39 protein-coding genes (1 of these 39 running past the window's edge) are annotated in these 40555 nt (G+C 70.4%); 24 read left to right on the top strand and 15 right to left on the bottom strand.

Annotated features, from left to right (window positions below):
• Window positions 1-1682: the 3' portion of a cytochrome c biogenesis protein ResB gene (locus ACIOHP_RS47625; RefSeq protein ID WP_361547113.1), read on the top strand. Its footprint begins 28 nt before the window's first position; the window shows 1682 of its 1710 coding nt (coding positions 29-1710); the start codon falls outside the window, past its left edge; it ends in the stop codon at window positions 1680-1682.
• Window positions 1679-2779: a c-type cytochrome biogenesis protein CcsB gene (ccsB, locus tag ACIOHP_RS47630; RefSeq protein WP_384163193.1), complete on the top strand. Its 1101-nt coding sequence runs from the start codon at window positions 1679-1681 to the stop codon at window positions 2777-2779. The genes ACIOHP_RS47625 and ccsB overlap by 4 nt, the downstream gene beginning before the upstream one ends.
• 89 nt (window positions 2780-2868) lie before the next feature.
• On the opposite strand, the gene ACIOHP_RS47635 is transcribed toward ccsB, so the two are convergent.
• On the bottom strand, window positions 2869-3840 hold the full coding sequence (locus ACIOHP_RS47635; RefSeq protein WP_401897764.1) for an isopenicillin N synthase family dioxygenase: 972 nt from the start codon (window positions 3838-3840) through the stop codon (window positions 2869-2871).
• 78 nt (window positions 3841-3918) lie between these two features.
• The gene (locus tag ACIOHP_RS47640; protein ID WP_401897766.1) at window positions 3919-4077 is read right to left on the bottom strand and encodes an Arc family DNA-binding protein; all 159 of its coding nucleotides are present in this window, start codon (window positions 4075-4077) and stop codon (window positions 3919-3921) included.
• A 29-nt stretch (window positions 4078-4106) separates the two neighbouring features.
• Here ACIOHP_RS47640 and ACIOHP_RS47645 point away from each other — a divergent pair, with 29 nt between their 5' ends.
• Complete coding sequence (locus ACIOHP_RS47645; RefSeq protein WP_401897768.1) at window positions 4107-5309, top strand: RNA-guided endonuclease InsQ/TnpB family protein; 1203 nt, start codon at window positions 4107-4109, stop codon at window positions 5307-5309.
• A 34-nt stretch (window positions 5310-5343) separates the two neighbouring features.
• Here the strand turns inward: ACIOHP_RS47645 and ACIOHP_RS47650 are convergent, their stop codons facing one another.
• On the bottom strand, window positions 5344-5814 hold the full coding sequence (locus ACIOHP_RS47650; protein WP_401897771.1) for a nucleoside deaminase: 471 nt from the start codon (window positions 5812-5814) through the stop codon (window positions 5344-5346).
• A 112-nt stretch (window positions 5815-5926) separates the two neighbouring features.
• Here ACIOHP_RS47650 and ACIOHP_RS47655 point away from each other — a divergent pair, with 112 nt between their 5' ends.
• A complete protein-coding gene (locus tag ACIOHP_RS47655; protein ID WP_401897773.1) occupies window positions 5927-7270 on the top strand; it encodes a PucR family transcriptional regulator in 1344 nt (447 codons plus the stop codon).
• On the opposite strand, the gene ACIOHP_RS47660 is transcribed toward ACIOHP_RS47655, so the two are convergent.
• On the bottom strand, window positions 7267-8178 hold the full coding sequence (locus tag ACIOHP_RS47660) for a transglutaminase-like domain-containing protein (protein WP_401897774.1): 912 nt from the start codon (window positions 8176-8178) through the stop codon (window positions 7267-7269). The two genes, ACIOHP_RS47655 and ACIOHP_RS47660, sit on opposite strands and share 4 nt — an antisense overlap.
• Before the next feature lie 133 nt (window positions 8179-8311).
• On the opposite strand from ACIOHP_RS47660, the gene ACIOHP_RS47665 reads away from it, so the two are divergent.
• Window positions 8312-9079 carry a CDP-alcohol phosphatidyltransferase family protein gene (locus tag ACIOHP_RS47665; RefSeq protein WP_401897777.1) on the top strand — a complete coding sequence of 256 codons (768 nt, stop codon included), beginning with the start codon at window positions 8312-8314 and terminating at the stop codon, window positions 9077-9079.
• A 139-nt stretch (window positions 9080-9218) separates the two neighbouring features.
• Here ACIOHP_RS47665 and argG read toward each other — a convergent pair whose 3' ends face one another.
• Window positions 9219-10673 (bottom strand): argininosuccinate synthase, encoded by a 1455-nt coding sequence (gene argG, locus ACIOHP_RS47670; RefSeq protein WP_401897778.1) that lies wholly within the window; start codon window positions 10671-10673, stop codon window positions 9219-9221.
• Window positions 10674-10881: 208 nt separating this feature from the next.
• On the opposite strand from argG, the gene ACIOHP_RS47675 reads away from it, so the two are divergent.
• Both ACIOHP_RS47675 and ACIOHP_RS47680 read left to right on the top strand, forming a co-directional pair.
• Complete coding sequence (locus ACIOHP_RS47675; RefSeq protein ID WP_401897780.1) at window positions 10882-12633, top strand: sensor histidine kinase; 1752 nt, start codon at window positions 10882-10884, stop codon at window positions 12631-12633.
• Entirely contained in the window at window positions 12630-13325 is a 696-nt protein-coding gene (locus ACIOHP_RS47680; protein ID WP_401897781.1) for a response regulator transcription factor, read from the top strand. Before ACIOHP_RS47675 ends, ACIOHP_RS47680 begins: the two co-directional genes overlap by 4 nt.
• Window positions 13326-13333: 8 nt before the next feature.
• On the opposite strand, the gene ACIOHP_RS47685 is transcribed toward ACIOHP_RS47680, so the two are convergent.
• Window positions 13334-13702 (bottom strand): response regulator transcription factor, encoded by a 369-nt coding sequence (locus ACIOHP_RS47685; RefSeq protein ID WP_401897784.1) that lies wholly within the window; start codon window positions 13700-13702, stop codon window positions 13334-13336.
• A 161-nt stretch (window positions 13703-13863) separates the two neighbouring features.
• Here ACIOHP_RS47685 and ACIOHP_RS47690 point away from each other — a divergent pair, with 161 nt between their 5' ends.
• Window positions 13864-15009: a DUF6777 domain-containing protein gene (locus ACIOHP_RS47690; protein ID WP_401897787.1), complete on the top strand. Its 1146-nt coding sequence runs from the start codon at window positions 13864-13866 to the stop codon at window positions 15007-15009.
• Between the two features lie 84 nt (window positions 15010-15093).
• On the opposite strand, the gene ACIOHP_RS47695 is transcribed toward ACIOHP_RS47690, so the two are convergent.
• Window positions 15094-16068 (bottom strand): zinc-binding alcohol dehydrogenase family protein, encoded by a 975-nt coding sequence (locus ACIOHP_RS47695; protein WP_401897790.1) that lies wholly within the window; start codon window positions 16066-16068, stop codon window positions 15094-15096.
• Window positions 16069-16214: 146 nt separating this feature from the next.
• Between ACIOHP_RS47695 and ACIOHP_RS47700 the strand changes: the two genes are divergently transcribed.
• Together ACIOHP_RS47700 and ACIOHP_RS47705 are read left to right on the top strand one after the other, a co-directional pair.
• Window positions 16215-16547, top strand: coding sequence for a helix-turn-helix transcriptional regulator (locus ACIOHP_RS47700; protein WP_361547078.1), 333 nt, complete (start codon window positions 16215-16217; stop codon window positions 16545-16547).
• 41 nt (window positions 16548-16588) lie between these two features.
• The gene (locus ACIOHP_RS47705; protein ID WP_401897792.1) at window positions 16589-17215 is read left to right on the top strand and encodes a hypothetical protein; all 627 of its coding nucleotides are present in this window, start codon (window positions 16589-16591) and stop codon (window positions 17213-17215) included.
• On the opposite strand, the gene ACIOHP_RS47710 is transcribed toward ACIOHP_RS47705, so the two are convergent.
• The gene (locus tag ACIOHP_RS47710) at window positions 17197-18594 is read right to left on the bottom strand and encodes a purine-cytosine permease family protein (RefSeq protein ID WP_401897794.1); all 1398 of its coding nucleotides are present in this window, start codon (window positions 18592-18594) and stop codon (window positions 17197-17199) included. The two genes, ACIOHP_RS47705 and ACIOHP_RS47710, sit on opposite strands and share 19 nt — an antisense overlap.
• 169 nt (window positions 18595-18763) lie before the next feature.
• On the opposite strand from ACIOHP_RS47710, the gene ACIOHP_RS47715 reads away from it, so the two are divergent.
• Window positions 18764-19705 (top strand): DMT family transporter, encoded by a 942-nt coding sequence (locus tag ACIOHP_RS47715; RefSeq protein ID WP_401897795.1) that lies wholly within the window; start codon window positions 18764-18766, stop codon window positions 19703-19705.
• On the opposite strand, the gene ACIOHP_RS47720 is transcribed toward ACIOHP_RS47715, so the two are convergent.
• Window positions 19650-20558: a LysR family transcriptional regulator gene (locus ACIOHP_RS47720; RefSeq protein ID WP_401897796.1), complete on the bottom strand. Its 909-nt coding sequence runs from the start codon at window positions 20556-20558 to the stop codon at window positions 19650-19652. The two genes, ACIOHP_RS47715 and ACIOHP_RS47720, sit on opposite strands and share 56 nt — an antisense overlap.
• Window positions 20558-20878, bottom strand: coding sequence for a PLD nuclease N-terminal domain-containing protein (locus ACIOHP_RS47725; protein ID WP_361547063.1), 321 nt, complete (start codon window positions 20876-20878; stop codon window positions 20558-20560). The genes ACIOHP_RS47720 and ACIOHP_RS47725 overlap by 1 nt, the downstream gene beginning before the upstream one ends.
• Window positions 20879-20965: 87 nt before the next feature.
• On the opposite strand from ACIOHP_RS47725, the gene ACIOHP_RS47730 reads away from it, so the two are divergent.
• Window positions 20966-22423 (top strand): menaquinone biosynthesis decarboxylase, encoded by a 1458-nt coding sequence (locus ACIOHP_RS47730; RefSeq protein WP_327718637.1) that lies wholly within the window; start codon window positions 20966-20968, stop codon window positions 22421-22423.
• Window positions 22420-23322, top strand: coding sequence for a menaquinone biosynthesis prenyltransferase MqnP (gene mqnP, locus ACIOHP_RS47735; RefSeq protein WP_361547060.1), 903 nt, complete (start codon window positions 22420-22422; stop codon window positions 23320-23322). The genes ACIOHP_RS47730 and mqnP overlap by 4 nt, the downstream gene beginning before the upstream one ends.
• Here mqnP and ACIOHP_RS47740 read toward each other — a convergent pair.
• Entirely contained in the window at window positions 23312-23914 is a 603-nt protein-coding gene (locus tag ACIOHP_RS47740; protein ID WP_401897799.1) for a rhomboid family intramembrane serine protease, read from the bottom strand. The genes mqnP and ACIOHP_RS47740 overlap by 11 nt on opposite strands.
• An 81-nt stretch (window positions 23915-23995) precedes the next feature.
• Between ACIOHP_RS47740 and ACIOHP_RS47745 the strand changes: the two genes are divergently transcribed.
• The 6 genes from ACIOHP_RS47745 (at window position 23996) to ACIOHP_RS47770 (ending at window position 28224) form a co-directional block, all read left to right on the top strand.
• Entirely contained in the window at window positions 23996-24685 is a 690-nt protein-coding gene (locus ACIOHP_RS47745) for a UbiX family flavin prenyltransferase (protein ID WP_361547054.1), read from the top strand.
• A 79-nt stretch (window positions 24686-24764) separates the two neighbouring features.
• Window positions 24765-25220: an Lrp/AsnC family transcriptional regulator gene (locus ACIOHP_RS47750; protein WP_266889154.1), complete on the top strand. Its 456-nt coding sequence runs from the start codon at window positions 24765-24767 to the stop codon at window positions 25218-25220.
• A 38-nt stretch (window positions 25221-25258) separates the two neighbouring features.
• Window positions 25259-26422, top strand: a complete 1164-nt coding sequence (gene mqnE, locus ACIOHP_RS47755; RefSeq protein WP_361493825.1) for an aminofutalosine synthase MqnE — start codon at window positions 25259-25261, stop codon at window positions 26420-26422.
• Window positions 26423-26655: 233 nt separating this feature from the next.
• Window positions 26656-27177, top strand: coding sequence for a GNAT family N-acetyltransferase (locus ACIOHP_RS47760; protein ID WP_401897803.1), 522 nt, complete (start codon window positions 26656-26658; stop codon window positions 27175-27177).
• Window positions 27178-27263: 86 nt separating this feature from the next.
• Window positions 27264-27563 carry a DUF4229 domain-containing protein gene (locus tag ACIOHP_RS47765; protein WP_401897804.1) on the top strand — a complete coding sequence of 100 codons (300 nt, stop codon included), beginning with the start codon at window positions 27264-27266 and terminating at the stop codon, window positions 27561-27563.
• 10 nt (window positions 27564-27573) lie between these two features.
• Window positions 27574-28224, top strand: coding sequence for a TetR/AcrR family transcriptional regulator (locus ACIOHP_RS47770; RefSeq protein ID WP_401897807.1), 651 nt, complete (start codon window positions 27574-27576; stop codon window positions 28222-28224).
• Here the strand turns inward: ACIOHP_RS47770 and ACIOHP_RS47775 are convergent.
• Window positions 28206-29048: a MaoC family dehydratase gene (locus tag ACIOHP_RS47775; RefSeq protein ID WP_401897809.1), complete on the bottom strand. Its 843-nt coding sequence runs from the start codon at window positions 29046-29048 to the stop codon at window positions 28206-28208. The two genes, ACIOHP_RS47770 and ACIOHP_RS47775, sit on opposite strands and share 19 nt — an antisense overlap.
• The gene (locus tag ACIOHP_RS47780) at window positions 29048-30316 is read right to left on the bottom strand and encodes a 3-oxoacyl-ACP reductase (protein ID WP_401897811.1); all 1269 of its coding nucleotides are present in this window, start codon (window positions 30314-30316) and stop codon (window positions 29048-29050) included. Before ACIOHP_RS47780 ends, ACIOHP_RS47775 begins: the two co-directional genes overlap by 1 nt.
• Window positions 30317-30414: 98 nt before the next feature.
• On the opposite strand from ACIOHP_RS47780, the gene ACIOHP_RS47785 reads away from it, so the two are divergent.
• From ACIOHP_RS47785 to ACIOHP_RS47795, 3 genes are all read left to right on the top strand, one after another.
• Window positions 30415-31686 carry an acetyl-CoA C-acetyltransferase gene (locus ACIOHP_RS47785; protein ID WP_401897812.1) on the top strand — a complete coding sequence of 424 codons (1272 nt, stop codon included), beginning with the start codon at window positions 30415-30417 and terminating at the stop codon, window positions 31684-31686.
• 287 nt (window positions 31687-31973) lie between these two features.
• A complete protein-coding gene (locus ACIOHP_RS47790; RefSeq protein ID WP_401897814.1) occupies window positions 31974-33893 on the top strand; it encodes an AMP-dependent synthetase/ligase in 1920 nt (639 codons plus the stop codon).
• Between the two features lie 40 nt (window positions 33894-33933).
• Entirely contained in the window at window positions 33934-37443 is a 3510-nt protein-coding gene (locus tag ACIOHP_RS47795; protein ID WP_401897815.1) for a HEAT repeat domain-containing protein, read from the top strand.
• On the opposite strand, the gene ACIOHP_RS47800 is transcribed toward ACIOHP_RS47795, so the two are convergent.
• Together ACIOHP_RS47800 and ACIOHP_RS47805 are read right to left on the bottom strand one after the other, a co-directional pair.
• Complete coding sequence (locus tag ACIOHP_RS47800) at window positions 37414-37608, bottom strand: DUF397 domain-containing protein (RefSeq protein ID WP_401897818.1); 195 nt, start codon at window positions 37606-37608, stop codon at window positions 37414-37416. The genes ACIOHP_RS47795 and ACIOHP_RS47800 overlap by 30 nt on opposite strands.
• Window positions 37605-38459, bottom strand: a complete 855-nt coding sequence (locus ACIOHP_RS47805; protein ID WP_401897820.1) for a helix-turn-helix domain-containing protein — start codon at window positions 38457-38459, stop codon at window positions 37605-37607. Before ACIOHP_RS47805 ends, ACIOHP_RS47800 begins: the two co-directional genes overlap by 4 nt.
• 116 nt (window positions 38460-38575) lie before the next feature.
• Between ACIOHP_RS47805 and ACIOHP_RS47810 the strand changes: the two genes are divergently transcribed.
• Window positions 38576-39037, top strand: a complete 462-nt coding sequence (locus tag ACIOHP_RS47810; protein ID WP_401897822.1) for an ATP-binding protein — start codon at window positions 38576-38578, stop codon at window positions 39035-39037.
• Between the two features lie 22 nt (window positions 39038-39059).
• A complete protein-coding gene (locus tag ACIOHP_RS47815) occupies window positions 39060-40433 on the top strand; it encodes an FG-GAP repeat domain-containing protein (protein WP_401897824.1) in 1374 nt (457 codons plus the stop codon).
• Window positions 40434-40555: the final 122 nt, after the last annotated feature.

Below are 40555 nucleotides of genomic sequence, written 5' to 3' on the forward strand. Positions count from 1 at the left end.
CGCCCACCGGCGACGAGGACCTGGGCGCGGCGGCCTCCCAGCTGTCCACGGCCCCCGTGGAGGACGCCCCCAACCTGCCCTCGCTGGGCGTCATCGGCTGGGTCCGCTGGTTCTGGCGGCAGCTGACCTCCATGCGGGTCGCACTCCTGCTGCTCCTGCTGCTGTCGCTGGGCGCGATCCCCGGCTCACTGATCCCGCAGACCGGCACCGACGAGACGAAGGTCGCCGACTTCCGTAACGCCAACCCCACCCTCGGGGACGTCTACGACAAGCTCGGTCTCTTCCACGTCTACAGCTCGGTGTGGTTCTCCTCGATCTACCTCCTGCTGTTCGTCTCCCTCATCGGCTGCATCGTGCCCCGCACCTGGCAGTTCGTCGGCCAGCTGCGCGGCCGCCCGCCGGGCGCCCCGAAGCGACTGACCCGGCTGCCCGCCTACACCACCTGGCGCACCGAGGCCGAGCCCGAGCAGGTCCGCGAGGCCGCGCTCGCCCTGCTGAAGAAGCGCCGCTTCCGCGCCCACCTCGCCGGTGACAACGTCGCCGCCGAGAAGGGCTATCTGCGCGAGGTCGGCAACCTCGCCTTCCACATCGCGCTCATCGTGATGCTGATCGCCTTCGCCTGGGGCCAGCTGTTCAAGATGGAGGGCAACAAGCTGATCGTCGAGGGCGACGGATTCTCCAACACCCTCACGCAGTACGACGACTTCAAGTCCGGCACCCTCTTCACCCAGGACGAGCTGGACCCGTTCAGCTTCACCCTCCGCGACTTCCAGGGCAGCTACGAGAAGACCGGCCCCAACCGGGGCACCGCGCGCACCTTCCAGGCCGACCTCAGCTACCGCCTGGGCGCCTACGGCAAGGCCAAGCGGACGGTCGTCAAGGTCAACAAGCCCCTGGAGATCGGTGACTCCAAGGTCTACCTCACCGCCCACGGCTACGCCCCCGTCATCACGGTGCGCGACGGCAAGGGCAATGTCGTCTACCGCGACGCCGTACCGCTGCTGCCGCTCGACAACAACATCACCTCCTCGGGTGTCGTCAAGGTCATGGACGGCTACCGCAACACCAAGGGTGTGCGGGAGCAGCTCGGCTTCGAGGCCTTCTTCCTGCCGACGTACACGCCCGGCAGCGAGACGGCCTCCACCTTCCCCGCGCTGAACAACCCGGTGCTGAACATCGCGGGCTACTACGGCGACCTCGGGGTCGACGCGGGTATCCCGCAGAGCGTCTACCAGCTCGACAAGTCCCATCTGAAGGAGTTCAAGGACTCCAAGGGCAAGCAGCAGCGGGAGAACCTCAAGCCGGGCGAGACCATGAAGCTCCCGGGCGGCGCCGGTTCGATCACCTACGACTCCACGGCGGAGTGGGCCAACTTCCAGGTCACCCGCCAGCCCGCCAGCGGCTGGGCACTGACCGGCTCGGTCGTCGCGATCTTCGGCCTCGCCGGCTCCCTGTTCATCTCCCGCCGCCGGGTGTGGGTGCGGGCGGTCAGGGGCGCCGACGGTGTGACGGTCGTCGAGATGGCCGGCCTGGGCCGCAGCGAGTCCGCGAAGGTGCCGGAGGAACTCGGCGACCTCGCGGGGATCCTCTACGACCAGGCGCCCGGGGCGCCGGATCCGGACGAAGACTCCACCACCACCCCCAACCCCCAAGCCGTACCTGCCGAAGGGGCCGAGAAGTGACTCTCGCCGCCACAACCGAGTTGGCCGCCGCCACCAACGAACACCTCGCGAATCTCAGCAACACGCTGATCTACTCCGCGATGGCCGTCTACACCCTGGCCTTCTTCGCCTACATCACCGAATGGATCTTCGGTAGCCGCAGCAAGATCGGCCGTACCGCCGCCGCGCTCACCGAAGGGGCGGACGGCAAGGCCAAGGCACCGGCCGTGACGGTGAAGAAGGGCGGCTCCACCGCCGTACTGGAACGGCCGAAGGTCGTGGTGCGGGCCGCCGCCGGTCAGCGGGACGTGCCGGACGGGCCCGGGGCGCACGGTGGGGACGAGCAGGGGGACCTCTACGGGCGTATCGCCGTGTCCCTCACCGTGCTCGCCTTTCTCATCGAGCTCGCCGGGGTCATCGCCCGCGCGGCCTCGGTGGAGCGGGCGCCGTGGGGCAACATGTACGAGTTCAACATCACCTTCTCCACGGTGGCCGTCGGTGTGTACCTCACGCTGCTCGCGCTGAGGAAGAACGTGCGCTGGCTCGGGCTGTTCCTGATCACGTCGGTCCTCCTCGATCTCGGCATCGCCGTCACTGTCTTGTACACCGCCAGCGACCAGTTGGTTCCCGCCCTCCACTCGTACTGGCTCTACATCCACGTCTCCACGGCGATCCTGTGCGGCGCGGTCTTCTACGTGGGCGCGGTCAGCACGATCCTCTACCTGTTCAAGGACTCGTACGAGAACAAGCTGGCGAACGGCGGCAAGCCCGGCAGCTTCGCCACCTCCTTCCTGGAGCGGCTGCCCGCCTCGGCGTCCCTCGACAAGTTCTCCTACCGCGTCAACGCGGCCGTCTTCCCGCTGTGGACGTTCACGATCATCGCGGGCGCGATCTGGGCGGGCGACGCGTGGGGCCGCTACTGGGGCTGGGACCCCAAGGAGACCTGGGCGTTCATCACCTGGGTCGCCTACGCTTGCTACCTGCACGCCCGCGCCACGGCCGGCTGGAAGGGCCGCAAGGCCGCGTACCTCGCCCTCCTGGCGTTCGGTTGCTGGCTGTTCAACTACTACGGCGTCAACATCTTCGTCTCCGGCAAGCACTCCTACGCGGGCGTGTAGGCGGAGGCCGCAACCGCTGTACGGCGAAGGCCGGTTCCCTGTGACCTGGGTCATGGGAACCGGCCTTCGCCGTACGGACACACGGAGTGTCAGTCGACCGTGATCGAGTCCAGCTTTTCCCGCAGGTACGCATGCGAGTCGACCGGCTCGTACGCCACCCGTCCCACCGGCGCCGGTACCGACTCCACCAGAGTGCCGGGTGTGCACTCGCCGAAGTAGACGAGGGACATGAGCTCCTCGGCGGGTGCGTCCGCCGGTGGGGGCAGTACCCGGTGTCGGCCCGAGCGCCAGCGGTCGCCGGTCCAGCGGGCCATCAGGTCGCCGATGTTGATGGTGAAGGCGTCCGGGTCGAAGGGCGCGTCCTCCCAGCCGCCCTCGTCCGTCCAGACCTGGAGCCCGCCCTTGCCGGCCTGCCGGTCGAGGATCGTCACCGTGCCGAAGTCGGTGTGCGGGCCGATGCGGAACTGGCCGGGCTGGGGTTCCCCGATGACCTCGGTCCCGGGGTACCAGTTGATGTTGAAGCCGTACGTGGGGTGGTCCATGTGCCGGGAGAAGAAGTCGTGTTCGAGCCCGAGGGCCACACCGAGCAGATCGAGGAGCTGCTTCTCCAGGTCGGCCATCCGCGCCAGGTACTCCTCGCACAGGGTCCGGAGTTCCGGCACCTCCGCCGGCCAGACGTTGGGCGCGTACCACTCCGCGTTGATCTCCGGGTCCTCGAAGGGCTCGTGCGTCGCGAAGGTCAGCGACTCCTTCAGGTCCGGCGGGGTCTCCGTCCCCTCCGAGTAGCCGTTGGCCTCCGCACCCGGACCGAGCCACCCGCGCCCGCCGACCTTCGCGGTGTAGGGCTCCTTGACGTCGACGGGCATCCGGAAGAAGTTCCGCGCGGCCTCCCGGATGGCGGCGCGCAGTTCCGGGTCCACACCGTGCCCGGTGACCAGCAGGAACCCGGCGGTCTGGAGGGCCTCGTCGACGGTACGGGCGATGTCGGCCCGGGTGTCCGTGTCACCGTCCACCCAGGGCCTCAGGTCGATCGTGGGGATGCGGGGGGCTGGGGTGGTCACCGAGAACCTCCGGGGTGTCCCGGCGCTGAGCCGGGGAGGGGAGTGCCTGCGGAGCAGGGCAGGGAAGGGAGTTCGCCCTCAGGTGGGGTCGCCGTTTGCCTCAGCGGCGGGGCGGCCGTTCTCCAGGCGGTACACGACTTCGGAGTTGAGGGACCTGTGGGCGGACTTTGCCTCGCGGACCAGCCACGCGTGGAGGTCGGCGGGGAGTCTGAGGGTGATGCGTACTTCTTGATCCATGTCACGCATCGTAGTGGTAAAGTGGTGTCATGAAGACACCATGCGGAGGAGTAGCAGCCGGGCACGCCCGGTACACCTACCGCCTGCGCGTGTCGTCCATCGCCCAGACCGCGTTACTGGCGGAGTGGGATCGGTGCCGATGGATTTGGAACGAGTGTGTGGCCCGGTCGAAGCGGGCTTCTGCGGGGAGAGAAGCGTGCGGGCCGGCGCGTCTGGACAAGATGCTGACGGAGGCGCGAACCTCGACGCGGTGGCTGGCCGAGGGCTCCTCCGTTCCGCAGCAACAGATCATCCGCGACTTCGGTAGATCCCGTGCGAAGGCCCTCAAGGACATCAAAGACCAGCTGCCCATCGGGCAGCGAGCCGGAATGCCGAAGCACAAGAGGAAGCGTGAGGCGCTGCCGACGCTGAACTACACACAGCGTGGCTTTCGACTGAAAGACGGCCGACTGCATCTCGCAGGTGGGATCGTGCTGACGGTGGTGTGGTCGCGCGCCCTCTCCGCCAACCCGTCCAGTGTGCGTGTGTACCGCGACAACATCGGCCACTGGTATGCATCGTTCGTCGTCCCCGCTGAGGTCCGGCCGCTCCCCGGAACCGGTGCGGTGATCGGTGTCGACTGGGGGGTCAAGGACACCGCGACCACCACCAGCGATGCGCACGACCTTCCGCACGCCGAATACGGTCGGAAGGCCAGCGCGAGGATCACCAAGTACGACCGGATGATGGCCCGCCGCAAGCCTGCCAAGGGGCAAGCAGCTTCGAAGGGTTACCGCGAGGCCAAGAAGCAGTGCGCGAAGGCGCATCAGAAGATCGGTCGTCAGCGGCAGGACACAGGCCGTAAGTGGGCCAAGAAAGTGGTCCGCGATCATGACGCGATCGCGGTGGAGGACTTCAAGCCGAAGTTCCTCGCCAAGAGTTCGATGGCGCGCAAGGCGGCGGACGCGGCGATCGGCGCCACGAAGAAAGCCCTGTTGGAGATGGGCCGCAAACACGGGCGGGTCGTGCGCCTGGTGCAACCCGCCTACACCACGATGGACTGTGGCAGGTGCGGAGCGAGAGCCAAGCACGCCCTGCCGCTGTCGGAACGCACCTACACCTGCACCGCATGCGGGCTCGTGTCCCCCCGGGACAAGAACTCCGCGCGCGTGATGCTTGTCCGGGCTGGTCTGGCCCCGGCTGGTGTCGAGGGCGTAAGACCTCGTGGAGCGCCGCTCCATGAGGCTGCCTGAGCCAGGAATCACCTCCCTGCGGGGAGGCGAGCAGTCAACGATGTCCTCGTTCCACACCACTGCCGATGTCCTCATTCCACAGTGCCGGGTTGTTCTTGATGAAGTCGCGCATCATCGCGACGCACTCCGGGTCGTCCAGGAGGACGATCTCCACGCCGTGTTCGGCGAGCCAGTCGTGGCCGCCGTGGAAGGTGGTCGCCTCGCCGATCACCACCCGCGAGATACCGAACTGCCGGACCAGGCCGGAGCAGTACCAGCAGGGTGAGAGGGTCGTCACCATCGTCGTACCGCGATACGACCGCTGCCGCCCCGCCGCTCGGAACGCCGCCGTCTCCGCGTGCATGGAGGGGTCGTCGTCCTGGACGCGCCGGTTGTGGCCGCGGCCCAGCAGGGTGCCGTCGGCTCCGTAGAGCGCGGCGCCGATCGGGATGCCGCCCTCGGCGAGACCGGCGCGGGCCTCCGCGACGGCGGCGGCGAGCTGGGTGTGCGGGTCCGTGGGGTCCATGCCTCCACTCTCCTGTGGGCGAAACACGAGGGCAACGTGCGGAAAGTACTCTCCCCGCATCCCACAGCCGGACGTTCTGTCAGCGGGACCGTCAGCGCCCTGGAGGTACCCCGTGCCTGCCCTCACCCTCCGCGAAGTCCTCACCCTCGACCCCGTCCGCGCCGCCGAGCCCGAGCTGCTGGCCGGGGAGGGCGCCCTGGACCGCCCTGTCCGCTGGGTGCACTCCAGCGAGGTCTACGAGGGCGCCAACTTCCTCGACGGCGGCGAACTGCTCCTCACCAACGGCTTCGGCCTCACCGACCCCGACGAGGAGGTACGCCGCCGGTACGTCCGGGAGCTGGCCGCGCGCGGTGCGGCCGGGCTCGCGGTGGAGGTCGGCCGGTCCCTGCCCGCCATGCCGGCCGAGGTGGTCGACGAGGCCCGCCGCCTGGAGCTGCCGCTGCTGGCCATGCACCGCGTCGTGCCGTTCGTACGGATCACGGAAGCCGCCAATCGGGCGATCGTGGCACGGGGGCTGTCCGGGCGGTCGGTCGTACGGCCCTGGGGCGACGACCACACGGCGGCCCTGCTGGCCGACCTCGCCGACCGGGCGGCACTGAACCAGCCCGAGGTGGAGGCGCGGGCGGCGCTCGCGGGGTTCCACCCGGGGCCGGGCGCGCGACTGATCGGGGTGTCGGTGCACGGGACCCGGGAGACGGGGGTGGTGGACCGGGCGGTACGGGTGCTGGGCGGGGCGAGTGTCCTGCGGGCGGCGTTTCCGGGGGACGTGCTGGCGCTGCTGGCGTTGCCCGCGACCCGGTCCGGCGACCCCGTGCGAGGGGTCCAGGACGCGTTCCGCTCCACCGCGGAACCCGGCCTGACCGTGGCCGTCGGGCATGCCGTCGCCGTCGGGAGCGGCTGGCTGCGGTGGAGCGATACGTTGCGGGCGGCCCGTACGACCTTGGAGCTGGCGCTGACCGTGCCGGCCGCGGAGCCGGGGGTGCCCGAGGGGCCGTTGGTGACGTCCTCTCGGGCGCTTGCGTTGGAGCGGGAGCTGACGCGGGGTGGCGTCGACGCGAACCGGGATCGGCTGGCTCGGTTGGTGCAGCATGCGCTTGGGCCGCTGTTGGAGTGGGAGGCCGCCCACGCGAGTGATCTTGTGCGGACGTTGGAGGTGCATCTACGGAACGGGTGCTCGCCCACTCGTACCGCTGCCCTTCTGCATATCGGGCGGCAGTCGCTCTACCAGCGGTTGGAGCGGATCGAGTCTCTTTTGGGGCTGGAGATCGGGGATCCGGATCTGTTGGGGGAGTTGTTGGCGGCGGCTTGTGCGTATCGGGTTGTGCGGGGGCGTTCCGGTGGGACGGGCGAGGTGGGAGGCAGTCGGTTTTCTGCGGCGCCGTCGTGGCTGGTCGCGCCCGCGCGGCGGCAGCCGCAAATCCAACACAGCCCCGCGCCCCTGAGGGGGTTGGCCTAGCGGAGGGTTATGACGCTCGGGCCGTTGAAGGGGGCGTAGGAGGTCACCGTTTGTGGGGTGCGTAGAACGTCGTCCTCGGTGAACAGCTCTCGCACCGCCTTGAAGGAGAGCTCGCCGGAGACGACCGGGGCCACCCCGTCGTAGAACCTCCGTGACGGCTCCGGCAGCGGAGTACCCGGCTCGCCCTCGTCCTCTCCCCAGACGTCCCACAGCAGGGTCTCGACCTTGTTGAGCGCGGCGAGGTCGAGGCGGATGTTGCCGGCCACGTACCGCTCGCCCCAGAACGGTCCCTCCTGCGGGCCATGGAGGCCGAACGTCCTCTCGTCGGCCCCCTGCTCGCGGATCGCCCGCCATGCCTCGCCCGCGACGAGGAAGCGGTCGCGGGGGACGTCCATCGGGTCGAAGTCCACCTTCCAGTGGCCGCTGACGAAGGGGTCGGCGAGCTGGGCGTCGGCGAGCCGCCAGCCGCGTTCGTCGTCCCAGTACTCGGTGACGACGTGGTCGCCGTGGAAGCTCGACCCCCAGTAGTCGGCGAAGCCGATCCGGGCCCGGGCCGGGATGCCCGCGTGGCGCAGGAACGAGCAGTGCAGCAGTGTGAAGTCCCGGCAGATGCCGACGAACCGGTCGCCGAGCTCGCGTCGTACGGACAGGGGGGCGGCGTTGCGTTCGACGAGGATGCTGAGGACGTCGTCGATGTACCGGGACTCGGCGTCGTGGTGGAGGCGGTCGGTCGGGTGGGTGTGGCCGAAGAGGTCGCCCTCGAGGCGGTGGATGAGCAAGTCCCTTGAGATGCGGGCCAGTTCGGCCGGGTCGTGCGGCAGGTCGGCGTAGACCCCGGCGAGTGCGCCCGGGTCGGAGTACGTGCTCTGGGCGGCGTAGAAGGCGAGGGCTTCCTTGGTCTCGGGCATGGCTCGACCGTGTCAAAATTCGGCACAAAATGTCCAGAGGCCCCGTCGGGAAACTTCCGCAACAGCTCAAGTAGCCTGTGCCGACCACCGCCGCTCCAGCGGCAGTTGGGCCCCTGGAGAAGGAAGAACGGTCATGGTCGCTGCCCCGGTTCTGGAGGAGCTGCGGGAGGTGGTCCAGCCGCAGGCCAAGCTGGCCAGCCGCAACGGTGAGCACTGGGCGGGGCGGCTGTACATGCGGCGCGTGTCGCTGCGGTTCACCCGGCAGCTGGTGCGGACGCGGGTCACGCCGGACCAACTGACCTGGACCATGGTCGTGTTCGGGGTGGCCTCGGGGGCCGCGCTGATGATTCCGGGGCTCACAGGTGCCGTACTGGCCGTGGTGTGCATGCAGTTGTTCCTGCTCTTCGACTGCGTGGACGGGGAAGTCGCGCGCTGGAAGGGGCAGAACAGTGCGGGCGGGATCTACGTCGACCGGCTGGGCGCCTACCTGGCCGACGCGGCGCTCATGGCGGGAGCGGGGTATCGGGCGGCCGAGTCCGGGGTCGGGGGGTGGCTGTCCGTCGGTATCGCCACCGCGTTGGGGGTCGTACTGCTGAAGGCGTCCACCGATCTGGTGGATGTGGCTCGGGCGCGGCGGGGCCTCGGGGTGGTCGACGACGAGGCGACGCGGCCGCGGTCGCAGGGGGTGGCGTCGGTACGGAGGCTGGCGGCCGCCTTCAAGATCCACCGGGTGACGAACGGGATCGAGGCGTCGCTGGTGCTGTTGGCCGCCGCCGTCGTGGATGCGGTGGTCGGTGGGATCGAGCCGACTCGTTGGGCGCTCGGTGCGTTGGCTGTCATCACGTGGGTGATGGTGCCGGCGCACCTGTTGTCGATTCTGTCCTCGTCGCGGTTGCGTTAGGTCGTTGGTCGGCTGCTGCGCCGTCGTGGCTGGTCGCGCAGTTCCCCGCGCCCCTGAAGGGGCGCTGTAGGACCGTCGTCGGAATAGGAAAGGCCGGTCGGATGTCCCGACCGGCCTTTTCCTTACGCCTGTTGTCCTGTCAGTCCGTGCCCATCTCCATCGCCGCCCTGTCCAGCAGCGCGTCCTCCTCGGAGACCTCGCCGCGCGAGGCGATGACCTCGGCGCCGCCTTCCGGGAGTTCCGGCATGGTGCCGATGAGGCCCGTCGCCGCCGCCTGGGAGGCGCCGATGGTGGGGCTGCCGGTGCCGATGAGGCCGAGGACCGCGTACTGCTCCAGCTTGGCGCGGGAGTCGGCGATGTCGAGGTTGCGCATGGTCAGCTGGCCGATGCGGTCGACGGGGCCGAAGGCCGAGTCCTCGGTGCGCTCCATGGAGAGCTTGTCGGGGTGGTAGCTGAACGCCGGGCCCGTGGTGTCGAGGATCGAGTAGTCCTCGCCCCGGCGCAGCCGCAGGGTGACCTCGCCGGTGACGGCCGCGCCGACCCAGCGCTGGAGCGACTCGCGGATCATCAGCGCCTGCGGGTCCAGCCAGCGGCCCTCGTACATGAGCCGGCCGAGGCGACGGCCCTCGTTGTGGTACTGGGCGAGGGTGTCCTCGTTGTGGATCGCGTTGACGAGACGCTCGTACGCGGCGTGCAGGAGGGCCATGCCGGGCGCCTCGTAGATGCCGCGGCTCTTGGCCTCGATGATCCGGTTCTCGATCTGGTCGGACATGCCCAGGCCGTGCCGGCCGCCGATGGCGTTGGCCTCCAGGACCAGGTCCACGGCGGAGGCGAACTCCTTGCCGTTGATCGTGACCGGGCGGCCCTGCTCGAAGCCGATCGTCACGTCCTCGGTGGCGATCTCGACCGACGGGTCCCAGAACTTGACGCCCATGATCGGCTCGACGGTCTCGAGGCCGGTGTCCAGGTGCTCCAGGGTCTTGGCCTCGTGGGTGGCGCCCCAGATGTTGGCGTCGGTGGAGTACGCCTTCTCCGTGGAGTCCCGGTACGGCAGCTGGTGGGCGACCAGCCACTCGGACATCTCCTTGCGGCCGCCGAGCTCGGTCACGAACACCGCGTCCAGCCAGGGCTTGTAGATCCGCAGGTGCGGGTTGGCGAGCAGACCGTAGCGGTAGAACCGCTCGATGTCGTTGCCCTTGTACGTCGAGCCGTCGCCCCAGATCTGGACGTCGTCCTCGAGCATCGCCCGGACCAGCAGCGTGCCGGTGACGGCACGGCCGAGGGGGGTGGTGTTGAAGTACGCCCGTCCGCCGGAGCGGATGTGGAAGGCGCCGCAGGTGAGTGCGGCCAGGCCCTCCTCGACCAGCGCGGCGCGGCAGTCGACCAGGCGCGCGATCTCGGCGCCGTAGGCCTGGGCGCGACCGGGCACCGAGGCGATGTCGGGCTCGTCGTACTGGCCGATGTCGGCGGTGTAGGTGCACGGGACGGCGCCCTTGTCACGCATCCACGCGACCGCGACGGAGGTGTCGAGGCCGCCCGAGAAGGCGATGCCGACGCGCTCGCCGGCGGGCAGGGAGGTGAGGACCTTGGACATAGGAAGATTATGCATGGAAACGCATGGTCATGCAAAGCGGGTTTCGGGTCATCCGCGTCAGGAGTGAGGAGGCTCACCTCGCCTCACCTCATCTCGCCCCCCGCCCTCCTCGTCGCGACTGCGCCGAAAACTCCGTACGGGAGTCGGTCGAGCGCGTACCGTGAGGACACGGAAGTGCACGCGGACAGCCGTCACGGGGGAGGCGGTCATGGCAGGCCCGTCCCCGAAGCGCACCGCGGTCCTCCTCGCCACGGCCGGCACGGCGTTCGGGATCTACGTCCTGGCCGTCACCGCACCCGACCGCTACGACGACTCCACCACGACGCTGTTCTCAGGGGCGGTCGGCGGGCTGTACCTCGGGGCCGGACTGCTCGCGCGGCTGCGGCGGCCCGGCAACGCGGTCGGGCTGCTCATGCTGCTCGTCGGCATCGGCTGGTTCGCGGAGGACCTCCAGATCTCCACCGACCCGCTCACGCACACCGTCGGCCTGTTCCTGCGCTCCGCCTCCACCGGCTTCCTGATCCCGCTCCTGCTGGTCTTCCCCTACGGCCGACTGCGCACCCGTGAGGACGACGGCGCGGTCGCCGCCGTCGCGGACCGGACGCTGCTGGCCGTCGGCTGCGCGGTGGCCTTCGTCCTCCAGCCGGCCGGCGTGTTCTTCCACCCGTCGGTGACCGAGAACCTGCTGCTCGTGCACCCCGTGCCGTGGCTTCGGCAGCTGACCGACGCGGTACAGCTCGTCGTCAGCGCGGCCGTGGTCGCCGTACTGCTGTGGCGCTGGGTGAAGGCGTCCCGGCCGTACCGCCGCGAACTCGCGCCGCTGCTCACCGTCGGCCTGGTCGGCGGGCTGGCCTCCGGGCTCGACGCGGCGCTCGGCGCCGACCGGGAGTGGTCGCACCCCGCGCTCCTGACGGTCGCGCACCTGTCGGTCCTGTGCCTGCCGCTGGCCTTCTTCGCCGGGGTGTGGCGGATCCGGCTGGGCCGGACCGCCGTGGCAGAACTGCTGCGCCGGCTGCCGCTCGACTCCCGCGGCCACCTGCGCGACGTACTCGCCAGGACGCTCGACGACGAGTCGCTCCAGCTGGGCCTTCCCGCCCCCGACGGGGAGGGGTACGTCGACACTGACGGCAGACCCCTGACCGCCGGGCCCGGCCAGTGGACGAGCGTCCTGGAGCGCGGTGGCCGGCGGGTCGGCGTCCTCGTCCACGACCCGGCGCTCAGGGAGGATCGGTACGTCCTGGAGGCGGTCGTCTCCGCCGCCGCGCTGGAACTCGACAACCAGGCCCTGGTCACCGAACTGCGCGGCTCCCGCCGCCGCGTCATCGAGGTCGGCGACGAGCAGCGCCGCGAGGTCGAGCGGGCCCTGCACGACGGGGCCCAGCAGAAGTTCATCAACCTGGGCCTCCAACTGCGCATCGCCCGCCGCCGGTTGGACCGCGCGGCGAGCGGCCCGGAGCTGGCCGGGATGCTGGACGACGCGCTCGCCACGCTGGAACAGGGACACGCCGAACTGCGCGTGGCCGCCCGCGGCATCCACCCCGTGGTGCTGAGCGAGGCCGGGCTGGTACCGGCCCTGCGCTCGCTGACCGCTGACCTGCTCCTGCCCGTCGACCTGCACGCCGACGGGCTGCCGAAGCTGCCCGAGCCGGTCGAACTCACCGCGTACTACGTCGTGAAGGAGGCGGTCAGCAATGTCCTCAAGCATGCCGACGCCCGCACCGTCCGCGTCGACCTCCACCACACCGACGGGGTGCTGAGCCTGAGCGTCACCGACGATGGCGTCGGCGGCGCGGACCCGACGGACGGCGGCACCGGACTGCTCGGGCTGCGCCACCGGGTCTCCGCGTACGACGGCAGACTGACCGTGCGCTCCCGCCCCGGCGAGGGCACGGTCGTCGCCGTGACCCTGCCCACCACGGCCACGAGCGAGGCCATGAGCGAGAAGGGCGAGCCGGTATGACGGCCGACACGGACTCCCGGAGTCTGCGCATCGTGCTGGCCGACGACGACCCGGTCTACCTGCGGGGGCTCGCGATCATCCTGGAGGACGAGGGCCACGAGATCACCGGGCGGGCCGGGGACGCGCGCGGGCTGCGGGCCGCGGTCGCCGACACCCTGCCCGACCTCGCCGTCGTCGACATCAGAATGCCGCCCACGCACACCCTGGAAGGCTTACGGGCGGCAGTGGAGATCCGCCGTGCCCAGCCGTCGGTGGGCATCCTGCTGCTGTCCAAGGACATGGAGCTGACCCATCTGCGGCAGCTCCTGGAGGCCGGGCCCGCGGCCGCCGCCGGAGGCATCGGCTACCAGCTCAAGTCACGGGTCACCGGAGCGGACTTCGTCACCGAGGTCGTGGAAGAGGTCGGGGCCGGCCGGTACCGCATCGACGGCGAGATCCAGCGCGCCCTCTACCGCACCCAGCGCCGCCGCGACCGGCTGGCCGCCCTGACCGACCAGCAGCTGAAGGTCCTCGAGCTCATGGCGCGCGGACTGTCCAACTCCGCTGTCGCGGCGAGACTGTCGATCAGCAAGAGGACGGTGGAGGACCACGTCAACACCCTCTTCGACAAGCTCGGCCTCAGGCCCGAGGCCAAGGAGACGTACGACCGCCGGGTGCGCGCGGTGCTGATGTACCTGGCCTCCGACGACTGAACCGATCTCTACTGCCCCACCAGCCGCGTCAGTGCCGCCGCCGACAGCCGTTCCTTCGCGAGGAAGCCCACCGCCGGGGACCGGGCGATCCGCTCCCCGTACAACTCGGCCTCCCGCGCCGAACACAGCACGACCGCCGTCGCCGGAGCCACCCCGTGCAGGGCCCGGCAGACGGCGAAGCCGTCCTCGAAGCCATCCCCGTCCGACAGCCCGATGTCCAGGAGCACGGCGTCCGGCGGCTCCGTCACCACGGCGGCGAGCGCCTCGGCCCCCGAACCCGCCTCCGCCGCCGCGAAGTCGCCGTCCGCCTCCAGCAACGCCCGTGCGACGGCTCTGAATCCAGGGTCGTCGTCGATGATCAGCACGGTACGCGGCATGGGCTCATGGTCACCGCCGACGACCGGCCCGTCATCCGTGCGGGCACGGGATCCGGGCCCCTCGGATCCCGTGCGGACCACGATGTGCCCGCCCCGCCGGACGCCCACACTGGCGTGACCGTTCGCCGACCGGCGACGCGGAAGGAGCCAGAAGGAAGACCATGAAACGCATACGGGGGAGGGGACGTACGGCCATCGCGCTCGCGCTGGTCCTGGCCGTCCTCGGCATGCTGGCCGCAAAGTGCCCGGGCGACAAGGTCGTCGTACGGGCCGTCGCGCGCGGAGTGATGAGCCCGGCGCCCTTCTTTGTGAGGCTCGGCACCGACATCGCCATCGACGTGGCGATGGACTACATCGCGGGGGAGATCGGTGGCGGCGACCCGGGTCTGTACGGGGGTACCCGGGACGCCGGCCACTGCGACAAGGCGAAGCTCGTCGAGTTCCTCGAGAAGCCGGAGAACCGGGACAAGGCCAAGGAGTGGGCCGAGGTCGAGGGCCTGGACGACGTCGGCGAGATCAGGGGCTTCGTGAAGAACCTGACGCCGGTCCTGCTGCGTGCCGACACGCTGGTCAAGAACCACGACTTCGACAAGAAGAAGGGCAAGCGGAAGGCCTTCGACGCCCTCCTGGAGGCGGGAATCGCCGTCCTGGTCGACCAGTTGGGGCGGCCCGCGGTGCAGTGCAGCTGCGGCAACCCGCTGGCCTCGTTCAAGGACGACGCCGACGACGCCGACGTGAAGTTCGACGCCCGCAACAAGAAGTGGCCGTCGTACGACTCGGAGAAGGTGGCCAAGGTCAAGGCGGCGCCGGAGGACGACCCGGTCGAGGTCTTCCAGCTCGTCGACGTCGAGGACCCGGACGCCGGACTGGCCCGCGAGGCGGGCACCGACGGCACCGAGGACGAGGTCCTGCCGGTGGCGCCGAACCCGGACGACCCGTCCGTCGCACCCACCGACTCGCCCACGTCCACGCCCACGGCCGAGGCGGCCACGGTGCCCGACGTACAGGGCTGGCCCCTCGCTGACGCTCAAGCCGCTCTGGAGGCCCAGGGGTTCCAGGTCACCTGGACCGAGGAGGTGACCGACGCGACCGCGCCCGGCACGGTCGTCGGACAGAGCCCGGAGGCAGGGATCGAGGCCCCGGCCGACTCCCTGGTGATGCTGACCGTGGCGAGCGCCGGCACCGGGACCGGGGAACCCACGCCGGGGGACAGCGGGGGCGAAGAGACCGGCGGCACCGCCGAGAGCGGGGGAACCGGCGAGGAGGGTGCGGACGGCGGTGCGTCCGACCAGGCCGGATTCGGCTGACGCCGGGAACGGGGCGCCGGTGCCATGCAGGGGCACCGGCGCCTCGGCTCTGCCGTCGATGCGCGGGGCGGTGAGGCGGTGCGCTCAGTCCGCCACCCGCAGCAGCAACTTCCCCGTGCTCGTCCGCGTCCCCATCAGCCGGTGCGCCTCCGCCGCCTCCGCCAGGCCGAACTCGGCCGTCACCGGCAGCGTCACCGTCTCGTCGGCGACCTTCGCGAAGGCCCGCTCGGTGAGGGCCCGCAGCTCGTCGGGCGCGGTCCCGGCGAGGGTGAGGATGGAGAAGCCGCCGACGCTCACGCCGTACGGGAACAGCTCGGGCTGACCGACGCTCCACGGCTCGGCGCCGCTCGCGTTGCCGAAGGAGACGAGGCGCCCGAAGGGGGCGAGGGCGGCGAGTGAGGCGCGGAAGGTGTCGCCGCCGACGGGGTCGAGGGCGAGGTCTACGCCGCGGCCGTGGGTGGATTCCTGTACGGCCTTCTCGAAGTCGCCGACGAAGACCTCGTCGTAGGAGCCGTGCTCCTTCGCGAACGCGGCCTTCCCCGCGCTCGACACGACCCCCAGGACGGTGGCCCCGGCCGCCTTCGCCAGTCGGCCCGCGACCGTCCCGACGCCCCCGGCGGCACCCTGCACGAGGACCGTCTCGCCGGGCTGGAGCCGGCCCACGGAGTGGATGAGCGCGTACGACGTCGGCAGCACGGTCGGCAGGGTCGCGGCCGTGCGCAGGCCGACGCCGGAGGGGACCGGGAAGACGGTGGCCGCGTCCGCGACGGCGACCTCGGCGTAGGCGCCGCCGGCGGTCAGCGCGGCGACCTCCTGGCCGACGGCGAGCCCGGTGACGCCCGCGCCGAGGGCCCGCACTCGCCCGGAGACCTCGAGCCCCGGCCGGAAGGGGAGTGACGGCACCCGGTACCCGGTCTCCCTCGCCTTCAGGTCGGCGAAGTTGATCCCGGCGTACGCCACGTCGACGCTCACCTGCCCGGGGCCGGGCTCGGGGACGTCCACCTCGACGACCTCGAGGACCTCGGGGCCGCCGTGTTCCTGGATCTCGACCGCGCGCATGCCACACCTCGTCCGGAGAGTGTTCAATGAAAAGCGAACACTCGCGAGTGTATGGTTTTCATCGAACACTCCGCAAGCAGCCACTCCTCAAGCAGCCACTCCGCAGGCAGCCACTCGGCAAGGTGCGCACGGAAGGACCACTCACCATGGCCACCACCAGTCATCGCGCTGCCCCTGAGCACACCCACCCCGACGACGTGCCCGTCCTGACGGCGCTCGCGGCGCTCGCGGACCCCGTACGCGTGCAACTGGTACGGGAGCTCGCCGGCTCCGCCGACTGGTCGCGCAGCTGCGGCACCTTCGACGTGCCCGTCGGCAAGGCGGCCAAGAGCCATCACTTCGCGGTGCTGCGCGCGGCCGGGCTCGTGGAGCAGCGCGACGAGGGGCCCAGGCGGGTCAACCGGCTGCGGCGGGAGGAGTTCGACGCCCGGTTCCCGGGGCTGCTGGCGCTGGTTCTGCGCGAGGATGTCGTTTCCTGACCCGTTGTGAACCATTTGGGCTGCTCCGGCGTCACAGTGGCATGACGAATCGCAGGTGGATCGCGGCGGCCGTCGCCACTGCCGGTGTGGTGGTGGGGGCGGCCCTGTACATCGACGAGCTGGAGACCGGGCACACCGACGGCGGCCTGCCGGCCGCCCCGCGGGAAAGCGTCTCGGTCAAGAAGGCGAGCGCTCCGGCCGAGGAGCGGTGCGTCGGCACGGTCCCGGCGCCCCCGGACGCCGACCCCGAGGTGACCCCGCTGGAGCGCACCCTCGCCCGCCTCGACAAGCTGGCCGCGGGCAGGCACTCCGCCGTCTACACCGGCATGGGCGTGGACGAGGACAAGAACGCCGCCGACATCTGGCGCATCCCCTCCGACGCCTTCGACAAGGCCGCCTGCGACGCCGCCGAGAAGGGCGTCAAGCTACGGCTGCACTCCGCCGACGTCGACCGCAGGACCCTCGACGCCCTCGCCGACCGGATCAGCGAGGACATGTACCGCTGGGACGGCACCTTCCAGCTGCGTGAAGTCGGCGTCGACGAGCGCGGGTTCGTGCATGTGGGCGTCGACGACCCGAAGAAGGCCGAACCCCTCGTGGAGAAGGAGTTCGGCCCCCGGTACATCAAGGTGGAGCACGTTGAGCAGGCTCACGCCGACGTCGGCTGATCCGCCCGCCGCAGCACCGCGTACAGCCCCGCGCTCACCGCGAACCCGACCAGACAGGTGATGTCACCGAACGACGACCACCGCTCCGGCACCCACCCGACGTATTTCTCCTGGTTGGAGAAGAGCGGCACGGACACCACGATGCCGGTCAACAGGGCCGCGATACCGGGCCAGTTGGCGAAGGTGCGGTCGGCGATCCTCGCGGACAGCACCTCGTCCGGCGTCCGCGCCTGCCGCCACCGCTCGACCAGCACCACCCCGAGCCACGGCCCCACCCAGTACGCGATCACCAGCAGGAAGGCCTCGTAGGCGTGCCCCGCGTCCGCCAGCGACGCCCACGCCGCCGCCGTACCGGCGAGACCGCACAGCACGACGATGGCACTGCGGCCGAGCCACGGTGGGAGCTTCAGGCCCAGCGAGGTGATCGACATGGCCGAGGAGTAGACGTTCAGGGCGTTCGCGGACACCGCGCCCAGGATGATGGCCAGCAGCACCAAGTCACTGAGCCAGCCCGGGAGATGGCCGGTGAAGGCGGCCGTGGGGGTGGCGCCCTCGGGGGTGACGATCGTCGCCGAGGCCGCGCCGATCACCGACACGATCGCGATCGACACGAAGAGACCGACGGCCGGGTACAGGACCGTCTTGAAGCGGTTCGCCGTGCGCGGGAGATAGCGGGAGTAGTCCGAGGCGCCCGGGTTCCAGCCCGCCGCGTAACCCCAGGCCGTGCTGAACGCCAGCAGGAAACCGCCGATCCCGCCGCCCGCGCCGGAGCCGCCCAGGTCGGCCTCCTTGAAGGTCCACACCCCGGCCAGCAGGAAGACCACCGCCAGGGCCGGGAAGGCGTACTTCTCGAAGGCGTGGACGAAGTTGTGGCCGATGAAACCGATCACGACCTCGGCGGCGACCACGATCAACAGGGAGGGGAGCGGCCGCAGGTCCGTCAGCGTGTTGAGCGCGAAGGCCGCGCTCACACTGTTCACCGCGAACCAACCGACGCCCGCGACAAGGGCGTTGACCCCCGACGGCAGCAGATTCCCCCGGTAGCCGAAGGAGAAGCGGCCTATCGCCATCTGCGGAACACCGAACCGCGGACCGTCCAGCGACAGGATCCCCTGCGTCAGCGCGCCCAGCGCCGTCCCCAGGAGCAGGGCCGCGGTCGCCTGCCAGAAGCTCAGGCCGAAGAAGAGGACCGAGATCACGCCGATGTAGACGGTCGCGAACTCGATGTTCGGAGAGGCCCACGTCCACAGCAGCTGGAGCGGGCCGCCATGGCGTTCGGAGTCCGGGATCGGTTCCGAGCCGGCCGTCTCGACGGCGATGACCTTGTCACCGTATGCGGGGGCGATGGCCGTGGCGGAGCCGGCCGGAGCAGTCGTCATGCGAGCCAAGTGTCCGGTTCCCGACGGTCGCGGCCCAGAGGCGCACTGTCCGCTTCCGGAGCCTCACCGGCGTACAACCTGCACGCATCGGCCGGACCGATGGGGGCATCGGAAGGACGCCCCACTGGCACGTGGACCAGCACCGATGCCCGCTCGTAGCGTCGGGGACATGACCTCAGAGAGCAAGGGCACAGAGAGCAAGGGCATCGCCCAGCTGACGACCGCGATGGTGCTGTCCGGCACCCTCGGCGTCTTCGTCGTCGAGTCAGGCGCCTCGCCGTTCAACGTCGTCTTCTTCCGCGTCCTGTTCGGCGCCCTCGCGCTCGGCGGCTACGTCCTCGCCCGCGGCTGGCTCCGCGACCACGGCTTCACCCCGCGCACCCTCGGACTCGCCGTCCTGGGAGGGGTGTTCATCGTCTTCAACTGGGTGTTCCTCTTCCAGTCGTACGAGAACACGTCGATCTCCGTCGCGACGGTGGTCTACCACACCCAGCCGTTCTACGTCGTGCTGCTGGGCGCCCTGCTCTTCCGCGAGCGGCTGACGGCCGCCAAGGTCGGCTGGATCGCCCTGGCCTTCGCGGGCCTGACCCTCGTATCGGGCGTGACGCCAGGGGACTTCACCAGCGGCGGCACCTATCTCCTCGGCGTCGGACAGGCGTTGCTCGCCGCCCTTCTCTACGGGCTGTCCACCCTGGTCACCAAGCGCATCACCGGCGTCCGCCCCCACCTCATCGCCCTCGTCCAGGTCGTCGTCGGCATCCCGCTGCTGCTCCCCTTCGCCGACTTCGGCGCGATGGCCGGCACGGGCGCGGACTGGGGCTGGCTGGTCGGGCTCGGGTTCATCCACACGGGCGTCATGTACGTCCTGATGTACGCCGCCTACGCCCAGCTGCCGGTCTCGAAGATCGCCGTACTCGCCTTCGTCTACCCGGCCGTCGCGATGGTCATGGACTGGGCGGTGTACGGCCACCACATCGGCCTCGTGCAGGCGCTGGGCGTCCCGCTGATCGTGCTGGCGAGCCTCAAGGTGACGCTGGCCCGCGCCCCCCGGGTCGTCACGTCCCGTCGTACGCCGTCTGCTCCCGCACCAGCCGCACCGCAGCCTCGATGAACAGCGTCAGATGGCGTGGCAGGCGCTTCCCCGCCCGCCACGCCACCTGCGTGTACAGCTGGAACGGCGGCTCCCACGGCAGCTCGACCAGCGCCCCCGACGCCAGCTCCGCGCCCACCGTCACCCGGGGCAGCAGCGCCACGCCGAGACCGCCCGCCACACCCCGCTTGGTCGCCTCGATCGTGCCGAACTCCATGAAGGGCGGCGGGGATCCGGTGCGGTGGACGAGCTCGGACTCGAAGAGGTCGCGGTAGGGACAGCCGGGTTCGGTGCCGACGAGCTGGACCTCGGTGAGGTCCTCCGTCTTGAGCGCGGGGCTCTTCACGGCGAGGGGATGGCCGGGCGCGGCGACCAGGACCAGCGGCTCCGGCGCGAGCACCCTGCTCTCCAGCCCCGGGTGCTCGGTCTCCGGCTCCATCAGGAAGCCCACGTCGTACGTGCCCTGCCGCAGCGCCTGCCGGGTCTCGTCGCCCAGCGTCGTGCGCAGCGACAGCCGGACCTTCGGGTGGCGGTGGTGGAAGAGCTCCAGGAGCGGCGGCAGACGGTAGGAGGTCAGCGACTCCATCGTGCCGACGGCGAGCGTGCCCGAGGGTTCCTCCGCGCCGACGACCGCCGCGCGGGCCTCCTCGCTCAGCTCGATGATCTGCCGCGCGTACGGAAGCAGCCGCTCCCCGGCCTCCGTCAGCCGGATGCGGCTGCCGAGCCGGTCGAACAGCGGGGTGCCCAGGGAGTCCTCCAGGGCACGGATCTGGCTGGTCACGCTGGACTGCGCGTAGCTCAGCTCGGCCGCGGCCCGGGTGAAGCTCAGGACGGTCGCGACCTTCTCGAAGGTGACGAGCAGCCGCAGCTCCATCAGCCCTCCTTGGGGCCGTCCTCGCCGCGCTCCTTCTTCTCCTCGCCCAGGGACTTCAGGAAGTCGGGGTTGTCGTCGGGGGCGACCCACTGGCCGCGCCCGCCCCGCTCCCGCACACCGGACCAGCCCTCGGCCGCAGGGCTGCGCTTCTTGCCCGCGATCAGCCACGAGATCGAGCCGACGAGCGGGAACAGCAGCACGAGGATGGCCCACAGCGGCTTGGGCATGTGGCGGACGTCCTCCTCCTTCGTGCTGATGCAGTCGATGAACGTGTACACGCTCAGCGCCAGTGGGACGAGGAACATCAGCACCCGGAGCATGGGTCCTCTCCAGCGAAACGGTCGACGGGCCGGAGGCACGGCCCCCGGGTTCAGGCCCAGGGTAGCCGCTCGGGGATACTTGACCCCATGGCTTACGACGATCTTCGCTCGCTGCTCAGGGCCCTGGAGCGCGAGGGCGACCTCAAGCGCATCAAGGCCGAGGTGGATCCGTACTTGGAGGTCGGGGAGATCGTCGACCGGGTGCAGAAGTCCGGGGGTCCGGCGCTGCTCTTCGAGAACGTGAAGGGCTCCGCGATGCCCCTCGCGATGAACGTCTTCGGGACCGACCGCCGGCTGCTGAAGGCGCTGGGCCTGAAGTCGTACTCCGAGATCTCGGAGAAGATCGGCGGCCTGCTGCGGCCCGAGCTGCCGCACGGCTTCGTGGGGGTGCGCGAGGCCTTCGGGAAGCTCGGCGCGATGACGCACGTCCCGCCGAAGAAGGTGAAGTCCGGGGACGCGCCGGTGCAGGAGGTCGTCCTCACCGGTGACGACGTCGACCTCTACCAGCTGCCCGCCCTCTTCACCTGGCCGCAGGACGGCGGCTCCTTCTTCAACCTCGGCCTGACCCACACCAAGGACCCGGAGTCCGGGATCCGCAACCTCGGTCTGTACCGGCTCCAGCGCCACGACAAGCGCACGATCGGCATGCACTGGCAGATCCACAAGGACAGCCGCAACCACTACCAGGTCGCGGCGAGGCGAGGTGAGCGCCTCCCGGTCGCGATCGCCTTCGGGTGCCCGCCGGCCGTGTCGTACGCCTCCACCGCGCCGCTGCCCGGCGACATCGACGAGTACCTCTTCGCCGGGTTCCTCGCGGGCAAGCGGATCGAGATGGTCGACTGCAAGACGGTGCCGCTCCAGGTGCCGGCGCAGGCGGAGGTCGTGATCGAGGGCTGGCTGGAGCCGGGGGAGATGCTGCCCGAGGGCCCCTTCGGCGACCACACGGGGTTCTACACCCCGCAGGAGCCGTTCCCGGCACTGAAGATCGACTGTGTGACGATGCGGAAGCGGCCGCTGCTCCAGTCGATCGTGGTGGGCAGGCCCCCGACGGAGGACGGCCCGCTGGGCAAGGCGACGGAGCGCTTCTTCCTCCCCCTGCTGAAGATCATCGTCCCGGACATCGTGGACTACCACCTGCCCGAGGCGGGCGGCTTCCACAACTGCGCGATCGTCTCGATCGACAAGAAGTACCCCAAACACGCCCAGAAGGTGATGCACGCGATCTGGGGTGCCCACATGATGTCCCTCACCAAGCTGATCGTGGTCGTCGACTCCGACTGCGACGTCCACGACCTCCACGAGGTCGCGTGGCGCGCACTCGGCAACACCGACTACGCGCGCGACCTGTCGGTCGTAGAGGGCCCCGTCGACCACCTCGACCACGCCTCCTACCAGCAGTTCTGGGGCGGCAAGGCGGGGATCGACGCGACGAAGAAGTGGCCCGAGGAGGGCTACACCCGTGACGGAGGCTGGCCCGACATGGTGTTGTCCGACCCGGAGACGGCGGCGACGGTCGACCGACGCTGGAAGGAATACGGCCTGTGAGTTCAGCTTCAGCCGCGATCCCGCAGCCGGGACGCACCAAGGCGTTCCTGCGCCTCGTGATGATCGAGCACTCGGTCTTCGCTCTGCCCTTCGCGTACATCGCCGCGCTCACCGCGATGTTCCAGATGGACAAGAACATCCACTGGGGCCGGCTGCTCCTGGTGACGATCTGCATGGTCGGCCTGCGCACCTTCGCGATGGCCGTGAACCGGATCATCGACCGCGAGATCGACGCGCGGAACCCCCGGACGGCCCACCGTGAGCTGGTGACCGGCGCGATGTCGGTGCGCCACGCCTGGACGGGCGCGCTGGTCGCGGTCGTGGTCTTCCTGGGCTCGGCGGCCCTGCTGAACCCGCTCTGCCTGGCCCTGGCCCCCGTCGCGGTGATCCCGATGGTGGTCTACCCCTACGGCAAACGGTTCACGAACTTCCCGCAGGCCATCCTGGGCCTCGCCCAGGCCATGGGCCCGATCGGCGGCTGGCTGGCCATCACCGGCGAGTGGTCCTGGGACGCGGTGATCCTCGGCCTCGCGGTCGGCATCTGGATCGGCGGCTTCGACCTGATCTACGCCTGCCAGGACGTGGAGACCGACCGCGAGATCGGTGTCATGTCGGTCCCGGCCCGCTTCGGCATCCCGGCGGCGATCTGGGGCGCCCGGGTGTGCCACGCGCTGACGACGGCGCTGCTGCTCTGGTACGCGGTGGCCACGGACGCGGGCGGGTTCTTCTGGGTCGGCCTGATGATCGTCGCGGCCGCGTTCGTGTACGAGCACAACATCGTCCGGCCGAACGATCTGTCCCGGCTGAACAGGGCGTTCTTCAGCGTCAACGGGTTCATCGGGATCGCCCTGTTCGTGTGCGCGCTGCTCGATCTGCTGGTGCGCGGCCTCACGGTGTGAGGGCCGGGGTGGTGGCGCGGCGGCGGAACACGAACGCCGCCGCCACCCCCGCGACCAGCCCCAGCAGGTGTCCCTGCCAGCTGACGCCCGTCTGCGTCGGCGCCAGGCCCGTCAGGATCGAGCTGCCCCAGACGGCGCCGACGAGCAGGCCGGCCATGACGCCCAGCAGCCGTCGCTCCACGAAACCGCTGACCAGCAGGAAGCCGAAGAGGCCGAAGATCAGGCCGGAGGCGCCGGCGGTGTTGGTGTGGGCGGGGGCTATGAGCCAGACGCCCAGCCCGTCGGCCACGATGACCAGCGCGCAGACCGCGAGGAAGCGGCGGATGCCGCCGAGGGCCGCGAGGAAGCCCATGACCAGCAGCGGGACGGTGTTCGCGGCGATGTGGGCCCACCCGAAGTGGATGAACGAGGCCGGGACCACGTCGATCAGTTCCGAGGACTCGCGCGGCACGATGCCGAAGTCGTCCAGCGCGTGGCCGCTCACCGCGTCCACCACTTCCAGCAGCCACAGCAGCGCGACCCAGCCCAGCATCAGCTTGGCCGCGGCCCGCGCACGGTCGCCTCGTGACTGCTCCAGCCCGGCACCGGACATGGCAACCCCCATTCCCCTGAGGAGAACGCCCGGACCCCCTTGGCCGGTTCCCACCCTGCGACGCCGGATAGGCTCGGGGGTGTGAACCCAGTCAAGCCAGGAGAGACACGGCGTACGCCTTGGATCGTAGGGGTGTCCGGCGCTTCCGGCACCCCGTATGCCGCGTCCGTGCTGCGCGCGCTCCTCGATGCCGGGGAGAGCGTCGACCTGGTGGTCAGCCGGGCCTCGCGGCTCACGCTCCTGGACGAGACGGGGATCTCCTTCAGGGACGCGCACTGGCAGGACGACCTGCGGGAATGGCTGGCCAGGGGGGCCGACGGCAAGCCGGGCAGCTTCGACATCGGCGCCGACATCGAGCGGGTGCGGTACTGGGCCGCCGGGGACCTGGCCGCGGGGCCGTCCTCGGGGTCGTATCCCGTCAAGGGGATGCTGATCGTGCCCGCCTCGACCGCCTGTGTCGCCGGTGTCGCCCTCGGGCTCTCCAAGGACCTGCTACAGCGGGCGGCGAGCGTGACTCTCAAGGAGGGGCGCAAGCTGGTGGTAGCCGTTCGGGAGACCCCGCTGAACGGTCAGACGCTCCGGCACCTGGTGACCCTGGACGACGCGGGCGCCACCGTGGTGCCCGCCTCGCCCGCCTTCTACGCGGGGGCCACGCACATCCAGGACCTGGTGGACTTCGTCGCCGGACGGGTCCTCGACGCGGCGGGCGTCGAGCACCGGCTCTACCGCCGCTGGAAGGGCGAACTCGGCGGTGGAACCCGCACGACGTGAACGCCGTCCGGGCACGTCGCAGTAGGTCAGCAGTACCTCTCATCACTTCGGGAACTCTTCAGCGGAAGGCTTCGATCGCATGGACGCGGTGGACAGGCAGCTCATCCAGGCCCTGAGGGAGAACGGCCGGGCCTCCTACGCGGAGCTGGGGCGCCTCGTCGGTCTGTCGGGACCCAGCGTCACCGACCGCATCAACCGGCTGGAGGCGGCCGGCGTCATCACCGGTTACCGCGCCACCGTCGACTCCGCCTCGCTCGGCCTCGGCGTCACCGCGCTGATCGGCATCTCCCTCTCCGACGCCGTCGACCACGAGGACGTGGCCCGCCGGCTCAAGGACCTCGGCGAGATCGAGGACTGCTGGTTCATCGCCGGCGACGACTCGTACATGCTCAAGGTGCGGGCCGCCGACGTCGACGGCCTGGAGAAGACCATCCGGCGGCTCAGCGGCACGCAGGGCGTCTCGCGGACCCGTACCACCATCGTGCTCTCCACGAAGTGGGAGAACCGGGTCGGAGAGCTTCCCGAAGAGGCGTAGACGTACGGTTGGACAGGTCGTCGTAGAAAGGTTGTGGCATGGACGTCGGGCTCAGGCGCGAGCTGGAGGAGAAGGTACGGGCGGGCGTTCGCCTGACCCGGGAGGACGGCATCGCGCTCTACGAGTCGGACGACCTGGCCTGGCTCGGCGGACTCGCGCACGAGGTGCGGACGCGGAAGAACGGCGACGTCGTCCACTTCAACGTCAACCGCCATCTCAACATGACCAACGTGTGCACGGCGTCCTGCGCCTACTGCTCCTTCCAGCGCAAGCCGGGCGAGAAGGACGCGTACACGATGCGCATCGAGGAGGCGGTGAAACTCGCCAAGGCGATGGAGGGCGAGAACCTCACCGAGCTCCACATCGTCAACGGCCTGCACCCGAACCTGCCGTGGCGCTACTACCCGCGGTCCCTGCGCGAGCTGAAGGCCGCTCTGCCGAACGTCTCGCTGAAGGCCTTCACGGCGACCGAGATCCACCACTTCGAGACGATCAGCGGGCTGAGCGCGAGCGAGATCCTCGACGAGCTCATCGACGCGGGCCTGGAGTCCCTCACCGGCGGCGGCGCGGAGATCTTCGACTGGGAGGTCCGCCAGCACATCGTGGACCACCGCACGCACTGGGAGGACTGGTCGCGCATCCACCGCCTGGCGCACGAGAAGGGTCTCAAGACCCCGTCCACCATGCTCTACGGCCACATCGAGGAGCCGAAGCACCGGGTGGACCACGTCCTGCGGCTGCGTGAGCTCCAGGACGAGACCGGCGGCTTCCAGGTCTTCATCCCGCTGCGCTACCAGCACGACTTCGTCGACGTGAAGGACGGCAAGGTCCGCAACCGCCTCCAGGCCCGCACGCAGATGGCGACCGGCGCGGAGGCGCTGAAGACCTTCGCGGTCTCCCGGCTGCTCTTCGACAACGTCCCGCACGTCAAGGTCTTCTGGGTCATGCACGGCGTCCAGACCGCCCAGCTGGCCCTCCAGCACGGTGCGGACGACATGGACGGCTCGGTCGTCGAGTACAAGATCACCCACGACGCGGACAACTACGGCACGCCGAACAAGCTGACGCGTGAGGATCTCCTGGACCTGATCCGGGACGCCGGGTTCAAGCCGGTGGAGCGGAACACGCGGTACGAGATCATCCGGGAGTACGAGGGCCCGGACCCGGCGCGCAGGGAGTCGCCGCAGCCGATGCGGGTGTGAGGGCGCCGCATTCGACCGCGGGTGCGCGGGGGCCGGTCGCGCAGTTCCCCGCGCCCCTGAGCCGGTACAGCTGATCGAGCTTCGACTGTTCCCACCCCGGATACACCGCCGACCAGGAGGAGAGCCATGTGCGGTCCGAGGACCGCGAGGCCGCCTGCCAGGGGGTCGTCTCCGATCTGCGGGTGGTGGCCCGCGCCCTGGGGGGACCGGCCGCCGTTTTAGACTCGTGGCCCATGGAGCTCACGTACCGCCTGGACCCCGACCTCACCCCCGGCCTCCTCGACGAGCTGACCCACCTGTGGGTGGCCGTGAACAACGCCGGTGGGGCGGTCGGATTCGTCGGTACGACGACGTATGACGACGTACGTCCGGACGTGGAGCGTTACGCGGAGTCGACCACGGCGGGACGCCACCGTCTTCTCGCCGGGTTCGACCAGGAGGGCCGGCTGCGGGCGACCGCCTTCTTCGGCTTCAACGCGCACCGCCTGCAGAGCCATTACGCCTGGCTCTACACGGTCATGATCGACCCGGCTGTCCAGGGCGGCGGCCACGGCCGGTCCCTGCTGGCGGAGGTCGAGACGCAGGCCCGCGGTTTCGGCCTGGAGGCGCTGAAGCTGACCTGTCGGGGCGGCCTCGGCCTCGAGCGGTTCTACGCGTCCGCCGGGTACAAGGAGGTCGGCAGGGTGCCGGGCGGGCTGCGGGTGTCCGCGGACGACTACCGGGACGACATCATGATGTGGCTGCCGCTGACCTGACACCCCCTGCAAGATCGGGTATCGGGCGTGCTTCACTGGAAGGCACCTTTGGGGAACTTTCAGCCGGAACGGAAGAGTGGATTGAGATGCTCCGCTACACACTGATGCGCCTCGGGATCTTCGTGGGCTGCCTCGTGGTCGTCTGGGGTCTCGTCTACGCCGGTGTCGCACCGCGCGGCCTCGGCGACTCCAACGGCATGTGGGTCGTCCTGCTCTCCCTGGTGATCTCCGCGCCTATCAGCTTCGTGGCCCTCCGCAAGGAGCGCGACCGGGCATCCGTCCAGATCGTCCAGAAGGTCGACCGCGCCAAGGCGAACCTGGAAGCCAACCGCAACCAGGAAGACGTAGCCGACGACACGGCGCGTGCGCAGGGGCAGACGACTTAGTCTTGCCCCTATGGGTGCAGTGAAGACCAAGCGGATGCCGCGTGCGGTCCGTGAACAGCAGATGCTGGACGCTGCCGTGGAGACCTTCGGACGGCGTGGGTACATGGCCGCCTCGATGGACGAGATCGCCGAACTCGCGGGTGTCTCCAAGCCGTTGGTCTATCTGTACCTGAACTCCAAGGAAGACCTCTTCACCGCCTGCATCCGCCGCGAGGCGCGCGCGCTGACCGAGGCGGTGCGCGCCGGGGTCCGTACCGACCAGCCCGCGGACCGCCAACTCTGGGACGGACTGCTGGCGTTCTTCACGCACACCGGGCAGAAGCCGGACGCCTGGTCCGTGCTGCACCTCCAGGCCCGTACGCACGGCGAACCCTTCGCCGCCGAGGTCGCCGCGATGCGCGAGGAGATCGTCGCGTTCGTGACGCAGCTGATCGTCGTCGCCGCGCGCGAGGCCCACCGCGACCCCGACCTGCCCGAACGCGAGGTCGCCGGACTCGCCGAGGCCCTGGTCGGCGCCGCCGAGTCCCTCGCCGCGTGGGCCAACGCCACCCCGGGCGTCACCGCCAAACAAGCGGCGGCGACGCTGATGAACTTCGCGTGGGCCGGGCTGGGGAATCTGATGGAGGGCCGCCCCTGGGCCCGTCAGGGTGCCAGCGGATAGACGCTCCCGGTGACGTGGAGCCGGTCTCCACCGCCCCGCAGCTCGAACCTCTCGCCCTCCGCCGCGTACGTCACCGCCCCCGGCAGCAGCACCGGCGCCCTGAACTCCGCCCGCACCAGCGCCGCCTGGGGCACACCGTGCGCGGCGAGACACCGGGCCACCGTCCACATGCCGTGCGCGATGGCCCGCGGGAAGCCGAAGAGGCGGGCGGTGAGCGGGTGGAGGTGGATGGGGTTGCGGTCACCGGACGCGGAGGCGTAACGCCGGCCGACGTCCCCGGCGAGACGCCACTCGGCGACCGAGGGGAGCGAAGCGCCCTTCTCGGCAGGGGCGGCACCTCCGGCGGATGTCGAGCCGTGCCGCGCCAGATACGTGCTCCGCGACTCCCATACGACGTCGTCGCCGGCCCGCACCTCGGTGACGACCCCCGCCTCCGTGCCGCGCCGGTGCGGCGCCAACCCGTCGACGTACACGGTGAGTTCGTGTTCCGCGGTGGCGGCGAGCGACCGGTGCTGGGTGATCGCGATCGACGTGTGGACGAGACCGAGCAGCGGCAGCGGGAAGTCCCGCGCGCTCATCAGCCGCATGGCCAGCGGAAAGCCGAGCACATGCGGATACGTCACCGGCAGCGCGTCGTCGCCGGTGGCGAACCCGCACACCCGCTCGTACGCCGCCAGCCGTGCCAGGTCCACCCGCAGCGCGGGCAGGAGCAGCCGGGTGCGCGGGAACTCGGCGCCCGGGCGGGGCCGTTTGACGGCGGAGAACAGGGCGCCGCGGGCGAACAGGGGCGCGAGCGCGGGGGACCGGGTGAGGACGACGGTCATCACGCCCCCAACAGGCTCTGGCCGCAGACCCGTACGACCTGTCCGTTCACCGCACCCGACGCCGGATGCGCGAACCACGCGGTCGTCTCGGCGACATCGACGGGCAGCCCGCCTTGGGCGAGGGAGTTCATCCGGCGTCCCGCCTCACGGATGAGGAGCGGTACGGCGGCGGTCATCTTCGTCTCGATGAACCCGGGCGCGACCGCGTTCACGGTCACCCCGTGCTCGGCGAGGGCGCGGGGGGCGAGCGACCGCACCAGACCGACGATTCCCGCCTTGCTCGCGCCGTAGTTGGTCTGCCCCGCGTTCCCGGCGAGCCCGGCGATGGAGGCGGTGGCGACGATCCGGCCGTTGGGCCTGAGGGTCCCGGCGGCCAGCAGCGCGTCCGTCGTACGCAGCACACTCGCGAGGTTCACGTCGAGGACCGCACTCCACCGGTCCGCCGGCATGTTGACCAGGCGGCGGTCCCGGGTGATCCCGGCGTTGTGGATCAACACGTCGAGCCCGTCCGGGAGTTCGGCGGCGATCCGCTCACCCGCCTCGGCGGCGGTGATGTCGAGCGCGAGGGCCCTGCCGCCGAGCCTCTCCGCGAGCCCGCGCGCGTCCTCCTCGGCCTGCGGTACGTCGAGTACGACGACCTGGGCCCCGTCCCTGGCCAGCGTCTCGGCCACCGCCGCGCCGATGCCGCGGGCGGCGCCGGTGATCAGGGCGGTGCGGCCGGTGAGGGGCCGGTCCCGGTCGACGGTCACTTCCAGGGCTGTCCCCGTCACCTCGATGACCTGACCGCTGACGTAGGCGGACTTGGGGGAGAGGAGGAAGCGCAGGGTGGACTCGGCGGCGTCCCGGTCGGTGAGCCGTACGAGGTTCACGGTCCTGCCCCGCCCGATCTCCTTGCCGAGTGAGCGCGTGAAGCCCTCCAGTGCCTGCTGGGCGGCGGCCTGGTGGTGGTCGGCGGGGTCGAGGGGCGCGCCGAGCACGACGACACGGCCGCTCGCGGCGACCGACCGCACCACGGGGTGGAGGGCCGCGTGGACGCCGGCGAGGCCGTCGACGTCCCGTACGCCGGTGGCGTCGAGGACGACCGCGGAGGGGCTGCCGGCGAGGGAGGGGGCGGGCTTGCCCGCGGTGAGGTGGAGGACCTCGCCCCCCGGGAGTCCGGGCCGCTCCGGTGACCAGCGGCGCAGCGCCGAGGGCTGCGGCAGTCCCAGCCGGCGGCTCAGGAAGCGGCCGGGCGCGGTGCCGGTGAAGCTCAGATAACGGTCGGCCATTGCCGTCTCCCCACTCGGTCCCACCTCTTATCAGTCTTCTTACTCTGGAGTAAGGTTACCGCAGGTAAGCCTATGTCACGCATGAGGAGCAGGTCGAGATGAGCCCCCTACAGGTGCCCGTGGCCCGGCGGGTCGCGATCATCGGCGGCACGCGCGTGCCCTTCGCCCGCTCGGACGGCCCGTACGCCACCGCCTCGAACCAGGACATGCTGACGACGGTCGTGGACGGACTGGTCGAGCGCCACGGCCTCCAGGAGCCCGGCGCGGTGGGCGAGTTCGTCGCCGGTGCGGTGCTCAAGCACAGCCGCGACTTCAACCTGGCCCGCGAGACGGTCCTCGGCTCCCGGCTGGCTCCCACGACCCCGGCGTACGACATCCAGCAGGCCTGCGGCACCGGCCTCCAGGCCGTCATCGCCGCCGCCAACAAGATCGCGCTCGGCCAGACCGAGTCGGCGATCGCGGGCGGCGCGGACACCGCGAGCGACGCGCCGCTGGGCGTGAACGACGGCCTGCGTCGGATCCTGCTGGCGGCGCGCAGGGCGAAGTCGCCGGGCGGCCGGCTCAAGGCGCTGGCCCGCATCCGCCCGGGCCATCTGATCCCCGACATCCCCCGCAACGCCGAACCCCGCACCGGCCTGTCGATGGGCGAGCACGCGGCGGTGACGGCCCGCACCCGGGGCGTCTCGCGCGAGGCCCAGGACGCACTGGCGGCGACGAGTCACCAGCGACTGGCGGCGGCCTACGAACGCGGCTTCTTCCAGGACCTGGTGGTGCCCTTCCGGGGCCTGACCCGCGACCAGAACCTGCGCCCCGACTCGACGGCGGAGAAACTGGCCGCGCTGAAGCCGGTGTTCGGCCTCGACGCACCCGACCCGACCATGACCGCCGGGAACTCGACCCCGCTCACCGACGGAGCGGCGGTCGTGCTGCTGGCCTCGGAGGAGTGGGCGGCGGCGCGCGGGCTGGAACCGCTGGCGTACCTGTCGACGTACGAGACGGCGGCCGTCGACTTCGTGAAGGGCGAGGACGGCCTGCTGATGGCACCGGCCTACGCGGTGCCGCGCATGCTGGAGCGCTCCGGCCTCGCCATGGCCGACTTCGACCTCGTGGAAGTCCACGAGGCCTTCGCGTCACAGGTGCTGGCCACGCTGGAGGCGTGGGAGAAGGCCGGGCTGGACCCGGTGGACCGGGAGCGGCTGAACGTGACGGGATCGTCCCTGGCCACGGGGCACCCCTTCGCGGCGACCGGGGCGCGGATCGTCGCGACGCTGGCGAAGTCGCTCGCGGAGCGCGGAGGTTCGGGCCGAGGCCTGATCTCGGTGTGCGCGGCGGGCGGGCAAGGGGTGACGGCGGTGCTGGAACGGCCGTGACGGGGAGTCGGACGCCCTGACGGGGAGTCGGCCGCCGTGATCGACGAACGGCAGGTCCGCGCCGCCACCCATAGCTGACAAAGCTTCATATTGCGGGAGAGGTTGCACAGACCCGGCCCCGGAGCATCCCCGAACCCACACGAACTCGCCACCTGCACCTCCTAAGATCGCCGATCTAACTGCCGGTAACCCCCCATACCCGCCCACCACCGGTGAACGCCCAGGTACGCACGGCGCGTACCTATGCAGCAGAGCGGTATCCAGCTGCGCGCCTCAGGAGCTGCCCCATGTCGTCGTCCCTCCCTTATGTCTCCGCGACCGACTACGACGGCGCGCCCGTGCTCGTGGAGCCGGAGATCAAGCGACTGGACGGCGAGGTCCGGGAGGTCTCCGTACCGCCGGTCGTGCCGCCCGTGACCCACGGCTCGCTGGCCGACCTGCCCTTCGACAACGCGGCCGCCGCTCCCCAGGACCGGGTGCTCAGCCGCCGCGCGGAGGACGGCGGTTGGTCGGATGTGACGACCACGGAGTTCGCCGCCCAGGTACAGGCGCTGGCCAGAGGCCTGGTGGCGGAGGGGCTCCAGCCGGGCGACCGGATCGCCGTCATGGCCCGCACGATCTACGAGTGGACCCTGCTGGACTTCGCCGCATGGGCGGCGGGCCTGGTGACGGTCCCCATCTACCCGACCTCCTCGGTCTTCCAGACCCGCTGGATCCTCCAGGACTCGGGCGCGGTGGCCCTGGTGACGGAAACCGTCGCCCAGGCCTCGGCCCTCGGCCCCGAACTCAACCGCCTGCCCGACCTGCGACACCTGTGGGTCGTGGAGAAGGGCCATGTGGAGCGGCTTGCGGAGCTGGGCCGGCCGGTCCCCGAGGCGGAGATCGACGTACGCCGGGGCATGCTGGGCCCCGACACCCTGGCCACGGTCATCTACACCTCGGGCACGACCGGCCGCCCCAAGGGCTGCGCGATCTCGCACGGCAACTTCCTGGCGGAGGTCGACAACGCGATCGAGATCCTCCACCCCGTCTTCAGGTCCCGTTCGGACGAGGAGCTGGCGACCCTCCTCTTCCTCCCCATGTCCCACGTCTTCGGCCGCATGGTGGCCATCGCGTGCGTCCGGGCCAGGGTCCGGCTGGGCCACGCGCCGAGCCTGAAGTCGGAGGATCTGCTGGGGGACCTGGCCAGCTTCAAGCCCACCTTCCTCCTGGTCATCCCGTACATGCTGGAGAAGGTCTTCAACAGCGCCCGGGCCAAGGCGGAGATAGGCGGCAGGGTCTCGGCCTTCGACCGTGCAGTGAACGTGGCCGTCCGCTACGGCGAAGCGACGGAGGCCCGCCAGGCGGGCACCGGCAGCGGCCCCGGCGCCGCGCTCAAGGCGGCCCGCACCTTCTACGACCCCCTCGTCTACCGCCGGATCCGCAACGCCATGGGCGGCCGCGTCCGCCACATCATCAGCGGCGGCTCACCGCTGGGCCGCAGCCTCCACGCGTTCTTCGCGGGCGCGGGCATGGAGATCTACGAGGGGTACGGCCTGACCGAGTCCACCGGCGCGGCAACGGTGACCCCACCCCTCAAGTCCCGCTTGGGCACGGTGGGCTGGCCCCTGCCGGGCACCCGGGTCCGCATCGCCGCGGACGGCGAGATCCTGCTGGCCGGCGGCCAGATATTCCGGGGCTACTGGGACCCGAACGCCGGCGGCGTCACCCCGGCGTCGTCCGACGGCTGGTTCCCGACCGGCGACATCGGCAGCCTCGACGACGAGGGCTACCTCACCATCACCGGCCGCAAGAAGGAACTCCTGATCACCGCGGGCGGCAAGACGGTCGCCCCGGCCCCCCTGGAGAACTGGCTCCGCCAACACCCCCTGGTCTCCCAGTGCATGGTCGTCGGCGACCGCCGCCCCTACGTCGCCGCCCTCATCACCCTCGACATGGAGGGCATCACCCACTGGCGCCGCATGAACGGCAAACACCCCGTCCCGGCGGAACTCCTCGCCGACGACGAGGAGTTGCGGTCGATCATCCAGCGCGCGGTGGACGAGGCGAACAAACTCGTGTCGAGACCCGAGTCGATCCGCCGCTTCACGGTACTGCCGAGGGACTTCACGGAGACGGACGGCCACTTGACGCCGTCGATGAAGCTGAGGCGGGAGACGGTGATGGGGGACTTCGAGGCGGAGATCGAGGGCTTGTACGCCCGCTGACCACCCGTCACCGCCGCCCGAGGGCCGCTACCGTCCTGGCATGGGGCGGGAAGCGGGGCGGGTTGCGGCGGGTGGGGAGCGGGCGGTCGGGGCGGCGGGTGATGCCAGGGCCGTGGTGACCGGGGACGGCAGCAGTGCGACGTACATCGAGAACCAGTACGTCCAGCAGGCGCCGGATCCGGTGGCGCTGACCGGTGAGGAGATCGACGAAGCGTTGCGGCGCTATGCCACCCGCATCCGTGAAACCTACGGAGGTCTGGACCTTGACGTCCTGATCCCCACGGAGGCCGGCGAGCACCCGCCCGTCGGCCTCGACCAGGTGTTCGTGGCGCCGACCGTGCGCGCGGACCCGCCGCCACTGGAGCTGCCGAAGGACATCCGGCAGCGGCTCGTCGACGCCGGGGAGTGGCCGTCCAGCCTGCCGCCCGGTCTGGAACGGGAGGCGCTGGACCGTGCCCGGCAGGCGTACGCGGAGCGTCCGGCACGCGATGTCCTGGAGGTGTTGGCCGACCCGAATGAGGGGCGTCTCGTGCTGCTCGGTGATCCGGGCGCGGGCAAGTCGACCCTCGCCCGGCACCTCGCACTCACGCTCACTCGAGAGGTTCCGCCGGGCGACCCACTGGAACCGCTCGCAGGCCTCGTACCCCTCGTCGTGGAGCTCAGGGAGTACGCGGTGGGGGAGTGGCGGGAGCGGACCTTCGAGGACTTCCTCAGATACCTGCACGGCACCAAGGGCATGGCCCCGCCGATGCCGGTCGTGGAGCGGCTGCTGGCCGAGGGACGGGCTGTCGTCGTCTTCGACGGCCTGGACGAACTCTTCGACCCCGCCGCCCGGGAGCAGGTGAGCCATCGCATCGCGGACTTCGCGGGCCGCTACGGCGGGACGCGCGGGATCCGGGTGGTGGTGACCTCGCGCGTCATCGGCTATCGACGCGGCGTCCTGGAGCGCGCCGGGTTCTCGCACCACATGGTCCAGGACCTGAACGCCCGGCAGATCGAACGGTTCGCCCGGCAGTGGTACGCCACCGCGTACCCGTGCGACGAGGAGCGCGCCGCCCGTCTGTGCCGACGGCTCACCGACGCGGTGAGCCAGTCCCGCCCCGTGGGAGAACTGGCCGGAAACCCCCTCCTGTTGACGATCCTCGCCATCATCGGCCGGCGCCGGGAACTGCCGCGCGACCGCCAGGGCGTCTACCGGCACGCCGTCGCGGTCCTGGTCGCCCACTGGGACGAGCACGCCAAGCACCTGCGCGCGCCCGACGAGGTCGAAGCCCTGTCGTACCTGGGCGACGAGGACCGGCACGAGCTGCTCCGCCTGGTCGCACGGCGGATGCAGGACGGTGAGGGAGGCATCGCGGGCAACCACATCCACCAGGACGTGCTGCTGGACACCTTCAAGGACTACCTGCGCGAGCAGTACGAACTCCCGGTCGCCCAGGCGGTGTCGGCGGCTCGGACGATGGTGCGGCAGTTCCGGGAACGGAACTTCATCCTCAGCCACTACGGGGGCGGGGTGTACGGCTTCGTCCATCGGGCGTTCCTGGAGTACCTGGCGGCGGTGGACATCGACCGGCGGTACACGCGGGAGCGGGAGTGGACGCCGGAGGAGTTCATCGAGGAGATCTTCGCGGGGCACGCGGAGGATCCGGCGTGGCATGAGGTGCTGCTGCTGGTCGTCGGGCAGCTCGGGGAGCGGGAGGCGGGGGCGGCTGTCGACCGGCTGCTGGAGCTGCACCGGCGCCGGGTCGGTGCTCTCTGGAAGGGGGACTTGCTGGCCCTGGCGGTGCGCGCCCTGGCCGAGGTTCGCAGGATCGGAGTGCTGGCGCGGCAGAGCAGGGCCGTAGTGGACGCGATCATCATGGGCTTGGAGGCGGCGGACTCGAGATTCGGTCTGCTGGACGGGGACGAGGGCATCGCCTCCGCACTCAGGACGTTTCCGCCGCACTGGAGCGGGAGGGGCAGACTCCTTCGCTGGTTTCATCTGCGCGGCCAGTTCATGCAGCGGCCGCAGCCCGGAAGGATCGCGGCCGCGCTCTATCAAGGGCCGGCGTGGCCGCAGGTCATGGCTGTGCTTGCCGATGTTCCCCTTGCCCGTGTGGCCTTGCTGAAGGTGCTGGCAGCGCACTGGGGTGCCGATGAGGGCGTCCGTGGGCTGCTCAGGGAGGGGGCGGTGGCCGAACCGGACGAGTACGTGCGCAAGACGGCGCTGGAGACACTGTCCGAGGTCGACGGGGTCGACGTCGGCGACCTCGTCAGGGACCGTTCCACCGCGGACCCTTCGCCGGCCGTACGCGCCTTCGCGCTGTCACTGCGGGAAGACGCCGAGGCCATGTGGCAGCCCATCGTCGAATTCGCCGGCTCCGAGGGCGATGCGGAGAAACGCGCTGAAGCGGTGGACCTGCTGGCCGAGTACCGGATGCAGGACCCTGCGGTCAGGGCCTTGCTGTGTCGACTGGCCGTCGAGGATTCCGAGGGCGATGTCCGGGACCACGCGGTCGCAGGTCTTGAGAGCCTGCTCGACGACGAGGCCGTTCAGGCGTTGGTGCGAGGCCGGGCCACCGACGATCCTCACGACATGGTCCGCAACACGGCCATGTTGTTGATGGTCGAACAGAGAGGTGACTGGGAGCTCGCCCACAGAGCCGCCGTCGAGGACAGTCACTGGCTCGTTCGAACGGACGCCTTGTACGGGCTGCGAACCCTCGGCCGCGACGATGCCGGCACATGGGAGTTCCTCCGCCGGCGGGCGCTCAGGGACCTGAACCCCCGGGTCCGGGCGGTGGCATGCACAGTGATGGGACAGACGACGGGCTCCCACCCCGGCACCTGGGAATTCCTGCGTGAGCGTCTCGCCGAGGATTCCAGCGGCGAGGTTCGGGACTCCGCGCTCAATGGGTTGGTGCAGTTGGGGAGGGACAAGGAGGAGACCTGGCAGCTCGTCCGCGGACACCTTCTCGACGACTCCGACCACGAGGTGCGTGAGTCCGCCCTGACCGACCTGTGCGGCTACCGGAGCCACGAGGCCTCCACGTGGGAGCTGGCACTCGACCGGCTGGTGAACGACCCGGAAGTGAATGTGCGGGCGGAGGCGCTCCGGGTGACTCGGTACCACCGGGGCGCGGCCGACATCAGGGCCGCGATCCGTGTCCGTGCGGCCGATGACCCCCACCCGTCGGTCCGAGAATTGGCACTCGCGCTGCTGGCCACGACCGCGGGAGACGACGACGCCACCCGAGAGATCCTTCGGGATCGGGCAGCCGACGATCCCGATCCCAGGATCCGATCCGACGCACTGCAATGGTGGGCGGTGCAGGAGACGGAGGAGAGCGGCGCGGCGTTTCTGCGGGACCGGGCAGTCACCGATCCCCATCCCTGGCCGCGCATTGCCGCCGTCCAGTCTCTTGCCTACGGATGGCCCGCCCACTCGGCCACGACACCACTGCTACGGGAGCTGGCCGAGGCGGACGAGGACGAGGACGTACGCCTGGAGGCCGCTCGCTCGCTGGCAGCGGCGGAGGCGCTAGCGCCGCTCGCCGGTCAACTGCTGTGAGAGGAAAGCGGACCAGGTGGTGGGGGAGAGGGTGAGGTGAGGTCCGGCGGGGTGCTTGGAGTCGCGGAGGTGGACGGAGGAGAGAGTGAGGGCGACTTCGAGGCACTCGCCGCCTTCGCCGTCGCTGTAGCTGGACTTGAACCAGGTGAGCTGCTCGTTGTTCATAGCTCCTCCAGCTTCTGCTCGATCAACTTCCGGGTCTCCGAAGGGGAGAGGGCCATCGCTCGCATGATCCCATAGCGGTCCGCGATCTTCCGGACCTCTTCTGGGTCGGTGATCAAGCGGGGGTACCCCTGCGATTCTGTATACGCCACCTGCCCATGGCCCTTGGGCACCAACAGGTTGAACCCGCTTCCCGGGTTGGGATGTTCCTCCACCGCCGTCGGCATCACCTGGATCTCGACGTTCTGCAGCTGTCCCACGCTCAGCAGGCGTCGAAGCTGGTCCGCATGCACGCGGCTTCCGCCGATGGGGCGGTCCAGCACGACCTCTTCGAGGACATAGCTCACGATCGGCGCGGGCCGCCGCTCGAAGACCTGCTGTCGGGAGAGCCGGTCCGCGACCCGCCTCTCGATCGTCACCTCGTCGAGGAACGGCCGCCGTTTCGCGAAAACGACGTGCGCGTGATCCTCGGTCTGCAACAACCCCGGGATACCGTTGTTGGCGTAGAAGTGCAGCTCAACCGCCTCCGCCTCCAACCCGGCGTAACTCCGATACCACTCCGGATGTCGAGTCCGGACCTTGGTCATCGCCTCCCTCACCTCGGGAACTGCCTCCTTCAACAGACCCCCGGCGTCCAGGATTTCGTCGGCCTGTTCCAGGATCTCCGGACGGATGACCCGTACGCCGCGTTCCATGGCGGAGATCATGTCGGAGCCGTATCCCAACAGCTTCCCGAACTCCTTCTGGGTCAGCCCCTTCCGTTCCCGCAGCAGTTTGAGCATCTTGCCCAGCGCGGTGAACAACCCGGTCGTCCCGTCGACTTCGGTCGGTGTCTCCGGCCTCCGCTCATCCACGCGATCCACCCTCCCGCTCGACTGCTCGTACCCCGGACCGACGGCACACGTACAGCTACTCAGAGTCGCCGCGCCGCATCTGGTCAGCGTAAATACAGATCGCCACTCTCTGTGATGTGAACGCCGAAATCTCCACCCGCCTCCCCGCCACCCCTCGCGGCGCCCGCCAGGCCCGCCACCTCACCGCGACCCAACTCGCGGCCTGGGGCCACCCCCGCCACACCGAGGTCAACACCACCGCCCAGCAGGTCGTCGCCGAACTCGCCGCCAACGCGGTCACCCACGCCAGACTTCCCGGCCGTGACTTCGAACTGCGCCTCCGACTCCTCCACCTGGAGTCCGAGCCCACGCTCCGTATCGAGGTGAGCGACCCCCGAGCCGACCGCCCACTCCGCTACGTCACCGACCCGGACGCCGAGGGGGGCCGAGGTCTGCTTCTCGTGACGCTGCTCAGCCGGGCCTGGGGCGTCACGGAACGGGTCGTGGGCAAGACGGTCTGGGCGGAACTCCCCCTCAAGGAACCTGAGTCACACAGGGGTACAACCATCACCGGCCACCGTGAGTCTCCTACCCACTGACTTAGATCACCGCAGGAGACGCATGTTCACGCGCACCAACCTTCGGCTGGCGCTCGCCACGGCCACCGCCGTGTCGCTGACCGGCGGGCTGCTCACCCTCTCCGTGGGCGCCGCCACCGCCGCTACTCCGGCGAAGTACGCCGATGACTTCAACGGGGACGGCTACCGCGACTTCGCCACCAGCGACCTCAGTGGCGGAGTCGTGGTGACGTACGGGACGGCGACCGGTCCCGGCACCACGACCAAGACCTTCACGCAGGCGAGCGCGGGCATCCCCGGCACGCCGGGTGACGCGGGCGGCTACGTCGACGGCTTCGGCGAGGACATGGCCACCGCCGACCTCAACCGTGACGGATACGCCGACCTCGCCGTCGCCGACTTCACCGAGAAGGTCGGTACCAAGGTGGGCGCGGGCGCGGTCACCATCCTGTGGGGTGCCAAGACCGGTCTCTCCGGCACCGGCGCCATCCGCCTCAAGGTCACCGCCCACGCCCGCTACGGCTTCGGCAAGGAGATCGAGACCGGCGACTTCAACGGCGACGGCAAGGCCGACCTGGCGGTCGCCAACGGCATCGACACCGTCTACGTCTACCGGGGAGGGTTCGCCAAGTCGGGCTCCACGGGCTCGGTCACCAAGCATGTCGCGGGCGACATCCTCGAACCCACCGGCATGGTCGCCGGCAAGGTCACCAAGGACAAGGCGACCGATCTGTACCTCCTCGGCCAGGGCTACCACGACGACAAGATGACCCAGGACGCCTGGTTCCTGCGCGGCGGCTCCACGGTCAAGCCGGGCAAGCGGACGGTCGTCAACAGCTCCAAGCCCGACTACAGCCCGACCGGCGTCATCGCCGACTTCAACAAGGACGGCTACGGGGACCTCGCGGTCAGCGACACCCGGTGGAGCGACTTCGCCGGTTCGGTGGTCGTGTGGCGTGGGGGCGGCACCGGGCCGACGACCAAGTACCGGCTGTCCCAGAGCACTTCCGGTGTCGCCACGGCCGCCACCAAGAACGACTACTTCGGCTCGGACCTCTCGGCCGCCGACACCGACGGCGACGGCTACGCGGACCTGGCGGTGGGCGTACGGGAGGAGAAGGTCGGCTCGGTGAAGTACGCGGGTGGCGTTCACCTCCTGCGCGGCTCCAAGTCCGGTCTCACCGGTACGAACTCCCAGTGGTTCACCCGCGCTTCCGCGGGCGTCCCGGGTGCCCCCACCGAGTTCGAGACCTTCGGCTCCCTCGTCCGCCTGCGCGACATCGACCGCGACGGCGACAAGGACCTGCTGGTGTCGAGCGACTCCTACGCCCCCAGCGTGCTGCTGCCCGGCACGGCCACCGGTGTCACGGGCACCGGCGCCAAGGAACTGAACGTGGTGGCCGCGTTCCCGCAGTGACGAACGGTGCGGACGGCTGACGGCGGTGGGGGGGGGGCGGGCGCGCGCACCCCCCCCCCCCCCCCCCCCCCCCCCCCCCCCCGCGCCGCCCCCCCCCCCCCCCCCCCCCCCCCCCCCCCACA

Source organism: Streptomyces sp. NPDC087859, from assembly GCF_044742595.1.
In the GTDB taxonomy this organism is placed as follows: Bacteria; Actinomycetota; Actinomycetes; order Streptomycetales; family Streptomycetaceae; genus Streptomyces; species Streptomyces canus_F.

Coding starts and splice junctions, on each gene's coding strand:
- ACIOHP_RS47685 (WP_401897784.1), bottom strand. CDS start 13,702: ATGCCGCGTACCGTGCTGATCATCGACGACGACCCTGGATTCAGAGCC.
- ACIOHP_RS47695 (WP_401897790.1), bottom strand. CDS start 16,068: ATGCGCGCGGTCGAGATCCAGGAACACGGCGGCCCCGAGGTCCTCGAG.
- ACIOHP_RS47690 (WP_401897787.1), top strand. CDS start 13,864: ATGAAACGCATACGGGGGAGGGGACGTACGGCCATCGCGCTCGCGCTG.
- ACIOHP_RS47715 (WP_401897795.1), top strand. CDS start 18,764: ATGACCTCAGAGAGCAAGGGCACAGAGAGCAAGGGCATCGCCCAGCTG.
- ACIOHP_RS47785 (WP_401897812.1), top strand. CDS start 30,415: ATGAGCCCCCTACAGGTGCCCGTGGCCCGGCGGGTCGCGATCATCGGC.
- ACIOHP_RS47740 (WP_401897799.1), bottom strand. CDS start 23,914: ATGTCCGGTGCCGGGCTGGAGCAGTCACGAGGCGACCGTGCGCGGGCC.
- ACIOHP_RS47780 (WP_401897811.1), bottom strand. CDS start 30,316: ATGGCCGACCGTTATCTGAGCTTCACCGGCACCGCGCCCGGCCGCTTC.
- ACIOHP_RS47665 (WP_401897777.1), top strand. CDS start 8,312: ATGGTCGCTGCCCCGGTTCTGGAGGAGCTGCGGGAGGTGGTCCAGCCG.
- argG (WP_401897778.1), bottom strand. CDS start 10,673: ATGTCCAAGGTCCTCACCTCCCTGCCCGCCGGCGAGCGCGTCGGCATC.
- ACIOHP_RS47720 (WP_401897796.1), bottom strand. CDS start 20,558: ATGGAGCTGCGGCTGCTCGTCACCTTCGAGAAGGTCGCGACCGTCCTG.
- ACIOHP_RS47710 (WP_401897794.1), bottom strand. CDS start 18,594: ATGACGACTGCTCCGGCCGGCTCCGCCACGGCCATCGCCCCCGCATAC.
- ACIOHP_RS47800 (WP_401897818.1), bottom strand. CDS start 37,608: ATGAACAACGAGCAGCTCACCTGGTTCAAGTCCAGCTACAGCGACGGC.
- ACIOHP_RS47815 (WP_401897824.1), top strand. CDS start 39,060: ATGTTCACGCGCACCAACCTTCGGCTGGCGCTCGCCACGGCCACCGCC.
- ACIOHP_RS47675 (WP_401897780.1), top strand. CDS start 10,882: ATGGCAGGCCCGTCCCCGAAGCGCACCGCGGTCCTCCTCGCCACGGCC.
- ACIOHP_RS47680 (WP_401897781.1), top strand. CDS start 12,630: ATGACGGCCGACACGGACTCCCGGAGTCTGCGCATCGTGCTGGCCGAC.
- ACIOHP_RS47645 (WP_401897768.1), top strand. CDS start 4,107: ATGAAGACACCATGCGGAGGAGTAGCAGCCGGGCACGCCCGGTACACC.
- mqnE (WP_361493825.1), top strand. CDS start 25,259: ATGGACGTCGGGCTCAGGCGCGAGCTGGAGGAGAAGGTACGGGCGGGC.
- ACIOHP_RS47790 (WP_401897814.1), top strand. CDS start 31,974: ATGTCGTCGTCCCTCCCTTATGTCTCCGCGACCGACTACGACGGCGCG.
- ACIOHP_RS47770 (WP_401897807.1), top strand. CDS start 27,574: ATGGGTGCAGTGAAGACCAAGCGGATGCCGCGTGCGGTCCGTGAACAG.
- ACIOHP_RS47650 (WP_401897771.1), bottom strand. CDS start 5,814: ATGGACCCCACGGACCCGCACACCCAGCTCGCCGCCGCCGTCGCGGAG.
- ACIOHP_RS47765 (WP_401897804.1), top strand. CDS start 27,264: ATGCTCCGCTACACACTGATGCGCCTCGGGATCTTCGTGGGCTGCCTC.
- ACIOHP_RS47795 (WP_401897815.1), top strand. CDS start 33,934: ATGGGGCGGGAAGCGGGGCGGGTTGCGGCGGGTGGGGAGCGGGCGGTC.
- ACIOHP_RS47660 (WP_401897774.1), bottom strand. CDS start 8,178: ATGCCCGAGACCAAGGAAGCCCTCGCCTTCTACGCCGCCCAGAGCACG.
- ACIOHP_RS47705 (WP_401897792.1), top strand. CDS start 16,589: ATGACGAATCGCAGGTGGATCGCGGCGGCCGTCGCCACTGCCGGTGTG.
- ACIOHP_RS47700 (WP_361547078.1), top strand. CDS start 16,215: ATGGCCACCACCAGTCATCGCGCTGCCCCTGAGCACACCCACCCCGAC.
- ACIOHP_RS47730 (WP_327718637.1), top strand. CDS start 20,966: ATGGCTTACGACGATCTTCGCTCGCTGCTCAGGGCCCTGGAGCGCGAG.
- ACIOHP_RS47760 (WP_401897803.1), top strand. CDS start 26,656: ATGGAGCTCACGTACCGCCTGGACCCCGACCTCACCCCCGGCCTCCTC.
- ACIOHP_RS47775 (WP_401897809.1), bottom strand. CDS start 29,048: ATGACCGTCGTCCTCACCCGGTCCCCCGCGCTCGCGCCCCTGTTCGCC.
- ACIOHP_RS47725 (WP_361547063.1), bottom strand. CDS start 20,878: ATGCTCCGGGTGCTGATGTTCCTCGTCCCACTGGCGCTGAGCGTGTAC.
- ACIOHP_RS47750 (WP_266889154.1), top strand. CDS start 24,765: ATGGACGCGGTGGACAGGCAGCTCATCCAGGCCCTGAGGGAGAACGGC.
- ACIOHP_RS47640 (WP_401897766.1), bottom strand. CDS start 4,077: ATGGATCAAGAAGTACGCATCACCCTCAGACTCCCCGCCGACCTCCAC.